Genomic DNA, 56,547 nt, shown 5'->3' with positions numbered 1-56,547 from the left:
TGAATCCAATTCAAAGTCTGGTTATGCCAAGACGCAATACAAAAAATAAAATCTGATTCCAAACTCTATGAATTCGCCGGGCTGTTGAGCAACAACAGTCCAGCACCAAGTTATGCCTGATGACCATAGCGAGTTGGTCCCACTCCTTCCCATCCCGAACAGGACAGTGAAACAACTCCGCGCCGATGATAGTGCGGGTTCCCGTGTGAAAGTAGGTCATCGTCAGGCTCTTACAGCCCTCAAAACCCCCTCCAGGAAACTGGCGGGGGTTTTGTCTTTGGGGCTCCAGAAAACGCTACTGCAGCTCCATGGCCAACGCTTGCAGTCCTGGGCATCGACGGCAAGCGCAATTTGGCCTCACATCATGCGGTGGTGCTTCACTGGGTGCTGGGGGCAAGTGTGCTCCTTAAGTAATTTGCAGGACAGGTAAGTTCCTGAAAGTAGCCATAATTGGCTCTATGAGCTTCCTTGCTATAGATGTCGGAAACACACGCCTCAAGTGGGCGCTGTATGAAGCCCCACACCGAGGGGCGACCGTGTTGGCGCAAGGCGCTGAGTTTCTGGAGAACGTTGACAAATTAGCCGACCATGCGTGGGCTTCTTTGACCCCACCCGACCGCATGCTGGGCTGCATTGTTGCGGGCGAGGCGGTCAAGCGGCGGGTCGAGGAGCAGATGGAGATCTGGGATGTGCCGCCAAAGTGGGTGGTCTCAACTCAGGGTGAAGCCGGGATGCACAATGGGTATGACCATCCAACCCGACTGGGTTCTGATCGCTGGGTCGCCATGATTGGCGCCCGACATCGCATGTTGAGTCGCGGAGAGTGCGCGCCGTTGATTGTGGTCATGGTCGGAACGGCCGTGACGGTGGAGGCAATTGATCCAGAAGGCGTGTTTTTGGGGGGGCTGATTCTTCCTGGTCACGGGATCATGCTCCGTGCCCTTGAATCAGGTACCGCAGGTCTTCATGTCCCGACGGGTGAGGTCAAGCTTTTTCCAACCAATACCAGTGATGCATTGACCAGCGGTGGAACTTATGCGATTGCCGGGGCTGTGGCACGCATGGTCGATCACCTGAGGGTGCACTGCGGGCAGGAGCCGCAATGTGTGATGACGGGCGGTGCTGGATGGAAGATGGCTCCGAGCATGTCGGTTGAGTGCGAACTGGTGGACAACCTCATCTTTGACGGCTTGTTGGAAATCGCGGCTCGCAGATTTTCCAGCGCTGACCAAGCTTGATTGGCATTGGGTCTATGGCTCAATGGGTTGCCAACTCGGTCCTGGCCAACTCGCAATAGAGCGCCTCCATGGCGTCGACAGGCACACAGCTGGCCGCACGTTCGTAGAGTTGGTTTGCTTGGTCATGACAGGCTTCGCCATTCAACATGACCAGTGCGTCGGCATACTCCACCAGACCCGCTGCCGAGTCCGGATTTTGTTGCAATGCCTCTGCCAAAAGTTGCAGCCCGACATCTTTGCGCGCGCCGTAGGTCATCCCACCTATCAGGGCCCCTACCTTGTCGATGACTTCGGCATGAAATGATCCCAGCGCTATGCGTGCTTCAACATGCTTGGGGCAGAGCTCCAGGGTTCGTTCAAGAGACTCTTTGACTTTGCTGCCCAAGCCTTGAGCCAAAGCTTTGGCGACACTGATGGCCTGGCTGTACCGCCCCAATGCGTAAGCCAGCAAAAACCACGCATTCTGATCCTGAGGAGCATGTACCGTTTGCACACCCGCACGCTGAGCGACATCCATGAACAAATCAAGGCGTGCGTGCTCACTTTTTTCGAGATAGCAGGCATAGATGCAGGTGGCTTTGTTGGCGACGGTCATTCCGCCTGTTTCGCCAGTGGCTGCCGCTTCCAGGCCCAGCGTTCTGGCTGCCGAAAAATCACCATTGTGGAAGTATGCCCAGGCTTGCAACAGCAAAGGGCTACGGGGCAGAGGTTCAGAATCGCCCGCATGCAGTACTGCCCAGGATCTTTTCACGGAATCCGCTGTGAAGCTGAACAGACCCGGATGTGGAAATGGGGACCAGGTTGCCATTGCTTGTCTCCTTAGGAAGTCGTGACGTCAAGCGTGTTGCCGCGCTCGCACATGAGAGGCTCTTGGAGGCGTTCTCGTTCGGCCGTTCCCAGCCAGGGGATCAGCAAACTCAGCGCTTGCAGGACGCCACGCGCAGTGCTGAGTTTTCCTTGCTCTGGGCTGGACGCAAGACGTGGAGACTGGACATATTCATAGCTGAGCCAATAATTGAGCACCACCATCAGGTTTGATGTAGTTACTTCCACTTGATCGGCATTCATTTGAAGGGTTCCGCCAGCCCTGAGACGCTGCAACAGCCCCATCAGTGCACTGGATGAATCGATCTGAATTTTCTGCAATTGGGTTTCCAAGTGGCGGTTCTTACTCAGCAAATCGTTGAGATCGCGAAACAGGAACCGATGAGACCAGTTCAATTCGAAAAGCAGATGAAGCGAGCGCTTGGTCCCCTCCAGGTCGTTGATGCTTGAGACATCCTGCAGCAACGGACGCAACTCGGCTTCGTAGCGGTCGGACAACGCATTGACCAGTTCGTCCTTTGCCGGAAAGTGGTAGTACAAATTTCCGGGGCTGATGCCCAGAGCACCAGCGATCAGCGTCGTCGAGACGTTGGGTTCACCAAACCGATTGAATAGATCGAGCGTGACTTCGAGGATTCGCTCGGCAGTTCTGCGAGGCGCCTTTTTCACCATGAAGTCGTCTCCCAGTATTTTTCGAAATCTGATTTCACTCTAGCCCAGCGAGGCGGGTACAGATACTAGGGATCTTGCTAGCCCCGGTCCGGCGTGAGCGCACCCAGTTGGCGGCATCGGGCCCGAAGCGGACGTCGGAGTCCGGACGTCAAATGAGATAATCCGGCACTTTGGCTCCGGCTGAGCCGACTCCATCCAGGGCAGACAGATGATTCTCGTAACCGGCGGCGCAGGCTTCATTGGCGCCAATTTCGTGCTCGATTGGCTGGCTCAGAGCGATGAGCCTGTGGTCAACCTCGACAAGCTGACCTACGCGGGCAACCGCGAGAACCTGGCCTCGCTCGAAGGCGATGGCCGCCACCACTTCGCGCACGGTGACATCGGCGACAGCGCCTTGGTCGACGAGCTGCTGCGGGTGCATCAGCCCCGGGCCGTGATCAACTTTGCGGCCGAATCGCACGTGGACCGCTCCATCCATGGCCCGGAAGACTTCATCCAGACCAACGTTGTTGGCACCTTGCGCCTGCTCGAATCGGTGCGCGGCTACTGGAATGGCCTGGCTGCAGAGCAAAAAGCCAGTTTTCGTTTTCTGCACGTCTCGACCGACGAGGTCTATGGGTCACTGTCGCCCACCGACCCCGCGTTCACTGAAGACAACCCCTTCGAGCCCAACAGCCCCTACTCGGCCAGCAAGGCTGCCAGTGACCACCTGGTGCGCGCCTGGCACCACACCTACGGGCTGCCGGTGCTCACCACCAACTGCTCCAACAACTACGGCCCCTACCATTTCCCGGAGAAGCTCATCCCGCTGATGATCGTCAACGCGCTGGCGGGCAAGCCCTTGCCCATCTATGGTGATGGCCAGCAGGTGCGCGACTGGCTGTATGTGAAAGACCACTGCAGCGCGATCCGGCGTGTGCTCGAGGGCGGGCGCGTGGGCGAGACCTACAACGTGGGCGGTTGGAACGAAAAGCCCAACCTCGACATCGTGCACACCGTGTGTGCGCTGCTTGATGAACTGCGCCCCCGTAGCGACGGCAAACCTTACCGCAAGCAGATCACCTACGTCAAAGACCGCCCCGGCCACGACCGCCGCTACGCCATCGACGCCCGCAAGCTTGAGCGTGAACTGGGCTGGAAGCCGGCAGAAACCTTTGAGTCCGGCATCCGCAAAACCGTGCAGTGGTACCTCAGCCATGAAGACTGGGTGAGCCATGTGCAAAGCGGCGCCTACCGCGACTGGGTGCAAAAACAATACGCCAGCGAAGGCGCCGTATGAGCCTGCACATCCTGCTGCTGGGCAAAAACGGACAACTGGGCTGGGAGCTGCAACGCAGCCTGGCCCCGCTGGGCCGGATCACGGCACTGGATCGCCACAGCACCGATCACTGCGGCGACCTCAGCCGGCTGGACGACCTGGCTGCCACCGTGCGTGCCTTGCATCCCGACGTCATCGTCAATGCCGCCGCCCACACCGCAGTCGATCGTGCTGAGAGCGAGCCCGAACTGGCGCGAACCCTCAACGCCCTGGCCCCCGGCGTGCTGGCCCGCGAGGCGGCCCAACTGGGCGCCACCCTGGTCCACTACAGCACCGACTATGTGTTTGACGGCAGCGGAGATGCGCCCTGGCACGAGGGCGATGCCACCGGCCCGCTCAGCGTCTATGGCCGCACCAAGCTCGAAGGCGAGCAACTGATCCAGCAAAGCGGTGCCCGCCATCTGATCTTTCGCACCAGTTGGGTGTACGCCGCACGCGGTGGCAACTTTGCCAAGACCATGCTGCGCCTGGCGGCCGAGCGCGAACGCCTGACCGTGATCGATGATCAGTTCGGCGCCCCCACCGGGGCCGACCTGCTGGCCGACCTCAGTGCCCACGCCATCCGTGCCGTGCAAGTACGCCCCGAACTCTCAGGCCTGTACCACGCCGTGGCCGCAGGCCAGACCAGCTGGCATGGGTATGCCCGCTTTGTGATCGAGCATGCACGCCGTGCTGGTGTGGCCCTCAAGACGCCAGAAGACGGTATCGCCCCTGTGCCCACCAGTGCCTTCCCCACGCCAGCACGGCGCCCGAACAACTCGCGCCTGAGCACGGCCAAACTGCAAAGCGCGTTTGACCTGGCCTTGCCCGACTGGCAGCAGGGCGTGGCCCGCATGCTCGACGAAATCCTGCCGGCCTCGCTGCCGACCCAGGCCTGAGCGAACCGGCAAGAACTTCAGGGAGAACCACACATCATGACCATGCAACGCAAAGGCATCATCCTCGCCGGGGGCTCCGGCACCCGACTGCACCCGGCCACGCTGGCCATCAGCAAGCAGCTGCTGCCGGTGTACGACAAGCCCATGGTGTACTACCCGCTCAGTACCCTGATGCTGGCGGGCATGCGCGACATCCTGCTCATCAGCACCCCGCAAGACACCCCCCGCTTCCAGCAACTGCTGGGCGACGGCAGCCAATGGGGCCTGAACCTGCAGTACGCCGTTCAACCCAGCCCCGACGGGTTGGCCCAGGCCTTCATCATCGGCGAGCAGTTTGTCGGCAACCACCCGAGTGCCCTGGTGCTGGGCGACAACATCTTCTATGGCCATGACTTTGGCCCCCTGTTGGCCAATGCCGATTCGCAGACGGCCGGTGCCACCGTGTTCGCCTACCACGTCACCGATCCTGAGCGTTACGGCGTGGTGGCTTTTGACAAGAGTGGCAAGGCCAGCAGCATCGAAGAAAAGCCCCCGGTCCCCAAGAGCAATTACGCGGTCACGGGCTTGTACTTCTATGACCAGCAGGTGGTGGACATTGCCAAGAGCATCCGCCCCAGCGCCCGCGGCGAGCTGGAGATCACCACCGTCAATGAAACCTACCTGCAGCGTGGCCAACTCAACGTGCAGATCATGAAGCGTGGCTACGCCTGGCTCGACACCGGCACCCACGACAGCCTGCTGGAGGCGGGCCAGTTCATCGCCACGTTGGAGCGCCGCCAAGGCCTGAAGGTGGCCTGCCCAGAAGAAATTGCCTGGCGCAACGGGTTCATCACCAGTGAACAGCTTGAGCGCCTGGCCCAACCCTTGGCCAAGAACGGCTACGGCCAATACCTGCTGCGCCTGCTCAAAGATTAAGCCCCATCATGAACGTCATCCCAACCGCCATTCCCGAAGTCCTGATCCTTGAGCCCAAAGTATTTGGCGATGCCCGGGGCTTCTTCTTCGAAAGCTTCAACCAGAAGGCCTTCAACGAGGCCACCGGCCTGCAAGTCGAATTTGTGCAGGACAACCACAGCCGATCGACCCAGGGCGTGTTGCGTGGGCTGCATTACCAGTTGCAGCAGGCCCAGGGCAAGCTGGTGCGCGTGGTGCGCGGCTCGGTGTTCGATGTGGCGGTGGACATCCGCAAAAGCTCGCCCACTTTCGGCCAATGGGTGGGCGTGGAGTTGAGTGAGGACAACCACCGCCAGCTGTGGGTGCCGGCCGGCTTTGCCCATGGCTTTGTGGTGACCAGTGAAAGCGCCGACTTTCTGTACAAGACCACCGACTACTATGCGCCGCAATACGAGCGCTGCATTGCCTGGAACGACCCCACCCTGGGGGTTCAGTGGCCCGATCTGGGGGAGCCCCCCCGTCTGTCGGCCAAGGATGCCCAGGGTGTGCCTTTGGCTCAGGCCGACGTCTTTGCCTGAAGCAGCTTGCCAAGACCTCAGTTGTTCAATACCGCGCTGAAGCGGTAAATCCCGTCCGCGCCCAGTTCCCGCCGCAGCAGGCCCTGAAACCACAGTGCGTGCAGGTGGGCCACGGCTTCGCCCATGGCAAAAGTGGTCTGGTGCAAATCAAGGGGTCGCTTGAACATCACCGGCAGGATGTCGGCACCACTGCAAGGGTGTTCCTGGCAGGCTTGCAGCACCTCGCTCAAGCGGTCGCGGTGATGATCATGAAGCTGCCGGATGCGCGCATGCAGGCCACGGAAGGGTTTGCCGTGGGATGGCAGCGTCAGGGTGTCCGCCGGCAGCGTGGCAAATCGATCCACTGAATCCAGAAACAGCTTCAAGGGGTTCGACTCGGGCTCGATGTCGAACACGCTCACATTGGTCGAGATGCGCGGCAGCATCATGTCCCCACCCAGCAGAACGCCCAGCGTAGGGCAGTGCAGGGCCATGTGCTCCGGGGCATGGCCATAGCCGCTGATGCATTGCCAGTCGTGGGCGCCAATGCGCACAGAGGCGCCGTCCATGAGCCGGTGAAAGCGGCTCGGCATGGCGGGCACCATGCTGGGGTAATAGCGGGTGCGCCCACGTATCTTGTCCACGGCCTCGGGGTCGCTCAGCCCATGGCTTGCAAAAAATCCCGCGGCATCAGGCCCGCCGAAGCCCGTGGTGCTCTGCGAACCCAGGCGGGCAGCGTAATAGTCGGTGGCGCTCATCCAAAGGGGTGCGTTCCAGCGTTCGCACAGCCAATGCGCCAGTCCGACATGATCCGGGTGCATGTGGGTCACCAGCACGCGCAGGATGGGGCGCCCTTGCAATTGCGTGGCAAAAATCTGTTCCCAGGTGGCCTTGGTGTCGTCGCTGGCAATGCAGCAGTCCACCACCGTCCAGCCTTTCACCCCATCCAACTCGTCAGCGAGCAGCCACAGGTTGATGTGATTCAGCGCAAAAGGCAGTGCCATGCGAATCCACCGCACCCCGGGCGCCACTTCCAGGGTGTGGCCGGATTCGGGCAGGGTCTCGCCGAGAGGGTAGTCCAGTTCCAGTTCGAGGGAGTTCATGGTGTGGGGCCTTCGCTTGGACTTGTGTCAGGGCTTTGACGCGGCGTTCGTCAGGATTGACGTTGACGTAAGCGTCAGATGTAATCGGCCCATTCTAGGCAGGCGTGCACAGGGCAGATGTCGCCGCCGTGCTACCGATTCGATCTGTTTTTTCCATGGCCACCACTTACACCATCAGCGACCTCGCCCACGAATTCGACCTCACCACCCGCGCCATGCGCTTTTATGAGGACATGGGGCTGTTGCAGCCCTTGCGCGAGGGACCTGGGGGGCGCACCCGCATCTACACCGCCCGCGACCGCACCCGCCTGAAGCTCACGTTGCGGGCCAAGCGCCTGGGCTTGTCCCTGTCGGAGGCGCGTGAAATCATCGACATGTATGACAGCCCGCGTGACACCGGACCGCAGTTGCGTAAATTTCTCGATGTGCTGGCCGGGCACCGCCGCCAACTCGAAGAGCAGATGGCCGATCTGCAGGCCAACCTTGAAGAGGTCAAGGTGCACGAGAAGGAGGCCCGGGCCCTGCTTGCCAAAGCCAGCAAAGGGCAGGGGGCTGAGGGGGACACGGGGCCGGCGGCGTCGCCTCAAGCCCCGGTCGGCGTGTCCTCCACTCGCAAGCGTCGCGCCGCCTGATCCGCCGAGACCTTTCGCAGTCTTTCACTGATTGACGTTTACGTAAACGTCAATTAAGCTGCCGGCCCATGAACCGATCCACTTCCGACGAGGCTGCAGTCCCCAACGCCCTGCATGCCCGCATCGAAGCCAGTCTGGCCCGTCAGGGGCTGATGCAGCACCTGGGGGCGCGCCTGCTGCGGGTCGAGCCCGGCTTGTGCGAGATCGCCTTGCCCTATTCCGATCGGGTCACCCAGCAGCAAGGGGGCTTCCATGGTGGGGCCATGGGCGCCCTGGCGGACATCGCCGGCGGCTACGCGGGCCTGTCGGTGCTTGATGAGGGGCTGGAGGTGGTCACGGTCGAGTACAAGATCAACTTTCTGGCCAGCTTCAACGGTGGCGAACTTCACGCGTTGGGCCGCGTGGTGCGTCCAGGCAAGCGGGTCATCGTGACCACGGCCGAACTCTTTCACGTGGCGCCCGATGGGCGCCGTCAATCCTGTGCGGTGATGCAGCAGACGCTGGCACCGGTCCCTCAAAAATACTGAATTCCAAGGAGACTTCCATGAACCTGCCCGGCCTCAACTTCCAACTTGGCGACGACATCGATGCCCTGCGCGACGCGGTGCGCGACTTTGCCCAGGCCGAGATCGCCCCGCGCGCGGCCGAAATCGACCGCAACGACCAGTTCCCCATGGACCTGTGGCGCAAGATGGGTGATCTGGGGGTCTTGGGCATCACCGTGCCTGAAAGCTATGGCGGTGCCAACATGGGCTACCTGGCTCACATGGTGGCCATGGAAGAGATCTCCCGTGCCAGCGCCTCGGTCGGCTTGTCGTATGGTGCGCACAGCAACCTCTGCGTGAATCAGATCAATCGCAATGGCACCGAAGCCCAGAAAGTCAAGTACCTGCCCAAGCTGATCTCCGGCGAGCACGTGGGCGCTCTGGCCATGAGCGAGCCCGGCGCTGGCTCCGACGTCATCAGCATGAAACTCAAGGCTGAAGACAAGGGCGGCTACTACCTGCTCAATGGCAACAAGATGTGGATCACCAACGGCCCCGACGCCGACACCCTGGTGGTCTACGCCAAGAGCGAACCCGAGCTGGGCGCCCGTGGCGTCACCGCGTTCCTGATCGAGAAGGGCATGAAGGGCTTCAGCATCGCGCAAAAGCTCGACAAGCTCGGCATGCGCGGCAGCCACACGGGCGAGCTGGTGTTCAACAACGTCGAAGTGCCGGCCGAGAACATCCTGGGCGGCCTCAACATGGGCGCCAAGGTGCTCATGAGCGGCCTTGACTACGAGCGTGCCGTGCTCACCGGTGGCCCGTTGGGCATCATGCAGTCGGTGATGGACAACGTCATCCCCTACATCCATGACCGCAAGCAGTTCGGCCAGAGCATTGGTGAGTTCCAGCTCATCCAGGGCAAGGTGGCCGACATGTACACCGTGCTGCAGGCCGGCCGTTCGTTTGCCTACACCGTGGCCAAGAACCTCGATCTGCTGGGCACCGAGCACGTTCGCCAGGTGCGCAAAGACTGCGCCAGCGTCATCCTGTGGTGCGCCGAAAAGGCCACCTGGATGGCGGGTGAGGGCGTGCAGATCTTCGGTGGCAACGGCTACATCAATGAATACCCTCTGGGCCGCCTGTGGCGCGACGCCAAACTCTACGAGATCGGCGCCGGCACCAGCGAGATCCGCCGCATGCTGATTGGCCGCGAGCTCTTTGCGGAGACTTGCTGAGCCTCAAGCACCTGACATGCACAGCCGCTAACATCGCCGCATGACTTCTTCCTCCAGCCTTCAGCATCTGATCGACAACAACCGCGTTTGGGCGGCCCGAATGGAGCAGGCCCGCCCTGGTTTTTTCAGCCAACTGGCCCAGCAGCAAAACCCCAAGTACCTGTGGATCGGCTGCTCCGACAGCCGAGTGCCTGCCAATGAGATCACTGGGCTGGATCCGGGCGAAGTGTTCGTGCATCGCAATGTGGCGAACGTGGTGGTGCATTCCGATCTGAACGCCTTGTCGGTGATTCAGTTCGCGGTCGATTACCTCAAGGTCGAGCACATCATGGTGGTCGGGCACTATGGCTGTGGTGGCGTGCTGGCTACCTTGCGCGGCATGCGTGTTGGTCTGGCGGACAACTGGCTGCGTCATGTGCATGACGTCAAGGTGCGTCATCGTCGCCGCCTGGATCACCTGAGCCTGGCCGAGCAAGAGGATGTCCTGTGCGAGATGAACGTCATCGAGCAGGTCGGCAACGTGGCCCTGACCAATGTCGTGCAAGACGCCTGGCACCGGGGCCAGAAGCTGGCCTTGCACGGCTGGTGCTATGGCCTCAAGGATGGCCTGGTCAATGACCTGCACGTCAGCATGCAAGGCCCCGACGATGTGATGCCCATGTTCCGCAACGGGCTCAAGCGCTATCCGCGCGGCGTCGGCGTCTGAGTTTCTGAGCGGCGGGGCGAGAGCCATGTTCCCATCCCGGCTTGACGCCCCCCAGGCCCATGGCATCGCAAAGGCCATGATGGACGGCTTCAACCGCCATTACCGCCTGTTCCGCACCGAATCGGCCCGCGCCAAGCACCGCTTCGAGACCTGCGACTGGCACGGGCAACAACGTGCCCAGCGCGAACGCATCGAGTTCTATGGCCTGCGCGTCAAGGAATGCGTGATGCGGCTTGAGAAAGAGTTCAAGGCCGGCGCGCAGCCCATGGATGTGTGGCAACAGGTCAAGCTGCATTACATCGGGCTGCTGGTGGACCACCACCAGCCTGAACTCGCCGAGACCTTCTTCAACTCGGTCACCACCAAGATCCTGCACCGCACCCATTTCCACAACGACTTCATCTTTGTGCGCCCCGCGGTCAGCACCGAGTACATCGAAAACGACGAACCCGGCGCCCAGCCCAGCTTTCGGGCCTACTACCCATCGCGCGCCACCCTGCCCGAGGTGCTGACCCAGCTCATCGAGCATTTCCGGCTGCAGCGCGAGTTCGAAGACCTGCCCCGCGATGTGGCCAGTGTGCTGCAGGCCCTGCACCTGCGCCTGGGCGAGGTCAAACTGCGCGCCAACTTCCAGATCCAGGTCCTGTCGAGTCTGTTTTTTCGCAACAAGGGCGCCTATGTCGTGGGCAAACTCATCAACGGATTCAATGAGCTGCCCTTCGCCCTGCCCATCCTGCACAACAGCCGCGGCCAGTTGCGCATCGATGCGGCCCTGTTCGGCGAGGACGACTTGCAGATGCTGTTCAGCTTTGCTCGTGCCTATTTCATGGTCGACATGGAGATCCCTTCGGCCTACGTGCAGTTTCTGCGCTCCCTGATGCCGCGCAAGCCCCGGGCCGAGATCTACAACGCGCTGGGGCTTGCCAAGCAGGGCAAGACGCTGTTCTACCGCGATTTCCTGGCCCATCTGCGTCATTCCACCGACCGCTTCCGCATCGCACCCGGCATCAAGGGCATGGTCATGCTGGTGTTCGATCTGCCCTCGTTTCCCTTCGTCTTCAAGCTCATCAAAGACTACTTCCCGCCCCCCAAAGACACCACCCGCGAGCAGATCAAGGGCAAGTACCTGCTGGTCAAGCAACACGACCGGGTGGGGCGCATGGCCGACACGCTGGAGTACAGCGAGGTAGCCTTTCCACGCGAGCGCTTCAGTGACGAGTTGATCGCCGAAATCCAGAAGTTCGCTCCCAGCCAGCTCGAAATCAGCGACCGCGACGGCGATGGTCGCACCGAGGTCATCATCAAGCACCTCTACATCGAGCGCCGCATGATTCCACTCAACCTGTACCTGCAAGAAGCCTTCGACCAGGGGCTGGAGCATCCGGCCGCGCGGGCCCAGATCGAGCGCAGCGTCATCGAATACGGCAAGGCCATCAAGGACCTGGTGGCGGCCAACATCTTCCCGGGCGACATGCTGTGGAAGAACTTCGGCATCACGCGCAACGGCAAGGTGGTCTTCTACGACTACGACGAAATTGAGTACATCACCGACTGCAACTTTCGCCGCGTGCCTGAGCCCCGCCATGAGGAAGACGAACTCTCGGGCGAGATCTGGTACAGCGTGGGCCCGCGCGACGTGTTTCCCGAGACCTTCGCCCCCTTTCTGCTGGGCCATCCCGCGGTGCGCGAAGTCTTCATGCAGCACCACGCCGACTTGCTTGACGTCAGCTTCTGGCAACAGCACAAAGAGCGCATCCAGGCCGGCCACGTGCACGACATCTTCCCCTACGAGCGCAGCAGGCGCTTTTCACCCTCGCAGGCCAGCCTGGCTTCATGAGGGCGTCTTTTCATCCGAGCAAGCCCATCCAACATCAGGAGATCAACATGTCCGAATCCATCGTCATCGTCGGCGCCGCCCGTACCCCCATGGGCAGCTTCCAGGGCGACTTCAGCAGCCTCGCGGCCCACGATCTGGGCGGCGTCGCCATCCGTGCGGCCATCGAGCGCGCGGGCGTCTCCCCCGATGCGGTGGGTGAGGTGCTGTTCGGCAACTGCCTGATGGCAGGCCAGGGCCAGGCCCCGGCCCGCCAGGCCGCGTTCAAGGGCGGTCTGCCCAAGGGGGCCGGGGCCGTCACCCTGTCCAAGATGTGCGGTTCGGGCATGAAGGCCGCCATGTTCGCGCATGACATGCTGCTGGCCGGCACCCATGACGTGATGGTGGCCGGCGGCATGGAAAGCATGACCAACGCCCCCTACCTGCTGCAAAAGGGCCGGGGCGGCTACCGCATGGGCCACGACCGTATCTTTGACCACATGATGCTCGACGGCCTGGAAGACGCCTACGAACCCGGCCGCTCCATGGGCACTTTCGGCGAAGACTGTGCCGCCAAATACAGCTTCACACGTGAACAGCAGGACCACTTCGCCGTCACCAGCGTGCAGCGCGCCAAGGCCGCCACCGAATCCGGCGCCTTTGCGGCCGAAATCGCCCCCGTCACGGTCAAGTCGCGGGCCGGCGAGACCGTGATCTCGGTGGATGAGGGCCCGGGCAAGGTCAAGCTCGACAAGATCCCCGGCCTGAAGCCCGCGTTCAAGAAGGACGGCACCATCACCGCCGCCTCCAGCTCGTCGATCAACGATGGTGCCGCCGCCCTGGTGATGATGCGCGCGTCCACCGCTCAGAAGCTGGGCTGCCAACCCCTGGCCCGCATCGTCAGCCATGCCACCCACGCCCAGGAGCCCGAATGGTTTGCCACCGCTCCGCTGGGAGCCACTCAAAAGGCCCTGGCCAAGGCCGGCTGGTCGGCCGACCAGGTGGACCTCTGGGAAATCAACGAGGCTTTTGCCGTGGTGCCCATGGCACTGATGACTGAGTTGAAACTGCCGCACGACATCGTCAACGTCCATGGTGGGGCCTGCGCCCTGGGCCACCCCATCGGGGCCAGCGGTGCCCGCATCATCGTCACGCTGCTGCATGCCTTGAAGGCCCGCGGCAAGAAGCGCGGCCTGGCCACCCTGTGCATCGGTGGTGGCGAGGCCACGGCCATGGCGGTCGAACTGCTCTGACCCGCGTCTGAGGCGTTCCATGATCCGTACCCTGGAGCAACTGCGTGCGCTGTACCCAGCGCCGGCCGAGCGCCCGCGCCTCAAGCAGATGGCGCAACTCGACCGGCACGCGCGGCGCTTCATCAGCCTGTCGCCTTTTTGCGTGCTGGCCTCCGCAGGCGCCCCGGGGCAGTGGATGGACGCCTCGCCGCGTGGCGGCGCCCCCGGCTTTGTGCACACGCTGGATGAGCACACCCTGCTGTTGCCGGATTCCTCAGGCAACAACCGCCTCGATACCTTGCAGAACCTGGTGCATGACCCACGCATCGGCCTGCTGTTCATGATCCCGGGGGTGGACGAAACCCTGCGCATCAATGGGCAGGCCCGCCTGCGCGACGAGGCCGAGTTCACCCAACGCTTTTCCGAAGGGCGTCAGCCGCCCAGGCTGGTCATCGAGGTGCAGGTGCAAGAGGCCTACCTTCATTGCGCCAAAGCGCTCATGCGTTCGCGCCTGTGGCGGCCCGAGGCGCAGCAGCCGCGCAGCGTGCTGCCCACCCTGGGCGAGATGCTGCATGACCAGATCGGTCTGGCCACCGCGCCCGAATCACAGGCCGAGATGGTGGCCCGCTACCAGGCCCAATTGCAACAGGAAGGCCTGGGTTGAAGCCCGAGGCCGTGTTTCACGGAGCATTCCCATGAGCACCACCTTGATCATCGGCGCTTCCCGCGGCCTGGGCCTGGAACTGGCCCGCCAGGCGCTGGCGGCCGGCGAGCGCGTCATTGCCACCGTGCGCAGCGAGGCCGCGCGCAGCCAACTGCAAACGCTGGGCGCCCAGGTGCTCAAGCTGGACGTGGCCGATCCGGCCAGCGTCAGTGGCCTGTCGTGGCAGCTGGATGGTGAAAAGATCGACCTGGCCCTGTATGTGGCCGGTGTCATGGATCGCGGCAATGCGCTCTCACCGCCCACGCGTGAGCACTTCGATGCCGTCATGCATCCCAACGTGCTGGGCGCCATGCAGGTGCTGCCCCAGGTCATGCCCATGGTCGAAGAGGCGGGCGGTGTGTTTGCCGCCATCTCCAGCGCCATGAGCCAGATCGGCAGCGTGCCCAACAGCAGTGCCTGGCTGTACCGCGTCAGCAAGGCCGCACTCAACATGGCGGTGGCCGCGGCCCAGCACGATTACCCGCGCGCCACCCTGGTCACCATCGACCCGGGCTGGGTGCGCACCGACATGGGCGGCGAGTCCGCTCCGCTGACGGTTGAGCAAAGCGTGCAGGGCCTGCGCCGCACCCTGGCCGGCCTCACCCAGGCCGACCGGGGGCGCCTGCTGCACCACGACGGCCGCCGCGCCAGCCATTGGTAAACCCTCCGCCAGCCGGAGCACCCCAGAACAACGATCCAGGAGACAAGAATGCTGTTGACCCAAGACCAGGAAATGATCCGCGACGCCGTGCGCGACTTCGCCCGCGAGCAACTCTGGCCCCATGCCGCCCGCTGGGACCGCGAGCACCACTTTCCCAAAGAGGCCCATCAGGGCCTGGCCGCGCTGGGGGCCTATGGCATCTGCGTGCCTGAGGCCTATGGCGGCGCCGAGCTCGACTATGTGAGCCTGGCCCTGGTGCTTGAAGAGGTGGCCGCGGGCGACGGCGGCACCAGCACCGCCATCAGCGTTACCAATTGCCCGGTCAACGCCATCCTGATGCGCTATGGCAACGAGGCCCAGAAGCAGCAGTGGCTGGTGCCCCTGGCCCAGGGGCACATGCTGGGCGCTTTCTGCCTGACCGAACCCCATGTGGGCAGCGATGCCTCGGCCCTGCGCACCACCGCGGTCAAGCAAGGCGACGACTACGTCATCCATGGCGTCAAGCAGTTCATCACCAGTGGTCAGAACGGCCATGTGGCCATCGTGATCGCGGTCACGGACAAAGGGGCCGGCAAGCGTGGCATGAGCGCTTTTCTGGTGCCCACCGACAACCCAGGCTACGTCGTGGCTCGGCTGGAGGACAAGCTGGGCCAGCACAGCAGCGACACGGCCCAGATCAATTTCGACCACTGCCGCATCCCGGCCGAGAACCTGATCGGGGCCGAAGGCGAGGGCTACAAGATCGCCCTGTCGGCCCTGGAAGGCGGGCGCATCGGCATTGCGGCGCAAAGCCTGGGCATGGCGCGAAGCGCCTTCGAAGTGGCGGTGGACTACGCCAAGCAGCGCGAGAGCTTTGGCACGGCCATCTTCAACCACCAGGCGGTGGGCTTTCGCCTGGCCGACTGCGCCACCCAACTGGAGGCGGCCCGGCAGCTGATTTGGCACGCCGCCGCCTTGCGCGACGCCGGCCGCCCCTGTCTCAAGGAGGCCGCCATGGCCAAGCTGTTTGCCAGCGAAATGGCGGAGAAGGTCTGCAGCGCGGCCATCCAGACCCTGGGGGGCTACGGCTACGTGAAAGACTTTCCACTGGAACGCATTTACCGCGACGTGCGCGTGTGCCAGATCTACGAAGGCACCAGCGACGTGCAGAAGATCATCATCCAGCGCGCCCTGGCCTGATACCCCTGGGGCGGCCGCCCCGGCCGCCGTCTCGTAGAATCCGGGCCTTTGCCCTGGCCGGCAACGGCCTGTCAATGTGATGGCCCCCTCTGATCCCTGCCCCTGCGGTCGCCTGGACCCTCGCAGCCGCCCTCTGGCCTGGGCGGATTGCTGTGGCCGCTATGTCGACCACTTTGATCACGCACCCGCGCCCGATGCCGAAAGCCTGATGCGCTCACGCTACAGCGCCTTTGTGCTGCAGCGGCGCGAGTACCTGCTGGCCACCTGGCACCCTGACACCCGGCCCACCGAGTTGGACTTCGAACCCGCGCCGCGCTGGCTGGGCCTGGCGCTGCGCGGCCATTGGCCCGATGGCGATCGGGCCCAGGTCGAGTTCGTGGCCCGCTACCGTGAGCAGGGCCGGGCGGTGCGCCTGCATGAACGCAGTCGCTTTGTGCGCGAAACCCGGCCTGTGGCCGATGGCCCGGGCTTGCCCCGCTGGTATTACGTGGATGGCGAGTTCCCAGCCGACCGCCCCTCTTGAAGCCAGTCTTGAATTTTGGAGTTCAACCATGATGCGATTTGATGCGGTGTTGTTCGACTGCGATGGTGTGCTGGTGGACAGCGAGCCCATCACCAATGGCCTGCTGCGCGACATGCTCGAAGAGTCGGGCTGGGTGATGAGTGCCGAAGAGTGCTTCCGTGTCTTTGTGGGCAAGGCCGTACGTGACGAGCGGGCCAACATCGAGGCCCGCACCGGAAAACCCCTGACCGACGCCTGGATGGCCGAGTTCTATGCCCGGCGCAATGCGGCCCTGAACGAGCGGCTCACCGCCGTCGAGCATGTGCATGGTGCGGTCGAGCGGGTGCATGCCCACCATCAGGGGCGCATCGCCTGCGCCTCGGGGGCAGACCGGTTCAAGGTCAATCTGCAACTCGACAAGGTGGGCCTGAGCCCTTATTTCGAGGGCCGCATTTTCAGCGGCCACGAAATGCCGCGCAGCAAGCCCGCCCCGGATGTCTACCTGGCCGCGGCTGACCATCTGCAGGCCGACCCGCGCCGTTGCGCCGTGGTTGAGGACACGGTCACCGGGGTCACGGCAGGCGTGGCCGCCGGGGCCACCGTGTTCGCCTACCTGCCCGCCCAGACCCTGCACGACAGCCGCGACGCCTTGTTGGCCGCGGGGGCGGTGCAGGTGTTCCGCAGCATGGCCGAGCTGCCAGCTTTGTTGGGCTGCTGAGCCGGCCTGGGGCCTGTTAACACTGATTTCGCCGGTGCGAAGCCTGCTGGCCAAGCGCCAATCAAGGCGCGTGTCGCCGCCCAGACCGGGCGTCTGGGCAAGACACGCAACGCCGAGTGGCGCTTGGCCAGCCGGCTTCCCTTCGGGTTGGAGCCCAAAAGGCCGATCGCGGCGTTGCCAATCCTCGCTGGGTCACCGACCCAGCGGCGGTTGGCGCCTGGCGCTAGGCCTTTTGGATCTCCAACGCATCCGGCGAAATCAGTGTTAACAGGCCCTAGCTTCAGACAGGTGGCCCCGTCTCAGGGGCCGGGGTGGTTGGCACGCCCTGATCCAGGGCGGCCTGGTGTTGCGCCGCCAGGGCGCGGACGAAGGCCGGCCGATCCTGCAGGCGCTGCCAGTAGGCCTGGATGGCCGGGCTCATGCGTTCCAACAGGCCCAGGTGGCTGGCCACCATCAAGGCGTAACCCACCGACACGTCGGCGGCCGTGAATCGGCCCCCACACAGCCAGGGGGCACCCGTGGCCAGCGCCGCGTCCACCGCCTTGAGCCGGGCCAGAAACCAGCGGCTGTAATCCTCCACGACCTGGGGCTGGCGCCGCTCGGGCGGCTCGAATCGGCCATAGCGCAGGACCAGGGTCTGCGGAAAGGTCAGGGTGGCCTCGCCTTGGTGCAACCAGTTCAGCCAAGGGGCGTAGTCAGGCTCGTCGGGCGTCACCGCCAGTGGGGTGCCCGGCACACGGCTGGTCAGGTACTGGCAGATGGCTGCCGACTCGGTCATGCGCACGGCGCCGTCCTCCAGCAAGGGCACGGTGCCCAGCGGGTTGTCCGCCAGGAACTCGCGCTGCCACACCCGGGGTGGAAAGGGCAGCATGCGCAAACGGTAGGGCAGGGCCAGTTCCTCCAGCATCCACAGGGGGCGGAATGAACGGGCACTGACGCAGTGATGCAGCGTGATCATGGGGGTGTGTCTCCTGGGGTGATGCGTTCGCTGCCCACAGCGTAGCGGCACCCGCCAGCCGTGGTGTGCCACGGCCGGTGCAAATCCGGCCACGGTGACGTTGGGACTTCAGCCGGCGCCGGCCTGGCGCCGGAACTCCGCCGGCGATTGCCCCGTCCAGTCGCGAAAGGCCCGCATGAAGCTTTTCTCGTTGCGAAAGCCCGCCGCCTCGGCCACTTGCTTGATGGGGCGGCTGGTGCGCAGCAGCAACTCGGTGGCGCGCTCGCGGCGCACCTCGTCTTTCAGGGCCTGCAAGGTGGCGCCTTCGTCCTTGAGCTGCCGGTGCAGGGTGCGCGGCGAGATGTGCAGCCAGTGCGCCAGCGCCTCGGCGCTTTGAGTGTCCTGCGGCTGGCGGGCCAGCAACTGGCGCACCCGCTGCACCAGCAGCCGGTCGCGCCGGTATTGCAGCACGGTCAAGGGCAGGGCGCGCTGCAGCATTTGTTTGAGCGCGGCTTCGTCGCGCCGCAGCGGCATCTCCAGGTAGCGGGCGTCGAAATGGATGCCGGCCTGGGCGGCACCAAAGGCCACCGGCCCCGGAAACAACAGGGGATAGACCTCGGCATGGGCTGGCGCGGCCAGGGGGAACGCCGCTTGCTGCAGCGGCAGACGCGAGTCGATCAGCCAGCAGGCCAGGCCGTGGACATTGCGCAGCACCGACACCAGACAGAATTCGCGCAGTTCGCCCAGGTCGCGGTGCTCGGTGATGGTGAGGCTGCTGTGCCGGCCTTGCACGCTCAGGTTCAGTGTGATGTCGTCGGCAATCAGGCCGTGGTGCCGGCACCAGCGCTTCAGTGCCACGCCCAGCGACGGCGCGCTGATCGAGGCCCGGGCCAGCATGCCGTAGCTGCCCCAAGGCAGGCGCCGTCCGAACCAGCCCAGGGCCTCATCGTCCAGCTCCTGCATGGCGGCACCCGACAACAGCTCGAACTGCAAGGCGGTGACCCTTTTTTGAGCATCCAGGGTCTCATCTGGCGTGATTTGTGCCGCCTTCAAGGCCCGATCGGGCGTCAGGCCGCGTCGTTCATAGGCTTGGAGAATGGCCTGCACAAAGGCCATGGGGGTGGCCGCCTGTTGTGGCGCAGGCAAGGGGGGGCGGCGGGGCTCGGGCGACATGCGGTAAGTGTGCCGGTCAGTGGCGTGATTTGCAACCTTCTTGGCCTCGGCATTTTCGAGTCGCCGACGTATCCTGCGGAGCGGCGTCCCCTGAGGGCGCCACCCCGTCAGAGGAGACAAACACATGGTCCCAGCCGATACCGCCGCACCGGTGGCCCTGAGCTACGCCCAGGGTCGCACCGACACCGCCCTCATCGAAGACACCCTGGGTGATTTCTTCGATGCCATGGTCGAGCGCCACCCCGATCGCGAAGCCCTGGTCAGCCTGCACCAGGGTCGCCGTTACACCTACCGCCAGTTGCAGGCTGAGGTGAACCAACTGGCCAGCGCCTTGCTGGGGCTGAACCTCACCGTCGGCGACCGCGTCGGTATCTGGTCGCACAACAACGCCGAATGGGTGTTGATGCAACTGGCCACGGCCAAAGTGGGCCTGGTGCTGGTCAACATCAACCCGGCCTACCGCACCTCCGAGGTCGAATACGCGCTCAACAAAGTGGGCTGCAAGGCCCTGGTCAGCATGGCCCGCTTCAAGACCAGCGACTACCTGGGCATGCTGCGTGAGCTGGCGCCCGAACTGGCCACCAGTGTCCCCGGCCAGCTGCAGGCCAAGCGCCTGCCTGAGTTGCGCAACGTCCTCTGGATCGATGTCGAAGGCGAGGGGGCTGACGAGCCCGGCATGCTGCGTTTCTCCAGCCTGCTGGCCCGCGGTGACCGGTTTGATCCGCGACTGCCCTCGTTTGCGGCCACGCTCAAGGCCACCCAGCCCATCAACATCCAGTTCACCAGCGGGACCACCGGATTTCCCAAGGGGGCCACGCTGACCCATCGCAACATCCTCAACAACGGCTTCTTCATCGGCGAGGCCATGAAGCTCACGCCCGACGACCGCCTGTGCATCCCCGTGCCGCTGTACCACTGCTTCGGCATGGTGCTGGGCAACCTGGCCTGCCTCACCCACGGCGCCACCATCGTCTACCCCAACGATGGTTTCGATCCCCTGACCGTGTTGCAGGCGGTGCAGGATGAGCGATGCACCGGCCTGCACGGCGTGCCCACCATGTTCATTGCCGAGCTGGACCACCCCCGCTTCAAAGAGTTCGATCTGCACACCCTGCGCACCGGCATCATGGCCGGCTCGCCTTGCCCGATCGAGGTGATGAAGCGCGTGGTGGCCGACATGCACCTGGGCCAGATCACCATCGCCTACGGCATGACCGAGACCAGTCCCGTCAGCTGCCAGAGCAGCACCGACACGCCGCTGGAAAAGCGCGTCAGCACCGTGGGCCTGGTGCAGCCGCACCTGGAGGTCAGAATCGTCAACCCCGAAACCGGTGCGACCCAGCCCCGCGGCAGCTCGGGCGAGCTCTGCACGCGTGGCTACTCGGTCATGCATGGCTACTGGGATGACGAGGAAAAGACCCGCGAGGCCATCGATGCCGACGGCTGGATGCACACCGGCGACCTCGCCACCATGGACGCCGAGGGCTACGTCAACATCGTTGGCCGCATCAAGGACATGGTGATCCGGGGCGGCGAGAACATCTACCCGCGCGAGATCGAAGAGTTTCTCTACCGCCACCCCAAGGTGCAGGATGTGCAGGTGGTGGGCGTGCCCGACCACCAATATGGCGAGCAACTGTGTGCCTGGGTGGTGGTCAAGCCCGGCCAGACTTTGTCCGAGGACGAACTGCGAGCCTTTTGCAAAGGCCAGATCGCCCACTACAAAGTGCCGCACTACATTCGATTTGTATCCGGCTTCCCCATGACCGTCACCGGCAAGATCCAGAAGTTCAAGATCCGCGACGAGATGAAGACCCAACTGGGTCTTGAAGAAACCAAGACCGCCTGAGGCCCCCATGATTCTTGAAAGCAAACTCAACCCCCGTTCGGCCGAGTTCCTGGCCAATGCCAGCGCCATGCGCACTGTGGTCGATGACCTGGCCGTGCAGGTCGCCAGGGCGGCGGCTGGTGGCGGCGAGGCCGCCCGCGCCAAGCACACGGCCCGCGGCAAGCTGCTGCCGCGCGAGCGGGTGCAGATGCTGCTGGACCCCGGCACGCCCTTTCTGGAGCTGAGCCCGCTGGCGGCCCACGCCATGTATGGCGATGCGGCACCCTGCGCCGGTGTCATCACCGGCATTGGCCGCGTCAATGGCGTGGACTGCCTGATCGTGTGCAACGATGCCACTGTCAAGGGCGGCACCTACTACCCCATGACGGTGAAAAAGCACCTGCGGGCCCAGGAGATCGCAGCGCAGAACCACCTCACCTGCATCTACCTGGTCGACTCGGGGGGCGCCAACCTGCCCAATCAGGACGAGGTGTTCCCCGACCGTGACCACTTTGGCCGCATCTTCTTCAACCAGGCCAACATGAGCGCCCAGGGCATCTCGCAGATCGCGGTGGTGATGGGCAGTTGCACGGCCGGCGGTGCCTATGTGCCCGCCATGAGCGACGAGACCATCATCGTCAAGAACCAGGGCACCATCTTTCTGGGCGGCCCGCCCCTGGTGAAGGCGGCGACCGGCGAAGTGGTCACGGCCGAAGACCTGGGCGGGGGCGATGTGCACACCCGCCTTTCGGGCGTGGCTGATCACCTGGCGCAGAACGACCTGCACGCCCTGGCGCTGGCCCGCCAGGCCGTCAAAAACCTGAACGCCCGCAAGGCCGACCCGCTGCCCACCGACGCGGCCAAGCCGCCACGCTTCGAGGCCAGCGAGCTGTATGGCGTGATCCCCACCGACACTCGCAAGCCCTTTGATGTGCGCGAAATCATCGCCCGCGTCGTGGACGACAGCGAGTTCGACGAGTTCAAGGCCCGCTTCGGCACCACCCTGGTCACCGGCTTTGCCCGCATCGAAGGCATGCCCGTGGGCATCATTGCCAACAACGGCATCCTGTTCTCCGAGTCGGCGCTCAAGGGCGCCCACTTCATCGAGCTGTGCTGTCAGCGCAAGATCCCGCTGGTGTTCCTGCAGAACATCACCGGTTTCATGGTGGGCCGCAAGTACGAGAACGAAGGCATCGCCCGCAACGGTGCCAAGATGGTCACGGCCGTGGCCACCGCCAGCGTACCCAAGTTCACCATCATCATTGGCGGCAGCTTTGGCGCCGGCAACTACGGCATGTGCGGCCGGGCCTACAGCCCGCGCTTTCTGTGGATGTGGCCCAACGCCCGCATCAGCGTCATGGGCGGCGAACAGGCGGCCAGCGTGCTGGCCACCGTCAAGCGCGATGGCATCGAGGCCAAGGGCGGCCAATGGAGCGCTGACGAAGAGGAAGCTTTCAAGGCCCCGATTCGCCAGCAGTACGAAGACCAGGGCCACCCCTACTACGCCACCGCCCGCCTGTGGGACGATGGCGTGATCGACCCCGCCGACACCCGCCGCGTGCTGGCCCTGGGCCTGTCGACCGCCCGCAATGCGCCGATCGAAGACACTCGATTTGGTGTCTTCCGCATGTGATGTGTATATTTTTCTGAATCCATACACATTCGAGGCCGCCTGTGCGAACCAACATCGACATCAACGACGAACTGCTGGCGCGGGCCATGGCGGCCGGGGCGTTCAAGACCAAAAAAGAGGCTGTGGAGGCCGGCTTGCGCCTGCTGGCGCGCAAAGAAATCTACGACGGCCTGCTGGCCCTGCAAGGTCAGTTGCACTGGGATGATTCCGATGAGGGCTGGGCTGAGGCATCAGCCCAGACGGCAAGCCAGCATGGCGCGGCCATGGCCGTCGCAGAAACGCCCGCTCCGGCCTACAAGACGACGCCTGCCGTGGCTCGTCCAGTCAAAAGGCGGCGCCCGTGATTCTGGTGGATTCCAGTGTCTGGATCGATTTCTTTGCAGGCCGCAGCAACCGGGCTGTCGAGGCCTTGAGGGCATTGCTGCAGGGCAATCGTGGTGACATTGCGGTGGCCGACTTGGTGATGTTCGAGGTGTTGCGCGGTTTTCGTTCGGGGCGCGCGCTGGAGTTGGCCGAGCACTACCTGGGCAGTCTGCCGCAGGTCCAGTTGGGCGGCTCGTCGGCCGCCCTGCTGGCGGCCCGCGAGTACCGCAAGTTGCGTGCACGAAGCATCACCATCCGCAGCCCCATCGACATTCTGCTGGCCAGCTTCTGCATCCACCATGGCCACCAACTACTGCACCGCGATGCAGATTTTGACGTGTTCGAAACTTTGAGAGGACTCCCCACATGGCCGCGCTGAGCACCATCACCGTCGACATCGGCCCCGTGGCCCGTGTCACCCTGAACCGCCCCGACGTACGCAACGCCTTCAACGAGACCGTGATCGCCGAGCTCACCCAGGCCTTCCGCGATCTGGGACTGCTCCCCGAGGTCCGGGCCATCGTGCTGGCCGGCCAGGGCCCGGCCTTCTGCGCCGGGGCCGACCTGAACTGGATGCGCAGCATGGCCGACTACAGCCGCGAGCAGAACCTGGCTGATGCTGGGCAACTGGCCGAGATGCTGCGCGTGATCTACGCCTGCCCCAAGCCCACCGTGGCCCGGGTGCAGGGCGATGTCTATGCCGGCGGCACCGGTCTGGTCGCGGCCTGTGATGTGGCCATCAGTGTCGACACGGCGCATTACTGCCTCAGCGAGGTCAAACTGGGCCTGATCCCCGCCACCATCAGCCCCTACGTGATCCGGGCCATGGGCGCCCGCGCGGCCCACCGCTACTTTCTGACGGCCGAGCGTTTCAGCGCTGCCGAAGCCCTGCGCATCGGCTTCATTCATGAGGTGGCGGCGGCGGATGCTCTGGACGCCCGGGTGGACGCCGTCACGGCGGCCCTGCTGGCGGCCGGCCCCGAGGCCGTGCGCCTGAGCAAGCGCCTGGTGCACGACGTGGCCGGGCACGACATCGACGCGACGCTGATCGCCGCCACCGTCGAGCGCATTGCCGATGTGCGCGTCAGCCCCGAAGGGCGCGAGGGCATCCAGTCCTTTCTGCAAAAGCGCAAGCCGAACTGGCTTCTGGGTTGAGCCATGGGGTGCCTGACGACACGTTTGCGTCTTCTGGGCCAAGCCGGCCTGTTGATGCTCGCCCTGGGCCCGTTGGGCCAGGCCAGGGCGCAGACCCCCGCCGCCGCAGCGCCGGCCGAGCCTGTACTCGCGGCCGATCTCCGTGAAGAGATACAGCACATTCCCGTCACGGTGAGTGACCTGTACGGTCGTCAGGAAACGCGTCAGATTCCCATCACGGTGTTCCGGCCCGTGGGCGCGGGCCCGCACCCACTGGTGATCCTCAACCACGGCCGGGCCACCCGCGACAAGCGCGCCCAGCAGGGGCGCCAGCGCTACGAGCACCTGGCGCGCTACCTGGTCACCAAAGGCTTTGCCGTGATGCTGCCCACCCGCCTGGGCTATTGGGAAACCTACGGCGACTTCGACCCCGAAGACAGCGGCAACTGCAATGGCATGCGCATCGAACCCATGGCCAAGGCCGCCTCGGATCAGGTGCTGGCGACCCTGGCCTATGCCCAGAGCCAACCCGACATCGACACCTCGCGCTGGCTGGTCATGGGCCAGTCTGTGGGGGGGCTGACCGCTGTGGCCACGGTGGCGCGCCACCCCGCCGGGTTGGTAGGCGGCATCAATTTTTCGGGGGGCACCGGTGGCGACCCCGAGCGCCGTCCCGGCAATCCCTGCGGCCCGGCGGTGGTTGCCAAGGCCTGGGAGGCCCAGGCCCGACAGGCCCAGGTGCCCATGCTGTGGCTTTATTGGGCCAATGACCTTTACTGGGGCGAGGACCATCCCCGCCGCTGGCAACAGGCCTGGACGGCCGGTGGCGGCCAGGTGGCGTTCCACACCCTGCCGGCATCGGGCAAGGACGGCCACAACGGCATGAATGCAGACATGGACCACTGGGTGCCCCTGGTGGAGGCCTACCTGGCCAAGCTGGGCTTCACCCGATCGGGGGTGCCCACGGTGCCTGTTGCACAGGGCCAACACCGCGTCGACGCTGTGAACGAGGTGCCCATCAGCGACAGCGCTCGCGAGGGCTTCTACCGCAAATTCCTCGCCGCCCCGGCGCCCCGCGCCTTCGCCATCGGCCCCACGGGCAACGTGGGGTGGGCCACGGGCGACTGGGCCGTGGGCCGCGCGCTGGGCTTTTGTCAGGCCCGCAAAGGCCAAACCTGCAAGTTGTACGCCGTGGACGATCAGGTCGTCTGGGCACCGTGATTTTGGAGACCACCGTATGTTCAAGAAAATTCTGATTGCAAACCGGGGGGAGATCGCGTGCCGCGTCGCCGCCACCGCCCGCCGCATGGGCATCAAGACCGTGGCGGTCTACTCTGACGCCGACGCCCAGGCCAAGCATGTGGCCGCCTGTGATGAGGCCGTGCATGTGGGCGGCAGCGCGCCCAAGGACAGTTACCTGCGCTGGGAGCGCATCCTGGAGGCCGCCAAGGCCACGGGCGCCGAGGCCATCCATCCAGGCTATGGCTTTCTCAGTGAGAACGAAGACTTTGCCCAGGCCTGCGCGGCCGCCGGTCTGGTCTTCATCGGCCCGCCGGCCTCGGCCATCAAGGCCATGGGCCTCAAGGCCGAGTCCAAGCAGCTGATGGAAAAGGCCGGCGTGCCCCTGGTGCCCGGCTACCATGGCGCCGACCAGAACCCCGAGTTGCTGCAGCGCGAGGCCGACCGCATCGGCTACCCGGTGCTGATCAAGGCCAGCGCTGGCGGTGGCGGCAAGGGCATGCGTGCCGTCGAACGGGCTGAAGACTTCGCCGCCGCGCTGGCCTCGTGCCAACGCGAGGCCATCAACAGCTTTGGTGACGACGCGGTGCTGATCGAGAAATACGTGCAGCGCCCGCGCCACATCGAGATCCAGGTGTTTGGCGACACCCATGGCCAGTGCGTGTACCTGTTCGAGCGTGATTGCTCGGTGCAGCGCCGCCATCAAAAGGTGCTCGAAGAGGCCCCGGCCCCCGGCATGAGCGAGATCATGCGCCAGCAAATGGGGGCGGCCGCCGTGGCGGCCGCCAAGGCGGTGCAGTACGTGGGCGCCGGCACGGTCGAGTTCATCGTTGAGCAGCGGCCTGACGGTCGCATGGACTTCTTCTTCATGGAGATGAACACCCGCCTGCAGGTGGAGCACCCGGTCACCGAGGCCATCACGGGCCTGGATCTGGTCGAGTGGCAGTTGCGCGTGGCCAGCGGCGAGCCGCTGCCTTTGCAGCAGTCCGAGCTGCGCATCCAGGGCCATGCGATCGAAGCCCGTATCTGTGCCGAGAACCCCGACAACCAGTTTCTGCCGGCCACCGGGCGCCTCGACATCTACCGCAAGCCAGCCAGCACCAGCTTTGAGCGCGGCACGGTGCGCATCGACGATGGCGTGCGCCAGGGCGACGCCATCAGCCCGTTCTACGACTCCATGGTGGCCAAGCTGATCGTGCACGGCGCCACCCGCGAAGAGGCGCTGGCGCGTCTTGACACCGCACTGGCCCAGACCCACATCGTCGGCCTGGCCACCAATGTCCAGTTCTTGCGCCATGTGGTGCGCAGCCCGTCGTTCGCGGGGGCCCAGCTCGACACGGCCCTGATCCAGCGTGAGCAGGCGGTCCTGTTCAAGCAGGAGCCTTTGGGGCTGACCCTGGTGGCCGCCGCCGTGGTGGCCCAGACCCTGGCTTCGGAGCAGGCCTTGGCGGGTGCCGATCCCTTCAGCCGTCGCGACGGCTGGCGCTCGCATGGCGAGACCGTGCGCCGCTTCGCGTTCGAGTTCCATGGTGAACCCTGTGAGGCCCGCCTCACCTACGGGCACGATGGCCAGCTGCAAGTGTCGATGGGCGACAGCACCACCCCGCTGAGCTGGCGCCACGCCGCCCCCGGTTTGCTGCTCGAGTTCGGTGGCCGGCGCACCGTGGTGCAAGTTGATGTCCAGGGTGAGGTGGCCCATGTCTTTGCGGCCGAGGGGGCCTCCCAGATCACTGTGATCGATCTGCTGGCCCATGCCGGCGACAGCCATGGCGAGGGCGGTCGACTGACGGCGCCCATGCCGGGCAAGGTGGTGTCCTTTGCCGTCAAGCCCGGCGATGTGGTCCGCAAGGGCCAGCCCCTGGCGGTGATGGAGGCCATGAAGATGGAGCACACCATCGCGGCGCCTTCCGATGGCACGGTGCAGGAGCTGCTCTATGCCCCAGGCGATCAGGTCAGCGATGGTGCCGAACTGCTGCGCCTGGAGGTGGCCACCGCAGTCAAGGTGGCCGCCTGACCGGCGTGTGACTGCGGGCCGACCTGTGGGATGGCAGACTGCTGCACCATGAACATCACCCTCTGCCTCACCGATACCAAGCCCGAGCCCTGGCAGGCCGGCTTGTCCGCCGCCTTTCCCGATGCCCGGGTCTCTGTCTGGCAAGCTGGCGCCGCGCCGGCCGACTACGCCGTGGTCTGGGCACCGCCCCAGGCCTTTCTGGATCAACAGCCCGGCCTGCGTGCCCTCTTCAACATCGGCGCGGGCGTCGATGCCTTGATGAAAAGCCGTCTACCCGCCGGGGTGCCGGTGGTGCGCCTGGATGATGCCGGCATGTCGGTGCAGATGGCTGAGTTTGTGGCCCACTCCGTGATCCGGCATTTTCGTGAACTCGATGGCTACGAGGCCGATGTGGCCCAGGGCAAGTGGTCGTACCGCAAGCCGCGACTGCGCACCGATTTCACCGTCGGCGTGATGGGCCTGGGTGTGCTGGGCCAGCGTGTGGCCCAGGCCTTGCGCCTGTTCGATTTCCCGGTGCGGGGCTACAGCCGCAGCGCCAAACAGGTCGACGGCATCGAATGCTTCTCGGGACCGGTGGGGGGCGAGGGCTTCCAGGCCTTCTTGCGTGGCACCCGGGTGCTGGTCTGTCTGCTCCCCCTCACCCCCGAGACCGAGAACATCATCGACCGCAACACGCTGGCGGCCCTGGCCCCGGCGGCCTATGTGATCAACGTGGCGCGTGGCGCGCACCTGGTCGAAGCCGATCTGCTGGAGGCCCTGGCCAGTGGCCACGTGGCCGGCGCCACCCTGGACGTGTTCCGCACCGAGCCGCTGCCCGCCGGTCACCCTTTCTGGCAGCACCCACAGATCACTGTGACACCCCACACCTCGGCCCGCACCCTGCGCGAGGAAAGCATTGCGCAGATCGCCGGCAAGATCCGGGCCTTGCAGGCCGGGGAACCGCTGAGTGCGATCGCGGGCGTGGTCAGCCCTGAGCGCGGCTACTGAGGCCGGCGCATTTTTTTTGGAGACACCCCATGACATTGCCCACCCGCGTCAAACTGGTCGAGGTCGGCCCCCGTGACGGCCTGCAGAATGAAAAACAGCCCGTGCCGGCCGAGATCAAGATCGGCCTGGTGCACCGCCTGCAGGAGGCCGGCCTCACCCACATCGAGGTCACCAGCTTCGTCAGCCCCAAGTGGGTGCCCCAGATGGGTGACAACGCCGAGGTGATGGCAGGGCTGCAGCGCCGTGCCGGGGTGCAGTACTCGGTGCTCACGCCCAACCTCAAGGGCTACGAGGCGGCGGTGCTCTCGCGGCCTGACGAGATCGTGGTGTTCGGCGCAGCCAGCGAGGCCTTCAGCCAGCGCAACATCAATTGCTCGATCGCCGAGAGCATCGAGCGCTTCGCTCCCGTGGTGGCCGCGGCGCTGGCCGCCGGCATCCGCGTGCGGGGGGCCATCTCCTGCACCGTGGGCTGCCCTTACGAAGGTGACATCGCCCCCGAGCGCGTGACCCAGGTGGCCCGGCTCATGAAAGACATCGGCGTGCAGCATGTGGGTGTGGCCGACACCATTGGCGTGGGCACGCCCCTCAAGGTGCAGCGCGCCATGGAGGCGGCCCTCAAGGTGTATGCGCTCGACGACGTGTCGGGCCACTTTCACGACACCTATGGCCAGGCCCTGGCCAACACCCTGGCCACCTTGCAGATGGGGGTCTGGCAGTACGACACCTCGGTGGCCGGCCTGGGCGGCTGCCCGTATGCCAAGGGTGCCACCGGCAACGTGGCCACCGAAGACGTGGTGTACATGCTGCATGGCATGGGCATCGCCACCGGCATCGACCTGGACGCCTTGATCGACGCCGGCGACTTCATCAGTCGCCACCTGGGCCGGCCCACCGGTTCGCGGGCTGGCAAGGCCATCCTCAACAAGCGTGTGGCCTGACCGGTTTTTCCTCCTGGACCACCCGGTCATCCCGACGGCGGCACAATGCTGGCCGTGATGAACCCTGAGGAAGCCAGAACCATGTGTGGTGCCGAACTGAAACCCCTGCCTGACGGCGTGCAGCGCGTGGCCGCTGCGCTGCAGGCCAAGGGCCATCCCCACGCCCCGCAGATGCTGGGTGAATCCTGCCGCACCGCCCAAGAGGCGGCCGACACCCTGGGTGTGGCGGTGGGCCAGATTGCCAAGAGCATCATCTTCAAGCGCAAGAGCGACAACCTCGCGGTGTTGGTGATTGCCTCGGGCGATCGCCGGGTGGATGAAAAGAAGGTCGATGCCCTGGTGGGCAAGACCGGCCGCGCTGACGCCGATTTCGTGCGGGCCAGCACGGGCTTTGCCATCGGTGGCGTCTCCCCTGTGGGCCACCTCAACCCGCCGGTGACGCTGATCGACCGCGAACTGTTTCGCTTCGAAGAAGTCTGGGCCGCGGCCGGGCACCCCAACGGCGTGTTCCGCCTGCGCCCGCAAGACCTGGAAGCCCTCACGGGAGGCGCCCCGGTGGCCGATGTGGTGCAGGCCCCGACGCCATGAGTCAGCCGCTTGAACTGCTGGCCGCCAAGGCCGAGGCCGCCTTGGCTGCCGAAGACAACGTGCCCTCGCCCTGTGTCTCGGTGTGTCGCATGACGGCCGACCGCAGCCTTTGTCAAGGCTGCTACCGCACGCTGGACGAACTGCGGGCCTGGAGCGGAGCCTCCGACGGCTACAAACGCAGCGTCTGGCGCCAGGTGATGCTGCGCAGCGGCCTGGTGCGCGAGCCCCAGGCCTGAACATGGCCCCGAACCCAGGCCCAGCGCCTCAGGCCCGCATGAAACACATCGATTTCTACTTCGACTTCGTGTCCCCCTATGCCTGGCTGGCGCTGGAGCAACTGCCCCAGGCCCTGCAGGGCCTGAGTTACCACGTGAGCTACAAGCCCGTGCTGCTGGGCGCGCTGGTCAAGCAGTACGGCCACGGCGGACCGGCGGCGATCGCCCCCAAACGTGACTGGACCTACCGCCACGTGGCCTGGTTGGGGCACAGCCTGGGCGTGGGACTGCAGATGCCGGCGCAGCACCCGTTCTCGCCCGTGCCTTTGCTGGGCCTGGCCCTGGCCACCAGCGTGGACGGCTGCATCAGCCGCCATGTGGCGCGCGAGGTGATGCGCCATGTCTGGCACGGCGGCCACGATGCGCTCGACCCGGAGCGCCTGCTGGCCTTGCAGCAGCGCCTCACGTTGCGCCACGAGCCGGGCGCCGATGCCGTACGGGCCCGGCTGCGCCAGAACACGCAAGAAGCGCTGACCGCCGGGGCCTTTGGTGTGCCGGCCTGGCGGGTCGAGGGTCGAGTGTTCTGGGGCCTGGACGCCTTGCCCCTCCTGCGGGCTTGCCTGGCGGGTGACCCTTGGCTGGAAACCCACTGGGACTCCGTGCCTCAGGTGATGAACGGTCTGGGGCAGGGGCGCGAAAGCTGAACCTGGGTCAAGTCCTGATGTGATCGCGCACGCGACAATCCTCTGACAACACCGCAGCCCGCCCCGGCGCAGCGGCCCCTGATCGGAGACAAGCGATGCCCAACGCCTTCAATTTCTCGGCTTCGCCATTCGACTGCCTGAAACCTGACGAGCAGCGTCTGGTGCGCAACAGCGTCGATGTGGCCTACTTTCGCGCCGGCACCCCCATCCTCGAAGTGGGTTCCGTGCCCACCCATCTGTTTATCATCATCAAGGGCTTTGTGACCCAGCTCGATGGCGAAGAGGTCATCGGCAGCTACGGCCCGGACGACTGCTTTGATGGCCGAGGCCTGGTGGCCGGGCGGGTCAGCCACCGATTTGTGGCGTCTGAAGAGGTGGTGGCCTACCAACTGGCGCACCAGGCGGTCAACGAACTGATCGCGTCCAACGCCACTTTTGGCGCCTTGCTGTTCTCCGACCTCAGCAACAAGCTCAGCACCCTGGCCCAGCGTCAGGGCAGCCACGAGCTTCACTCGCTCACCATGGCCCGGGTCGAGGAGGCCTTTGTCCGCCCGGCCCCCACGGTGGAGGCCGACACCGACATCGTCACCGTGGTGCGTCGCTTTCAGGCGGAGAAAACCTCCAATGTGCTGGTGCGTGATGGCCGCAGCGACCCGCCTCGGCTGGGCATCTTCACGGCCACCGCCTTGCAGCGTGCCGTGCTCGATGGCCGACCGCTCGACCAATTGGCCGTTGGCGAGCTGGCCAGCTACCAACTGGTCACCGTGCGCCCGGGCGATCTGCTGGGCGATGCCATGGCCCTGATGCTGCGCAGCCGCGTGCACCGGGTGGTGGTGGCCGAAGGCGGCGAGGTGCGCGGCATCCTTGAGGCCTTGGACCTGTTCAGCTTCCTGGGCAACCATTCGCACCTCATCACGGTGCAGATCGAGCAGGCCCGCGATCTGGCCGGCCTGGAGCAGGCGGCAGGCCAGATCAACCGCATGATCGGCCTGCTGTCGCGCGGCGGCACCCGGGTGGGGCTGATTGCGCGGCTGGTACAGCAACTCAATCTGCGCCTGTTCGAGCGCGCCTGGGATATGCTGGCACCGCCCGAGCTGGTCGCCAACAGCTGCCTGTTCGTGATGGGCAGCGAGGGCCGCGGCGAGCAGTTGCTCAAGACCGATCAGGACAACGCCCTGGTGCTGCGCGACGGCTACGTGCCGCCAGCCGATCTGCAGGCCCTGTGCGAACGCTTCTCAGCAGCCCTGAGCCGCTTTGGCTACCCCGAATGCCCGGGACACATCATGCTGAGCAACCCGGACTGGCGCGGCAGCGTCAGTGAGTTCAGCCAGCGCGCCCGCGATTGGTTGCTGGTGCCCGATGCCGACAAGCTCATGAAGCTGGCCATCTTCATGGACGCCCACGCGGTGTGCGGCGATGCCTTCTTGCTGACTCGGGTGCAGGAGCAGGTGCAGGCGCTGTCGCTGGACAACGAAGCCATGCTCAGCCGCTTTGCCTCGGCGCTCGATGCTTTTGGCGAATCCTCCAATGGCTGGCTGCACCGCCTGTTCTCGCTGGGCGAGGACGGGCGTCAGCTCAACCTCAAGAAAGAGGGCATTTTTCCGTTGGTGCATGGGGTGCGCAGCCTGGCGCTGGCCCACCGGATCACCGAGACCAGCACCAGCGGGCGCATTGCCGCCCTGGTGGCCGCCGGGGCCCTCAGTGCCGACACGGCCACCGAATTGACCGACAGCCTGCAGGTGTTCATGGGCCTCAAGCTCAAGGCCGGCCTGGCCGAGATCGACCTGAAGCGCCCGGTCACCGGCGCGGTCGACTTTGCCCAGCTCAGTGCGCTGGACCGCGACCTGCTCAAGGATTCGCTGAGCGTGGTCAAGCGCTTCAAGGTGCAGCTGCGCCACCGTTTTCGCCTGGACGCCCTGTCATGAGCACCGTGCCCTTGCCCTCGGTGGCCAACCGCTGGTTGCAGCGCCTGCGCCGTGACTGGGCCTTGCGCCGGCTGGCCGACCCGTCGTTTGCATTTCTGTTTGACGACCCTCCGCCCGATGAGTGGGTTTCGCTGGATTGCGAGACCACCGGCCTCAATGTGCGCAGCGACGAGATCGTGTCCATTGGCGCCGTGCGCATCGTGGGGGACCGCCTCATGACCAGCGAACGGCTGGAGCTGCTGGTGCGGCCTGAGCGCGGTGTCTCGGCCGAGAGCGTGCGCATCCACCGCCTGCGCGAGCGCGACGTGGCCGAAGGCCTGCCCGCCGACGAGGCGGTGCGCCGCCTGCTGCACTTCATCGGGCCACGCCCGCTGGTGGGTTATTTTTTGGAGTTCGATGTGGCCATGCTCAACCGCGTGGTGCGGCCCCTGCTGGGTCAGCCTTTGCCGCAGCCCAAGATCGAGGTGTCGGCCCTGTACTACGACCACAAGTTTCGTCAGCTGCCCCCCTACCAGCAGCACGACAACGCCGACATCGACCTGCGCTTTGCCACCCTGATGGCCGACTTGCAGCTGCCGCTGCGCGATGCCCACGACGCCATCAATGACGCGGTGATGGCCGGCCTGGCCTTCATCAAGCTGCGGGCGCTGAAGAGCGGCTAGCGCCCGCAGCGCAGAAAAAGAAAAACCGGGCCGAGGCCCGGTTTTTTCATGGGAGGGAGACGGGGCGCGTCAGGGCGACCCGTTTCCGCTTCAGTGACCCGAGGCGCCCGAGGCACCCAGGCCGGTTTCCGAGCGCACCTGCTGCGAAGCGAAGGCTTCGCGTTCCTTGGCGGCCTGGCCGCTGCGGTCCAGGACCGAGAACAGCCACACACCGAAGAAGCCGATGGCCATCGAGAACAGGGCTGGCGACGAGTACGGGAACCAGGCCGAGCCCTTGGGGTAGCCCAGCGTGGCTTCCCACACCGAGGGCGACACGATGGTCAGGCCCACCGAGGAGATCAGGCCCAGGAAGCCACCGATCACAGCGCCCTTGGTGGTGCAGTCTTTCCAGAGCACCGACAGGAACAGCACCGGGAAGTTGGCCGAGGCCGCAATCGCGAAGGCCAGCGACACCATGAAGGCGATGTTCTGCTTCTCGAAGGCGATGCCCAGCACCACGGCGACGATGCCCAGGGCCACAGTGGTCATGCGCGACACCTTCAGCTCGGAGGCGCTGTCGGCCTTGCCGCTCTTGAACACGGTGGCGTACAGGTCGTGCGACACGGCCGAGGCGCCCGACAGCGTCAGACCGGCCACCACAGCCAGGATGGTCGCGAAGGCCACGGCCGAGATGAAGCCGAAGAACACGTCGCCGCCGACCGACTTGGCCACCAGAACCGCTGCCATGTTGGCGGTACCGGCACCGCCCTTGATCACGCCCTTGGCCACGTCGGCCATTTCAGGGTTGGTCAGCACCAGGGTGATGGCGCCGAAGCCGATGATGAAGATCAGCACGTAGAAGTAGCCGATCCAGGTGGTGGCCCACAGCACCGACTTGCGGGCTTCCTTGGCATCGGGCACGGTGAAGAAGCGCATCAGGATGTGAGGCAGGCCAGCGGTACCGAACATCAGGGCCATGCCGAAAGAGATCGCCGAAATCGGGTCTTTGATGAAGCCGCCAGGGCCCATGACCGACAGGCCGATCTTGGCCGCCTCTTCGGGCGACTTGCCGGCGTTGGCGGCGATGGCCGCCTTCACCTTCACACCTTCGGCAAACAGGGCTTCAGGGCTGAAACCATACTTGGCCAGCACCATGAAGGCCATGAAGCTCACGCCCGCCAGCAGCATGCAGGCCTTGATGATCTGCACCCAGGTGGTGGCCGTCATGCCACCAAACAGCACGTAGACCATCATCAGCGCGCCCACGATCACCACCGCCAGCCAGTAGTCCAGGCCGAACAACAGCTTGATCAGCTGGCCGGCACCCACCATCTGGGCGATCAGGTAGAAGGCCACCACCACCAGGGTGCCCGAGGCCGCAAAGGCGCGGATCGGAGCCTGTTGGAAGCGGTACCCTGCCACGTCGGCAAAGGTGAACTTGCCCAGGTTGCGCAGGCGCTCGGCCATCAGGAAGGTGATGATGGGCCAGCCCACCAGGAAGCCGATGGAGTAGATGATGCCGTCATAGCCAACGCCCATCACCATGGCCGAAATGCCCAGGAACGAGGCCGCCGACATGTAGTCGCCGGCAATCGCCAGGCCGTTCTGGAAGCCGGTGATGCCACCACCTGCGGTGTAGAAGTCGGCGGCCGATTTGGTCTTGGCCGCAGCCCACTTGGTGATCCACAGCGTGCCTGCCACAAAGGCGGCGAACATGACGATGGCGGTCCAGTTGGTGGCTTGCTTGGCGGCTTCGCCCAGATCACCGCCCGCCGCGAGGGCCGAGCCGCTGGCGGCCAGGGCCAGCGCGCCCGCCAGTGCGAATTGGAGTTGCTTGTTCATTTTGTGGCGTCCTTCAGGATGTCCTTGGTCAACTGGTCGAATTCACCGTTGGCACGCTTCACGTAGATACCCGTGATGATGATGGTGAAAACGATCACGCCCATGCCGATCGGGACGCCCAGCGTGGTCACGCCGGCGCCGATGGGCTGAGCCAGAAAGGCCTTGTCGAAGGCGATCAGGCCGATGTAGCCGTAGTACACGACCAGCATCAGGATGGTCAGGAAAACGCCCAGGCCATTGCGTTTGCGGCGCAGCTCCAGGTACTTCGGGTGGGTTTTTATCTTGTCGACAACAGGGTCGCTCATGTCTCTCTCCAGTAGTTGGAATGGATGCAGGGCGTGGCCCGAAAGCCACCGGCCACGAAACAATTCTGGGCAGCGTCCCTGACCAACTGCTTACGTAAGCCAGCGATAAGCCAGGCCGGGTGTGCGAGCGTCGAAAATCAGCAAACCCAGTCCCCATGCGGGTTTCAGCGGTGTTGTGGCGCGCTGAACGGTATGTGGTTGACCGTTCAGCCGTCGACGGGCGGCAGCGGGATCGGGTAAACCCCTGACCCGTGTTTACCCTTGCATCAGGGCTTGTCCCAAGTCTGTTTGTCAGGGTTCGGTCAGAGTAGCTTCTGATAGTGGCTGCCACAGCCTGGGCCGGATCGCTGGCCCCCACCAACGGAGACACACCATGGCAGCCCCTGCACGACCCATGACACCGGAGGAGCGCCGTGTCATCGTCGCGTCCTCACTCGGAACCGTCTTCGAGTGGTACGACTTCTACCTGTATGGTTCGTTGGCCGGCATCATCGCGCAGCAGTTCTTCTCGGGGTTGGACCCGAGTTCAGCCTTCATTTTTGCGCTGCTGGCCTTTGCGGCCGGGTTCATCGTGCGGCCCTTCGGTGCGCTCGTGTTCGGTCGGTTGGGCGACATGATCGGGCGCAAGTACACCTTTCTGGTCACGATCCTGATCATGGGCATGTCCACCTTCATCGTGGGCATCCTGCCCTCGTATGCCACGGTGGGGCTGGCGGCGCCGGTGATCCTGGTGGCCCTGCGCATGTTGCAGGGCCTGGCCCTGGGCGGTGAATATGGCGGGGCCGCCACCTACGTGGCCGAGCATTCACCGCCCGGGCGCCGTGGTGCCTACACGGCCTGGATCCAGACCACGGCCACGCTCGGCCTGTTCCTGTCCCTGGTCGTCATCCTGGGCGTGCGCAATCTGGTGGGCGAGGCGGCTTTTGCCGATTGGGGCTGGCGCATTCCCTTTCTGATCTCCATCCTGTTGCTGGGGGTGTCTGTGTTCATCCGCCTGTCCATGAACGAATCGCCTGCCTTCAAGCAGATGAAGGCCGAGGGCAAGACCTCCAAGGCCCCGCTGACAGAATCTTTTGGTCAATGGAAGAACCTGCGGGTGGTGTTGCTGGCCTTGTTTGGCTTGGTGGCCGGGCAGGCGGTGGTCTGGTACACGGGGCAGTTCTATGCGCCCTTTTTCCTGACCAACGTGCTGCGGGTGGATGGCTCCACCGCCAACATCCTGACCGCCGTGGCCCTGCTGTTGGGCACGCCTTTTTTCATCGTGTTCGGCACGCTGTCCGACCGCATCGGGCGCAAACCCATCATCCTGGCCGGTCTGCTGCTGGCCACCGTGAGTTACTTCCCCCTGTTCAAGGCGCTGACCCAGGCGGCCAACCCCGACCTGGCGGCGGCCCAGGCGCGCAATCAGATCGTGGTGATCGCGGCCGCGGGAGATTGCTCGTTTCAGGGCAACCCGGTGGCCCGTGAGATCGACTTTTACCGCTCGTGTGACATCGCCAAGCGCTTCCTGGCCCAGAACGCGGTGAGTTACTCCAATCAGGTGTCGGCGGCTGGCGGCCCGGCGCGGGTGCGCATTGGCGAGCAAGACATCACGGCCCCGGTGGGGCGGGTGGTCAACCACAAGTTTGACGATGAGAGCTATCGCGCCATCAGTGCATTCAAGAAGCAGGTGGGCGAGGCCCTGAAGAGTGCGGGCTACCCGCCCCAGGCTGATCCGGCCAAGGTGGACCATGTGACCATCGTGCTCATCCTGACCCTGTTGGTGATCTATGTGACCATGGTCTACGCACCGATTGCGGCCATGCTGGTCGAGTTGTTCCCCACCCGCATCCGCTACACCTCGATGAGCCTGCCCTACCACGTGGGCAACGGCTGGTTTGGCGGCCTGTTGCCCACCATCAGCTTTGCCATGGTGGCGCAGAACGGCAACATGTTCCATGGCCTGTGGTATCCGGTGGTGATCGCGGCGGCCACCCTGGCCATCGGGTTGGTGTTTGTGCCAGAGACTCGGCAGGTCGATATCTACAGTGGTGATTGAGTAGCGCCCCCACGCTCCCTCACTTCGTGTGGTCGCTGCCCCCCAAGGGGGCCGCAGGCCGCCTTGGGGCGGCCCGGCGCCGGCCTGACCTCTTCGTTATGGGCCTGAGCCGATCAGCCAGGGGGCGTTGCCAGCTGATCCTGCACTTGAGGTCCCGAGTCACCACTGTGAGGGTGCCGGTGGCGGGTTTGAAGGGCTTTGGCCTGTGTCATGCCGGCATTGCGGTGGCCTGCCTAGAATGTTTGGCCTCCACAGGAACCAGCCGACCATGACCCAGGGAATCATCAAAATCCGCGGTGCCCGCCAGCACAACCTCAAGAACCTTGATCTGGACATCCGAACGGGTGAGCTGACCGTGGTCACGGGGCCCAGTGGTTCAGGCAAGTCGAGTCTGGTGTTTGACACCCTGTACGCCGAGGGGCAGCGGCGTTACGTCGAAACTTTCTCGGCCTATGCGCGCCAGTTTCTTGATCGCATGGACAAGCCCGCCGTGGATCGGGTGGAGGGCGTACCGCCGGCGATCGCCATCGATCAGACCAACCCGGTGCGCAGTTCGCGCTCGACCGTGGGCACGATGACCGAGTTGAACGATCACCTGAAGCTCTTGTTCGCTCGCGCTGGCGCCTTGTTCGACCGCCAGACCGTCCAGCCGGTGCGCCATGATTCGCCCGAGACCATCTACACCCAGTTGCTGGCGCGGGCCCAGGCGGCCAGCGTTGACGGGGTGGAGCCGCGCCTGATCCTGACCTTTCCGGTCGAACTGCCGGCCAGCGCCACGGCCGACGAGGTGAGCCAGTGGCTGGCGGCCAGCGGTTTCACCCGGGTGCAGGCCGAGCGCGAGGTGGCCACGCCCACTGGTCCGCGCAAAGTTCTGGATGTGGTGGCCGACCGCCTGCGTGCGGGCAACGCCGAGAAAGTGCGGGTGATCGAGGCCATCGAGACCGCGCTCAAGCGCGGCAGTGGTCGGCTGAACGTCTATGCCCTGTCGGGCGAAGATGCAGAACCCCAGCTGTGGCGCTTTTCCACCGGCTTGCACTGCCCCGACAGCGACCTGCGTTACAGCGAGCCGATCCCGTCGGCGTTCTCCTTCAACTCGGCCGTGGGCGCTTGCGAGGTGTGCCGTGGCTTCGGGCGCGTGATCGGGGTGGACTACGGCCTGGTGATCCCGAACGACAAGCTCACGCTGCGGGCCGGCGCCATCAAACCCATGCAGACCCCGGCCTGGGCCGAGTGCCAGGACGACCTGATGCGCCATGCCGAGGCCGCCGGCATCCCGCGGGACACGCCCTGGTACAAGCTCACCCCCGAGCAGCAGAAATGGGTGATTCAGGGCTCACCCAACTGGAACGGCAAATGGAACCAGCACTGGTACGGCGTCAAACGTTTCTTCGAGTACCTGGAGACCAAGAGCTACAAGATGCACATCCGGGTGCTGTTGTCCAAATACCGCAGCTACACGCCTTGCGAAACCTGTGCGGGCGCGCGCCTGAAGACCGAAAGCCTGCTGTGGCGCATCGGCAGCCGCGAGGCCGCCGATGCCGTGTTGGCGCCGGCCAAGCGTTTCATGCCGGCCGGGGTGGCCTGGTCGCGCGAACAGCTCGAGGCCTTGCCCGGCCTGTGCCTGCATGACCTGATGCTGTTGCCGCTCGATCGCCTGCGCCGTTTCTTCGACGCACTGCACCTGCCGGGCCACGGTTCGGACGGCGAGGCCCAGGCCCTCAAGCTGCTGTACGAGGAAATCACCACCCGCCTCAGGTACCTGTGCGATGTGGGCATTGGTTACCTCACGCTGGACCGGCAAAGCCGCACCCTGTCGGGTGGCGAGGTGCAGCGCATCAACCTGACCACCGCGCTGGGCACCTCCCTGGTCAACACGCTGTTCGTGCTGGACGAGCCCAGCATCGGCCTGCACCCGCGCGACATGAACCGCATCACCGAGGCCATGCACCGGCTGCGCGATGCCGGCAACACCCTGGTGGTGGTCGAGCACGACCCGGCCGTGATGCTGGCGGCCGACCGCATGATCGACATGGGCCCGGGCCCCGGCGAACGCGGCGGGCAGATCGTGTTTGACGGGTCCACCGACGACCTGCGCCGTGCCGATACCCTGACCGGCCAGTACCTGGGCGCGCGCAAGCAGGTGGGCATGGGCTTCAAGCGCCTGGTCAGCGACAACACACCGCGCCTCATCCTGGAGGGGGCGCGCGAGCACAACCTGCAAAACGTGTCGGTCGAGATCCCGTTGCAGCGCCTGGTGTGTGTGACCGGGGTGTCGGGGTCGGGCAAGTCCTCGCTGATCCAGGACGTGCTGGCGCCCGCGCTGCTGCGCCACTTCGGCAAGGCCACGGAGACCCCGGGCCTGCATGACCGCCTGCTGGGCGCCGATCACTTGGGCGATGTGGTGTTTGTCGACCAGTCGCCCATCGGCAAGACCGCGCGCTCCAACCCGGTCAGCTATGTGGGCGCCTGGGACACCCTGCGCGAGATTTTTGCCACCGCGCCGATGGCCCGCCAGCGCAGCTACACCGCCAGCAAGTTCAGCTTCAACAGCGGCGATGGCCGTTGCCCCACCTGCGGTGGTTCGGGCTTCGAGCACGTCGAAATGCAGTTTTTGTCCGACGTCTACCTGCGCTGCCAGGATTGCGATGGCCAGCGCTATCGGCCCGAGATCCTGGAGGTCAAGATCGAGCGCGGTGGCCGCCACCTGAGTGTGGCGGATGTGCTGGACCTCACAGTCAGCGAGGCGGCGAGCCTGTTCGCCGCCGACCGCGAGGTGCTGCGCGCCCTGCAACCCATTGTGGACGTGGGTCTGGAGTACGTGAAGCTGGGCCAGCCCGTGCCCACGCTGTCGGGCGGCGAGGCCCAGCGCCTGAAGCTGGCCGGTTTTCTGGCCGAGGCCGCCAAGGCCGGCAGCAGCAGCCGCCAGCCGGTGGCGCGCAAGGGCACGCTGTTCCTGTTCGACGAACCCACCACGGGCCTGCATTTCGACGACATCGCCAAGCTCATGCGTGCCCTGCGCAAGCTGCTGGAGGCCGGGCATTCGCTGTTGGTGATCGAGCACAACCTCGACGTGATCCGTGCCAGCGACTGGCTGATCGACCTGGGCCCGGAAGGGGGTGACGCCGGCGGTCTGGTGGTGGCCGTGGGCACGCCCGAAGAGGTGCGAGCCCATGCCAGCTCACACACCGGCCAGGCGCTGCGGGAGTACGACCGGGCCATGGGCCTGGGTGCCTATTCGGTCGAGGAGGGCACGCCGTTGCAGGCCCTGGTGCGCCCGCGCCGGCAGGCCCCGGCCCATGGGGCCGATGCGATCCAGATCGTGAACGCCCGCGAGCACAACCTGAAGGGCCTGTCGGTCGACATCCCCCGCGGCAAGTTCAGCGTGGTGACGGGGGTCAGCGGCTCGGGCAAATCCACCCTGGCCTTCGACATTCTGTTCAATGAGGGCCAGCGTCGCTACCTCGAAAGCCTCAATGCCTATGCCCGCAGCATCGTGCAGCCGGCCGGGCGGCCCGAGGTGGATGCGGTGTACGGCATCCCGCCCACGGTGGCGATCGAGCAGCGCCTGTCGCGCGGCGGGCGCAAGTCCACCGTGGGGACCACCACCGAGTTGTGGCACTTTCTGCGCCTGCTTTATGTGAAGCTGGGCGTGCAGCACTGCGTCCACGACGGCGCCCCTGTGCAGCCACAGACACCCGACAGCATTGCCTCTCAGTTGCTGCGCCAGTTCCGTGGCCAGCACATCGGCCTGCTGGCGCCGCTGGTGATCAACCGCAAGGGGGTCTACACCGAGCTGGCCGACTGGGCCCGCCCCCGCGGCTACACCCACCTGCGGGTGGATGGCCAGTTTCTGCCCACCACGGGCTTTCCGCGCATCGACCGCTTCAAGGAACACACCATCGAACTGCCGGTGTGGAGCCTGATGGTGCGGCCCGACAACGAGGCCGAATTGCGTCAGGCCCTGGCCACTGCGCTGGAGCACGGCAAGGGCGTGGTCCATGTGCTGAGCGATCTGACCGGCCTCAAGGAGGCCATGGCCGAGGGGCGCGACACCTCGGCCATCGGCCGCCTGACCCCCTACAGCACCAAACGGGCCTGCCCGGTGTGCAGCACCAGCTATGCCGAGCTGGACCCGCGCCTGTTCTCGTACAACAGCAAGCACGGCTGGTGCCCCGATTGCGTGGGCACCGGCGTGCGCCTGAGCAAGGAGCAGCGCAAGGCACTCGACGATTCGGTGCGCGACGACGACAACAAGGGGCGTGAGCAGACCTTTGCCGAACCCGAGGTGGAAGACCTCAGCGATGAGGCCTGCCCGAGCTGTGAGGGCACTCGGCTCAACAAGGTGGCGCGGGCAGTGCGCTTTGCGCAGGTGGGCATCACCGACATCGCCCGTCGCTCGGTGCTGCAGGTGCGCGACTGGGTGGCCTCGCTGGCCCTGCCCGACGAGATGAGTGCGCGTGAGCGCGACATCGCCCGCGATCTGATCCCCGAGATTGGCAGCCGTCTCGATTTTCTGGACGAGGTCGGCCTGGGCTACCTCACCCTGGACCGCGGTGCCCCCACCCTGAGCGGTGGCGAAGCCCAGCGCATCCGCCTCGCGGCCCAGTTGGGCAGCAATCTGCAGGGCGTGTGCTACGTGCTGGACGAGCCCACCATCGGCTTGCACCCGCGTGACAACCAGATCCTGCTGAAGGCGCTGCAGAACCTCAGCGACAAAGGCAATACCCTGGTGGTGGTCGAGCACGACGAGGACACCATCCGCCACGCCGACCACATCATCGACATTGGTCCCAGCGCGGGCAAACGCGGGGGCCGCCTGGTGGCCCAGGGCACGGCCGCCGAGATCGGGGCCTGCGCCGAGTCGGTCACCGGCCGCTACCTGCTGCATGCCATCCGGCACCCGCTGGCCCCGCGCCGTGAGGTGCTGAGTGCGCCCGAAGGCGGTCAGTGGCTGAGCGTCGACGGCGCGCGCCTGCACAACCTGGCCAACATCACCTTGCAGGTGCCGCTCAAGCGGCTGGTGGCGGTGACGGGTGTGTCTGGCTCGGGCAAGTCGACGCTGGCGCGCGATGTTCTGCTCACCAATGTGCAGGCCCTGGTGCAGCAGCGCAGCACCCAGGCCGGGCGACAGGCCCAGGCCGAAGGCCGCCGTGTGGGCCTGGTCGGTTGCGCCGATGTGCAGGGCTATGAAGTGATCGACCGGGTGCTGGAGGTCGATCAGACCCCCATCGGCAAAACGCCGCGCAGTTGCCCGGCCACCTACATCGGGTTCTGGGACACCATCCGCAAACTGTTTGCCGAAACCCTGGAAGCCAAGGCCCGGGGCTATGCGGCCGGGCGCTTCTCATTCAACACCGGCGAAGGGCGCTGCCCGGCCTGCGACGGCGCTGGTGTGCGCACCATTGAGATGAGCTTTCTGCCCGATGTGAAGGTGCCCTGCGAGACCTGCCACGGCGCGCGCTTCAACCCCGAGACCCTGGCCGTGACCTGGCGTGGCAAGAGCATCGGCGACGTGTTGCAGATGGAAGTGGACGAGGCGGTGGACTTCTTCGCCTCCATGCCCAACATCAGCCACCCGCTGCAGTTGCTCAAGGACGTGGGTCTGGGCTACCTCACCCTGGGCCAGCCCTCGCCCACGCTGTCGGGCGGCGAGGCGCAGCGCATCAAGCTGGTGACCGAGCTCAGCAAGGTGCGTGACGATGTGACCCGGCGCGGCAACAAGGCGCCGCACACCCTGTACGTGCTGGACGAACCCACCGTGGGTCTGCACATGGCGGACGTCGAGAAGTTGATCCATGTGCTGCACCGCCTGGTCAATGGCGGCCACAGCGTGGTGGTGATCGAACACGACCTAGACGTGATGGCCGAGGCTGACTGGATCATCGATCTGGGTCCCGAAGGCGGGCAGGGCGGAGGCCGCATCGTGGCCGCCACCACCCCCGAGGGCCTGGTGCAGCGTGCCACCCACACCGGGGTGGCGCTGGCGCCGGTGCTGGCGCGCGGGGGACAGGCGGTAGCGGTCTAATCGTTTACGGTCATGGGACAAGGCTGCGCAAAAGCGCCGCCTGAGATTCGGCGCTCAGCGCCATTTCACTGGAGACACCCCCATGCAAAGAAGATCCCTGCTGAAGCTGGCTGGCAGCACCCTGGCCCTGGGCCCGCTGGCCGCACGCGCCCAGGCATTTCCGTCCCGACCGGTCAAGCTGATCGTGGCCTTTCCGGCCGGTGGTCCCACCGACATCACGATGCGCCAGCTGGCCGACAACGCCAGCAAGATCCTGGGTCAGCCCGTCATCGTCGAGAACAAGCCCGGCGCTGGCGGCACCCTGCCCGCGCAGGCCTTGCAGAGCTCGGCGCCCGACGGCTACACCGTGGCGCAGATCCCCCTGGGCGTGTTCCGCATGCCCTACACCACCAAGATCAACTGGGACCCGGTGAAGGACATCAGCTACGTGATCAACGTCACTGGCTACGCCTTCGGCCTGGTGGTGCCCAGCAGCAGCGCGATCAAGACCTGGGCCGACTTTGTGGCCTATGCCAAGGCCAACCCGGGCAAGCTCACCTTCGGCTCGACCGGTACCCTGACCAGCCCGCACCTGACCATGGAGCAGGTGGCGCAGAAGCTGGGCCTGCAGCTCACCCATGTGCCCTACAAGGGCAGCGCCGACCTGATGCAGGCCGTGCTCGGTGGCCACGTGATGGCCGCGGCCGATTCGACCGGCTTTGCCCCCCAGGTTGAAAGCGGCAAGCTGCGCGTGCTCAACACCTGGGGCGAGCAGCGCCTGGCCAAGTTCCCTGATGCGCCCACGCTCAAGGAGCTGGGGCTGGATCTGGTGCAGAACTCACCCTTCGGCATCGGGGCGCCGCGCGGCACACCGCCCGAGGTCGTCAAACGCCTGCATGACGCGTTCAAAAAGGCCATGGAAGAACCCAGCTATGTGCAGGCCCTGGGCCGCTACGACATGCTGCCGAATTACATGGACAGCGCCCAATACCTGAAGTTTGCCCAGGACACCTTCAACCGCGAAAAAGCCTTGATCGAGAAGCTGGGCCTGAACAAGCCGGCCTGATCGCGTGAGCCCCGGGCTTGGGCTGGCATGATGGCGTGGCCCCTTGCCCATGTCCGAACACCGCGTCATCGAGATCCACCCTGAAGCCCCGTCCAAGCCGGTCTGGGGACAGCCCTGCAACGGCTGTGGCGTGTGCTGCCTGGCCGAGCCCTGTCCCCTGGGCGTGCTGGTGTCGCGCCGCCGCCGCGGCGCCTGCAAAGCCCTGCAGTGGGCGCCCGAGCTGTTGATTTACCGCTGTGGCATGGTCAGTGCCCCGGCCACCCACCTGCCCGCGCCCCTGCGTTGGGCTGCGCCGTGGCTGGCCCGGCTGGCGCGGCGCTGGATCGCTGCCGGCACGGGCTGCGATGCTGCCATCGAAGTTCCCGGTTCACATGGAGACAGCGCCTGAGCGTGCCCTCAGCAGGGTCTGCGCCAGTTCAGCAAACCCGGCGCCGCGTTCGCTGGGGGTGATGTAGCGGGGCAGGTGCTGCAACTGGGGGACGAAGCGGCGCACATTGGCCACCCCCACGCTGAGCGGAAAGTGCTGGAACATCAGCTGGTCATTGGTGGAGTCGCCGACGTACACCCAGCGAACCAGCTCCTCATCCAGTGGGCGATCCCACAACTCGCGCAAAATCCAGCGCGCACCTTCGAGCTTGTTGTGCGGGCCGTACCAGCCGTTGATGTGGATGCTGCTCACGGTGGCGTTCATGCCGGCGGCCCGCATCCGGGCCACCACCTGTTCGATGGCCTGGGGTGGCAATTCGGTGAATTCGCTGTGGTCGATCGCGATGTCGGTTTCGCGCCCGTCAGAATCGGTGGCCCGGCGGGCGCCGGGCACGTTGGCTTCGATGTCATGCAACACCGACTGCATGCGCTGGTACTGCTGCTCTCGCAGGGCCAAACTCTGCTGGTAGCACCGCCGCAAGCTGCCGTCGGCCTGGGGGATCAAGGCCACAGCGCCGTTCTCTGCCACGATGGCATCCAGCGGCCAGGTCCGCGCAAAGGGCTCGCTCCAGCCCACAGGCCGCCCCGTGATGGCCACCACCCGCAATCCCGCCGATTTCAGATCATGCAAGGCCTGCAAGGCTTCGGGCGTGATGGCACCGTCCGTCGTGAGGGTGTCGTCGATGTCGGTGAGAACACCTATGACGGGCCTTGCTTGAGTGGTGGGCAAGGTTGAAAACGGCTGCAGGAACAGCGTCGAATCGCTCATGGAGGCAGGATGTCGAAGGCCTCGGCACCCGGGGCTTTGTCAATGGATCGGAAATACTGGTCGAAGTCAGCGTCGTGCTGAAACAGGCCCAGTACGTCGTTGCGGATCAGCAGAGTGTCAAAGCCCTCGGCTCTGAGGCGCAGTGCCAGTCCTTTCGCTCCCAGCAACATTCGGTCGTGATTGCGCCAGGGGCCAAAAATTTCGCCCCAGATCGGGTTGGGGGCGTAGTAGGTCAGGTTTTCCAGGGCGAATTGATAGATGCGCCGTCCTGGTGGCTGGCGGAGTTTCAGCACCAGGGGATAGGCCGGCAGCGCTTGAGTCAGCATGACCTCACGTTGCTCTGAGGTGAATGCCACCGTGTTGAAAGCTTTTGCGCTGGTATTCCAACCGTAGAGGCCCAAGACCAGCACGGCAGCCAACGCCAGCAGCAACCCCAGTTGCTGGGCCACCCAGCGGGGTTCCAGAACCCAGTGCGGTCGCCAGCGCAAGATCCATTGGCTGCCGTCAAGCACGACCCGGGCACTGAGCAGGGCCAGCAGGGGAAACATCGGCAACAGGTAGCGATCGTAGTGGGAGGTGAGCAGCCAGACGATGCAAGCGTAGGCGGCCAACAGCATGGCGCTGCGCCAGGCGGGTGCGCGGTAGAAGCGAGGGAACAGCGGCGCCAACAGTGCGGGCCAAAGGCATTTCGGAGGCCAGTTGGCAACGCCCTTGAGGTCATTGAATTGGGCTGCCAGGTCCCACTCATTCCAATCGTGGTAACCAAACACGCGAGCACCCAGCGGATCGAATGGGTCGCCCGTTTGAATCGCGTTGCGCACATACCAGTAGGCGCAAGGCAGCAAAAAAGCCATCGCCACGGCGGCCCAGGCTTTGGGGCGGCGGTCAAATCGGAGCAGCACAGCGCCAAAAAACGGGAGGTAGATCAGCGCTTGGTACTTGCTGCCGGCCGCCAGACCCAGGGCGAACGCAGCGGCCACCAACCAGGCCAGTTGCGTCCGGTTCTGAAGCCAAAGCCACAAAGCGACTGCGCTGGTCATCAGAAACAGGGCAACTCCTAGGTCGATGTAGGCCGATGCGTAAAGCGGTCCCCCGAGTACCAGCCAGGCCGCCGTGGCGAGGCCGGCTGTGGCATGACCAGCGTGTCTCACGCCCACGCGGTAAGTGATCAAGGCCACCAGCCAGCCCGCCAGGGCATGAAGCAGGTGCGCCAGCACGTCGCCCTTGAGCAACAAGGCCGCGGCATAAAGCAGGTCGTAGTTGTAGGGGAACCAGGGAAACCGCAGCCACTCATTGACCGTCAAGGTGCCACTCGCGGCCCATTGACTGGCGTGGGGAAGGTGGTACATCAACTCGTCCCATTGCTGCGGGGGCGTCAATGGTGCGATGAGCGTGGGAGCAAGGGCCACGAGAACCACCCAAAGCCAGAACAACTCGTGGGCATGCCAAGTCAATGTGGCGGGCAGGCTGTCAGTGGCCAAACGATGGCGCCAGGCGCGCACGAATTGCCAGAGTGCCAGACTCCAACTCAATGTCAGAAGGACAAACAGTGCGTGCCGGGTCAGTTGACCGGCAACCGCCAAGCCCTGCAGGAACACAATGAACACGCCCATGCCCAAGGTGGTGGCCAGCGCACCCTGCAGCCAGCGATCGCTCTGTGGAGGGGCTCGGAGGTGGGTCAGGGCCGCCTGCCCCAAGCCCCAGAAGGCCAAAATCAACAGGGCCAGCGAACCGTAAAATTTTTGGAAGAAGGCGAATTCAGTCATGCCTCTGGCTCATGTTCGTGCACAGCGCTTGTGGTGTTTCAGTGGGGCAGGGGGCAGCTTGACGAGCATGAGATGACCTCGCTCGGTCAAAGCCCACTTCAGTGGTTAGCTGGGGCGGGAATGGCCAGATAGGCCAAATTTTTGGCTTCGCGTCGGCCGGTGGTCACCGTGTGCAGAATGGCTCCACACACCAGCGACAGCCCGGCGCACATCATGATGCCGGTGGCCAGCACGCCGGTCGGCAGGCGCGGAACCAGCCCGGTTTCGGCGTAGGTCAGCATCAGGGGGGCCGCCAATCCCAGGCCTAACAGGGACAGCAGCGATGCCAGCAGCCCGAAGAAGGCCAGTGGCCGCTCGCTGATGAACAGCTTGAGGATGGTGCCCAGGATGCGCCAGCCGTCGCGCAGGGTCGAGAGCTTGCTGGTTGAGCCCTCAGGGCGGGCGCGGTAGACGATGTCCGCTTCTGCGTAAGGCATGCGCAATTCAAGGGCATGCACGGTCAGTTCAGTCTCGGTCTCGAAGCCTTGAGACATGGCCGGGAAGGATTTCACGTACCGGCGCGAGAACACGCGGTAGCCCGACAGCATGTCGGTGAAGCTGCCCCCAAAGATCCAGGCGACCGATCCCGTCAGCATGAGGTTGCCCAGGCGATGGCCGGGCCGGTAGGTCTGCGGGTTGCTGCCATCGTCACGCCGGCAACCCACCAGCATGTCCAGGCGCTGCGTCAGCAATTGATCGATGTGCTGGCGGATGTCGCGCAGGTCATAGGTGGCATCGCCATCGACCATCACGTAGACATCAGCCTCGACGTCGGCAAACATGCGCCGCACCACGTTGCCTTTGCCGCGCAGCTTGACCGGGATCACCGTGGCGCCGGCCTGACGGGCAATGGCTGCGGTGTCATCGCTGGAGTTGTTGTCGAAGACGAACAACTCGGCTTCAGGCAGGAAGGTTTTGAACTCGTCGATCACCAATTGGATCGACAGGGCTTCGTTGTAGCAAGGGACGACGACGGCAATGCGTGGCTGGGTCATGACCATGGGAGCAAATGTGGCAGCACCCAGGTCAGGGCTTGGGCTTCCCTTTTCCTCCCTGGGTATCAAATTGTTAATTGGGCGTGTAATCTTGCCACAGCACCATTTGGTGCCAACCCGAGCAGCTCGTCCGAGATGCCCATCGGGAGTTTCCGGGTTACTGCCGTCCATGAAAATCAGGCAGGACGCTGAAAGCGTTTCATCTGGATCGGCGTCGCTCTGGCTTCAGGATTCCGGCGGCCTTGAGCGAGGTCGAAAAATGAGAAAACGAGCGCTGGTGAAGTTGAATCCGAGCCCGGCCAGACTTCCCACGGCAACCCCCCACATCGCAAAGCCACGAAGTTCGGGAAAGTGATGAACAAAGGCCACATAGGCGCTGTAGTTGATGACCCCGCCCACGCTCATGGTGCCCAGGTAGGCCACATATTCAGCCACCAGCGTCTTGCCCTGGCGGCCGGTCGGTGCGAAGGTCTGGCGGCGGTTGAAGGCCCAGGTGGTGGTGGCGGCACACAGGAAGGACAGCACCCGCCCACCATAAAGGCCCAGCCAGGGGGTGAGCAGCCACAGCACCGCCATGTCGACCAGCAGGCCCAGCACACCCGAGACCCCGAACCAGAACAGTTGACGGATCACGGCGCGTGCCGAGGCCCTTGATGGGCCGGTTTCGGCTTTCATGGCCTTCAACCCGCCGTCTGCAGGGCCAGGCCCGCGTGCTCGCGCAAGGGGTGGAAATGGATTTTCGGGAAGCGCTCCTGGGCCAGACGCACGTCATAGGGTGAGGTGCACAGGTAGGCCAGGGTGTTGGCAGCGTCGTGGGCCAGACGCAGTGGGTAGGCGTCGGTGAAGGCCTTGAGCTCGGCGGGGGTGTCGGCGGTGATCCACCTGGCCCCGGTGTATTGGCTGCTCTCCAGGCGCACGTCGGCGTCGTATTCGGTCTTGAGGCGGTGCTGCACCACCTCAAACTGCAGCTGACCCACCGCACCCAGCAACATGGCTCCCCCCATGTCGGGCTTGAAGACCTGGATGGCGCCTTCTTCGCCCAACTGGGCCAAGCCCTGTTGCAACTGTTTGGTGCGCAGCGGGTTTTTCAGGATCACGTTCATGAACAGCTCGGGCGCAAAGAAGGGCAGGCCGGTGAACTGCAGGCTGGCACCGTCGGTGATGGTGTCGCCCAGTTGCACGCCGCCGTGGGTGGTAAAGCCGATGATGTCGCCGGCATAGGCCTCGTCCACCGCTTCGCGACGCTGCGACAGAAAGGTCACCACGCTGGTGGGCCGCAGCTCCTTGGCCGTGCGTTGCACACGCAGCTTCATGCCGGGCGTGTATTTGCCCGAAGCCATGCGCACAAAGGCGATGCGGTCGCGGTGGTTGGCGTCCATGTTGGCCTGCACCTTGAACACCACGCCCGAAAACGCGTCATCCTCAGGCTGGATCACTTTTTCGACCGGCTGGCGGTTGACGACCACGGTGCTCGTGCGCGATTGCGGCGGAGGCGCCAGATCGACCAAGGCGTCAAGCACCTCCATCACCCCAAAATTATTCACCCCCGAGCCAAAGAACACCGGGGTCTGCTTGCCCGCCAGGAAGGCGTCATGGTCGTAGCTGGGCGAGGCGCCCGTGGCCAGCTCCATGGCCTCCACGGCCGCCTCAAATTCGCTGCCGAAGCGCTTGACCAGTGTGGCGCGCTCAGACAAGGGGATGGATTCAAAGTCGTGCGGCAGGCGTTCGCTGCCAGCCTCGAACACCGTCATGGCCTGGGTGCGCAGGTTGATGATGCCGGCAAAGCTCTTGCCCTGGCCCACGGGCCAGGTCATGGGCACGCAGGGCATGCCCAGCTCGCGCTCCACCTCGTCGAGAATGTCCAGTGGCTCGCGCACTTCGCGGTCCATCTTGTTGACGAAGGTGAGGATGGGGGTGTCGCGTTGACGGCAGACCTCGATCAGTCGGCGAGTCTGCGATTCCACACCGTTGGCGGCATCGATCACCATCAAGGCCGAATCGACGGCGGTCAGCACCCGGTAGGTGTCTTCCGAGAAGTCTTTGTGGCCCGGGGTGTCGAGCAGGTTGATCACATGGTCGCGGTACAGCATCTGCATCACCGACGAGGCCACCGAAATGCCGCGTTGCTTTTCGATTTCCATCCAGTCCGAGGTGGCGTGGCGACTGGCCTTGCGCGCCTTCACCGAGCCGGCGATCTGGATCGCGCCCGAGAACAGCAGCAGTTTTTCGGTCAGCGTGGTCTTGCCCGCGTCCGGGTGGGAAATGATCGCGAAAGTGCGACGGCGGCGGGTTTCTTCGAGAAAGCTCAAGGTCTTTGTCCGATTGGGGCAGAGGGTTGTCGTGGCCTGGCCGGCAAGCACTCAGGGCTGGCCGGCAGCCGCCAGGAGCGGCGGATCCATCGTTGGAGCCAAGGGCGGAGGCCTGAGCCTGGCCCGCGACCTGTGATTTTACCGGCTTGGCCCGCACAGTCCTCGGAAGGCGTGCACCTGTGACCAGGTGTTGCGAGTCACAAGTGTTTGAAAATCCCAAACGCGAAACAGTCGCCATCGCCAAGAATCTCGGTCCAGACCAGGATCGATGATGAACACTGCAGCTCCTCTTTCAGCCTCTTTTACCCAGGCCCCCTTGAACTTCGATACCAAGGGTTTGGGCGCGGCGCCCGCCGGGTGTACGCCGGCCCAGCTCAAGGACTTGCAATGGCGAATTCTTGATGATGAGGTCAGCCTGCCGGTGGCCGTGCTTCGCGAGAGCTGTATCGAGCACAACCTGCGCTGGATGCAGTCCTTCATGGCCCGCTATGGCGTGCAGTTGGCGCCCCATGGCAAGACCACCATGAGCCCGGCGCTGTTCCATCGACAGCTTGAGCATGGCGCCTGGGGCATCACGCTGGCGACGGCCTCGCAGGTCAACGCCGCCTACCGCCACGGTGTGCGCCGCATCCTGATGGCCAATCAACTGGTGGGGCGCGGCAACATGGCGCTGATTGCCCGCATCCAGGCCCAGGACCCTGATTTCAGTTTCTGCTGCATTGTCGATTCGGCGGCCAACATAGACGCGCTGGGGCATTTCTTCACCGAAGTGGGGCAGCGCCTGCGGGTGCTGATCGAGTACGGCGTGTCGGGGGGGCGCACCGGGGTGCGCGACGCGGCCCAGGAGGCCGAATGTCTGGCCGCCCTGGCGCGCTGGCCCCGCGCGCTGGCCCTGGTCGGGGTGGAGGTCTATGAGGGGGTGTTGCAGCAGTCTGACGCGATCCGGGGCTTTTTGCAGCACGTGCTGGAGCGGACCCGGGCGCTGGCGGCCGAGCAGCGGTTTGCCGAGGACACGGTGCTGCTTTCGGGGGCCGGTTCTGCCTGGTTTGACGTGGTGGCCGAGGTGTTTTCGCGCCAGGACCTGGGCTGTACGCTGGACGTGGTGCTGCGCCCGGGCTGTTACCTGACGCACGACGTCGGTATTTACCGCCAGGCCGAGCGGCGCATCCGGGCCGACAACCCGGTGGCCCGTGAGATGGGTCAAAGCCTGTTGCCAGCCTTGCAGTTGTGCGCCCACGTGCAGTCCCTGCCGGAGCCCGGGCGCGCCATCATCGCGCTGGGCAAGCGCGATGCGGCGTTTGATGCCGGCCTGCCCACCGTGAGCCTGCAGGCCCGCCCAGGCGGCTTTGCCGGGGTGCGGCCAGCCCCTGAGGATTGGGTGCTGACGGCGATGATGGATCAGCACGCCTTCATGAGCGTGCCGGAGGGGGCTGACCTGCGGGTGGGCGACATCCTGATCTTCGACATCTCCCACCCCTGTCTGACTTTCGACAAATGGCGTCAGCTGCTGCTGGTCGACGAGCACTACCAGGTGCTGAGCGCTGTCGAGACCCTGTTCTGACGCTGAGGCCCTGACCCGCCGACGGCCCGTCGGACCGCCCCGTGAGACCTGCGTGCCAGGCCGCTCTGGATCGGTGCGTCGGCGCCGTCCTGCGGATGGCACCCATTGAACCGTTTGCTACAAGAAACAACCAAGGAGACCCCGTGCCCGCTGTCGCTAACCCCTCTTTGCTGCTTTACGCGCTCATCGCCATCGTGGCGTTGGTGCTGCTGATTGCACGCTACCGCATCAACCCCTTCATCGTGCTGACCCTGGTGTCCCTGGGCCTGGCGCTGGTGGCTGGCATGCCGGCCAAGGACATCATGGGCGCCTACGAGACTGGCGTCGGCAAGACCCTTGGGCACATTGCCCTGGTGGTGGCTCTTGGCACCATGCTGGGCAAGATGATGGCCGAGTCCGGTGGTGCCGACCGCATTGCGCTGACCTTGATCGATCGCTTTGGCGAGCGCAACGCGCACTGGGCCATGGTCTGCATTGCGTTCGTCTGCGGTCTGCCCTTGTTCTTCGAGGTGGGCTTTGTGCTGCTGATCCCGATCGCCTTCACCGTGGCCCGGCGCACGGGGGTGTCGATGCTGATGGTGGGGCTGCCCATGGTGGCAGGCCTGTCGGTGGTGCACGGCCTGGTGCCACCGCACCCGGCCGCCATGATGGCGGTGGGCGCCTATGGCGCCGAGGTGGGCAAGACGGTGGCGTACGCGATCCTGGTCGGTGTGCCCACGGCCATCATTGCCGGCCCGCTGTTCGCCAAATTTGTGGCGCCACGCATCGTGCTGCCCGCCCACAATCCGATGGCCGACCAGTTCACGGACCGCGACACCGGCACCCGATCTCTGCCGGGCTTCGGTATCACCATGTTCACCGTGCTGTTGCCCGTGGCGCTGATGCTGCTGGGCGGTTGGGCCCCTGTGCTGGCGCCTGCTGGCAGTGCCTTGAACGGTTTTCTGCTGTTCGTCGGCAATTCGGTGATCGCGCTGTTGATCGCCACCGTGGTCAGTTTCTGGACACTGGGCCTGGCGCGTGGCTTTTCACGCGAAGACGTTCTCAAGTTCTCGCAGGAGTGCCTGGCACCCACCGCGGGCATCACCTTGCTGGTGGGCGCAGGGGGCGGCCTTAACCGCATTCTGGTGGATTCGGGTGTGACCACGCAGATCGTGGCGCTGTCGGCCGCCTTCCAGCTTTCGCCTCTGTTGCTGGGCTGGCTGCTGGCTGCGCTGATGCGGGTGGCGACTGGTTCGGCCACCGTGGCCATGACCACCTCGGCGGGCATCGTGGCGCCGATCGCCCTGGCCACGCAGTATCCCCACCCTGAATTGCTGGTGCTGGCCACCGGCGCAGGCTCGCTGATCCTGTCGCACGTCAATGACGGCGGCTTCTGGCTGATCAAAGAGTACTTCAACATGAGCGTGGTGCAGACGCTGAAAACCTGGACCGTGCTCGAGACCTTGATCTCGGTGGTGGCGTTTGGCCTGGTGTGGGCCCTGGCCGGGGTGCTGTGATGGACACGCTCGACACGCTGATTCGCCACGCCACGGTGTACGACGGTACTGGCCAGGCTGGCTGCCTGGCCGATGTGGGGGTGGACGCCGTCGGGCGGCTGCGCCTGTTTCAGGGTGACGCGCCCCGGCCGGCGGCCCGGGTCGAGGTCGATGCCCATGGATTGGCACTGGCGCCCGGCTTCATCGATGTGCACACGCATGACGACACCGTGGCGATCCGCCAGCCCGAGATGCTGCCCAAGATCAGCCAGGGCGTGACCACGGTGGTGGTGGGCAATTGCGGCATCAGCGCATCGCCAGTGCGCTTGCGCGGCGGCGCACCCGACCCCATGAACCTGCTGGGGCCGGATTCGGCGTTCAAGTACCCGCGTTTTGCCGATTACCGCCAGGCCATCGAGGCGGCGCAGCCGGCGGTCAACGTGGCCGCCTTGGTGGGGCACACGGCCTTGCGCAGCAACCACCTCGATGACCTGGACCGGGCCGCTCACCCGGCTGAAATCGAGGCCATGCGGCTGGAGCTGGCCGACAGCCTGGCGGCGGGTGCTCTGGGCTTGAGCACCGGTCTGGCCTATGCCTCGGCCTTTGCGGCCAGCACCGATGAGCTCAAACGCCTGGTGGCCGAGGTAGCGGCCCACGGGGCCCTCTACACCACCCATTTGCGCAGCGAGTTCGAGCCCATTCTGGAGGCCCTCGATGAGGCCTTTGACGTGGCCCGCCACGGGCCCAGCCCCCTGATCGTGTCGCACCTCAAGTGCGCGGGTGCTCGCAACTGGGGGCGCAGCACCGAAGTGCTGGCCGCCATGGAAGGTGCCGCCCGCATGCAGCCCGTGGGGTGCGACTGCTATCCCTACGCTGCCAGTTCCTCCACGCTTGACCTCAAACAGGTCACCGACGAATTCGACATCTTCATCACCTGGTCCACCCCCCACCCCGACATGGCCGGCCAGACCCTGGCGGCGATCGCGCGGAAATGGCAGACCAGCCTGCTGGAGGCGGCGCGCCTGCTGCAGCCTGCGGGCGCGGTCTACCACGGCATGAACGAGGGCGATGTGCGCCGCATCCTGTCCCATCCCATGTCCATGGTGGGCTCGGATGGCTTGCCTGAAGACCCCCATCCGCATCCGCGCTTGTGGGGCGCCTTTCCGCGGGTCCTGGGCCACTATGCCCGCGAGGAGGGCCTGTTTGCTCTGCCTGAAGCCCTTCGAAAAATGACCGGTCTGTCGGCGGCCCGCTATGGCCTGGAGCAGCGGGGCCGCCTGGTGGACGGGTACTGGGCGGATCTGGTGTTGTTCGACCCCCGCACGGTGCGTGACACCGCGACTTTTGACAACCCCCAGCAGCGTGCTGCGGGCATTGAGGCGGTGTGGGTCAACGGTGTGCTGTCGTACCGCCAGGGGCAGGCCACCGGGGCCCGTGCCGGGCGCTTCCTGCCTCGCGCGCCCGACCTGCCCGCCCGCTTTGCGGCCGCGCCGCAGCGACTTCAGGCGCAGGCCTGAGCCGCCGCTGGGCACCCCAGCAGCCCGCGCGTCACCGCGCGGCATTGAATTCAAGAAAGAAGGAGTTTTCTCATGTCCGATATCCAGCGTTATGGCGTGGCCGATGGCACAGGTGGCCAAAAGATGCCGTTTGCACGCGCGGCGCAGGCCGATGGTTGGCTGTTTGTTTCGGGGCAGACCCCGATGCGCGACGGCGAGGTGATCGACGGCGGCATCGTGGCCCAGTCGCACCAGGCCATCCGCAATGTGCTGGCCGTGCTGGCCGAGGCGGGCTACGGCCCTGAGCATGTGGTGCGCTGTGGCGTCTGGCTGGACGATCCGCGCGACTTCGCCTCGTTCAACCGGGTGTTCATGAGCTATTTCGGCGAGCATCCGCCGGCGCGGGCCTGCGTGGTGTCCCCCATGGTCATCGACTGCCGGGTGGAAGTGGACTGCGTGGCCTACCGGCGGCCCACGGCGGCCTGAGCAGGGGTCTGGCGCCATGAGTTCTCATTTTCCGGCGGCTGCGAGCGCCGGGCCCGTCCACATCGTGTCGCTGGGCGAATGCATGATCGAGATCGGAGGGCAGCCCCTGATGCGTCGCTACGGGGGAGACACCCTGAACACGGCGATCTACATGGCGCGGCTGTTGCAGGGCTGGCCTGCCGAGGTGCACTATGCCACCGCGCTGGGCGACGACCCGCTGAGTGACGGGCTGCTGAGCCAGTGGCAGGAAGAGGGCCTGTACACCGAGCGGGTGGCCCGCCTGCCCGGGCGCATGCC

50 protein-coding genes, 1 rRNA gene and 1 pseudogene (1 of these 52 only partly in view) are annotated in these 56,547 nt (G+C 65.1%); 40 read left to right on the top strand and 12 right to left on the bottom strand.

Annotated elements, in window-relative coordinates; genetic code table 11:
• Positions 1–115: 115 nt before the first annotated feature.
• Positions 116–228: ribosomal RNA gene (gene rrf / locus AC3WUT_RS12770) — 5S ribosomal RNA — on the top strand.
• A 230-nt stretch (positions 229–458) separates the two neighbouring features.
• On the top strand, positions 459–1,238 hold the full coding sequence (locus tag AC3WUT_RS12765) for a type III pantothenate kinase (RefSeq protein ID WP_492347437.1): 780 nt from the start codon (positions 459–461) through the stop codon (positions 1,236–1,238).
• A 19-nt stretch (positions 1,239–1,257) separates the two neighbouring features.
• Here AC3WUT_RS12765 and AC3WUT_RS12760 read toward each other — a convergent pair whose 3' ends face one another.
• Both AC3WUT_RS12760 and AC3WUT_RS12755 read right to left on the bottom strand, forming a co-directional pair.
• Complete coding sequence (locus AC3WUT_RS12760) at positions 1,258–2,046, bottom strand: tetratricopeptide repeat protein (RefSeq protein WP_492347436.1); 789 nt, start codon at positions 2,044–2,046, stop codon at positions 1,258–1,260.
• Positions 2,047–2,057: 11 nt separating this feature from the next.
• The gene (locus tag AC3WUT_RS12755; RefSeq protein ID WP_492347435.1) at positions 2,058–2,735 is read right to left on the bottom strand and encodes a TetR/AcrR family transcriptional regulator; all 678 of its coding nucleotides are present in this window, start codon (positions 2,733–2,735) and stop codon (positions 2,058–2,060) included.
• 208 nt (positions 2,736–2,943) lie between these two features.
• Here AC3WUT_RS12755 and rfbB point away from each other — a divergent pair, with 208 nt between their 5' ends.
• The 4 genes from rfbB to rfbC are packed head-to-tail and all read left to right on the top strand — an operon-like array spanning position 2,944 to position 6,403.
• On the top strand, positions 2,944–4,014 hold the full coding sequence (rfbB, locus tag AC3WUT_RS12750; protein ID WP_492347434.1) for a dTDP-glucose 4,6-dehydratase: 1,071 nt from the start codon (positions 2,944–2,946) through the stop codon (positions 4,012–4,014).
• A 2-nt stretch (positions 4,015–4,016) separates the two neighbouring features.
• The gene (rfbD, locus tag AC3WUT_RS12745) at positions 4,017–4,931 is read left to right on the top strand and encodes a dTDP-4-dehydrorhamnose reductase (RefSeq protein ID WP_492347450.1); all 915 of its coding nucleotides are present in this window, start codon (positions 4,017–4,019) and stop codon (positions 4,929–4,931) included.
• A gap of 36 nt (positions 4,932–4,967) precedes the next feature.
• Positions 4,968–5,846, top strand: a complete 879-nt coding sequence (gene rfbA, locus AC3WUT_RS12740; protein ID WP_492347433.1) for a glucose-1-phosphate thymidylyltransferase RfbA — start codon at positions 4,968–4,970, stop codon at positions 5,844–5,846.
• 8 nt (positions 5,847–5,854) lie between these two features.
• Positions 5,855–6,403 (top strand): dTDP-4-dehydrorhamnose 3,5-epimerase, encoded by a 549-nt coding sequence (gene rfbC, locus AC3WUT_RS12735; protein ID WP_492347432.1) that lies wholly within the window; start codon positions 5,855–5,857, stop codon positions 6,401–6,403.
• Positions 6,404–6,420: 17 nt separating this feature from the next.
• On the opposite strand, the gene AC3WUT_RS12730 is transcribed toward rfbC, so the two are convergent.
• Positions 6,421–7,485, bottom strand: a complete 1,065-nt coding sequence (locus tag AC3WUT_RS12730; RefSeq protein ID WP_492347431.1) for an MBL fold metallo-hydrolase — start codon at positions 7,483–7,485, stop codon at positions 6,421–6,423.
• A 155-nt stretch (positions 7,486–7,640) separates the two neighbouring features.
• On the opposite strand from AC3WUT_RS12730, the pseudogene AC3WUT_RS12725 reads away from it, so the two are divergent.
• The 11 genes and pseudogenes from AC3WUT_RS12725 to AC3WUT_RS12675 form a co-directional block, all read left to right on the top strand.
• Positions 7,641–8,036: pseudogene (locus AC3WUT_RS12725) on the top strand (MerR family transcriptional regulator); the annotation flags it as partial.
• A gap of 149 nt (positions 8,037–8,185) precedes the next feature.
• Entirely contained in the window at positions 8,186–8,644 is a 459-nt protein-coding gene (locus tag AC3WUT_RS12720) for a PaaI family thioesterase (protein ID WP_492347430.1), read from the top strand.
• A 17-nt stretch (positions 8,645–8,661) separates the two neighbouring features.
• Entirely contained in the window at positions 8,662–9,840 is a 1,179-nt protein-coding gene (locus tag AC3WUT_RS12715; RefSeq protein ID WP_492347429.1) for an isovaleryl-CoA dehydrogenase, read from the top strand.
• Positions 9,841–9,880: 40 nt separating this feature from the next.
• Positions 9,881–10,546 carry a carbonate dehydratase gene (gene can / locus AC3WUT_RS12710; RefSeq protein ID WP_492347428.1) on the top strand — a complete coding sequence of 222 codons (666 nt, stop codon included), beginning with the start codon at positions 9,881–9,883 and terminating at the stop codon, positions 10,544–10,546.
• A 25-nt stretch (positions 10,547–10,571) separates the two neighbouring features.
• Positions 10,572–12,383 carry a bifunctional isocitrate dehydrogenase kinase/phosphatase gene (gene aceK, locus AC3WUT_RS12705; protein ID WP_492347427.1) on the top strand — a complete coding sequence of 604 codons (1,812 nt, stop codon included), beginning with the start codon at positions 10,572–10,574 and terminating at the stop codon, positions 12,381–12,383.
• Between the two features lie 47 nt (positions 12,384–12,430).
• Positions 12,431–13,612, top strand: coding sequence for an acetyl-CoA C-acyltransferase (locus tag AC3WUT_RS12700; RefSeq protein WP_492347426.1), 1,182 nt, complete (start codon positions 12,431–12,433; stop codon positions 13,610–13,612).
• 19 nt (positions 13,613–13,631) lie between these two features.
• Positions 13,632–14,255, top strand: a complete 624-nt coding sequence (locus tag AC3WUT_RS12695; RefSeq protein WP_492347425.1) for a pyridoxamine 5'-phosphate oxidase family protein — start codon at positions 13,632–13,634, stop codon at positions 14,253–14,255.
• Between the two features lie 31 nt (positions 14,256–14,286).
• Positions 14,287–14,955 (top strand): SDR family oxidoreductase, encoded by a 669-nt coding sequence (locus AC3WUT_RS12690; protein ID WP_492347424.1) that lies wholly within the window; start codon positions 14,287–14,289, stop codon positions 14,953–14,955.
• Between the two features lie 48 nt (positions 14,956–15,003).
• On the top strand, positions 15,004–16,134 hold the full coding sequence (locus AC3WUT_RS12685) for an acyl-CoA dehydrogenase family protein (RefSeq protein ID WP_492347423.1): 1,131 nt from the start codon (positions 15,004–15,006) through the stop codon (positions 16,132–16,134).
• A gap of 79 nt (positions 16,135–16,213) precedes the next feature.
• A complete protein-coding gene (locus AC3WUT_RS12680; RefSeq protein WP_492347422.1) occupies positions 16,214–16,657 on the top strand; it encodes a YchJ family protein in 444 nt (147 codons plus the stop codon).
• A gap of 31 nt (positions 16,658–16,688) precedes the next feature.
• Complete coding sequence (locus AC3WUT_RS12675) at positions 16,689–17,354, top strand: HAD family hydrolase (protein WP_492347449.1); 666 nt, start codon at positions 16,689–16,691, stop codon at positions 17,352–17,354.
• A 280-nt stretch (positions 17,355–17,634) separates the two neighbouring features.
• On the opposite strand, the gene AC3WUT_RS12670 is transcribed toward AC3WUT_RS12675, so the two are convergent.
• Positions 17,635–18,312 (bottom strand): glutathione S-transferase family protein, encoded by a 678-nt coding sequence (locus tag AC3WUT_RS12670; RefSeq protein WP_492347421.1) that lies wholly within the window; start codon positions 18,310–18,312, stop codon positions 17,635–17,637.
• 108 nt (positions 18,313–18,420) lie between these two features.
• Positions 18,421–19,464: an AraC family transcriptional regulator gene (locus tag AC3WUT_RS12665; RefSeq protein WP_492347420.1), complete on the bottom strand. Its 1,044-nt coding sequence runs from the start codon at positions 19,462–19,464 to the stop codon at positions 18,421–18,423.
• A gap of 124 nt (positions 19,465–19,588) precedes the next feature.
• Here AC3WUT_RS12665 and AC3WUT_RS12660 point away from each other — a divergent pair, with 124 nt between their 5' ends.
• From AC3WUT_RS12660 to AC3WUT_RS12595, 14 genes are all read left to right on the top strand, one after another.
• Positions 19,589–21,313, top strand: coding sequence for an AMP-binding protein (locus tag AC3WUT_RS12660; protein WP_492347419.1), 1,725 nt, complete (start codon positions 19,589–19,591; stop codon positions 21,311–21,313).
• Positions 21,314–21,320: 7 nt separating this feature from the next.
• On the top strand, positions 21,321–22,925 hold the full coding sequence (locus tag AC3WUT_RS12655; protein WP_492347418.1) for a carboxyl transferase domain-containing protein: 1,605 nt from the start codon (positions 21,321–21,323) through the stop codon (positions 22,923–22,925).
• 41 nt (positions 22,926–22,966) lie between these two features.
• A complete protein-coding gene (locus tag AC3WUT_RS12650; RefSeq protein WP_492347417.1) occupies positions 22,967–23,269 on the top strand; it encodes a type II toxin-antitoxin system VapB family antitoxin in 303 nt (100 codons plus the stop codon).
• A complete protein-coding gene (vapC, locus tag AC3WUT_RS12645; RefSeq protein ID WP_492347416.1) occupies positions 23,266–23,667 on the top strand; it encodes a type II toxin-antitoxin system VapC family toxin in 402 nt (133 codons plus the stop codon). Before AC3WUT_RS12650 ends, vapC begins: the two co-directional genes overlap by 4 nt.
• Positions 23,655–24,443: an enoyl-CoA hydratase/isomerase family protein gene (locus AC3WUT_RS12640; RefSeq protein ID WP_492347415.1), complete on the top strand. Its 789-nt coding sequence runs from the start codon at positions 23,655–23,657 to the stop codon at positions 24,441–24,443. Before vapC ends, AC3WUT_RS12640 begins: the two co-directional genes overlap by 13 nt.
• A gap of 3 nt (positions 24,444–24,446) precedes the next feature.
• Positions 24,447–25,643, top strand: coding sequence for an alpha/beta hydrolase family protein (locus AC3WUT_RS12635; protein WP_492347414.1), 1,197 nt, complete (start codon positions 24,447–24,449; stop codon positions 25,641–25,643).
• 16 nt (positions 25,644–25,659) lie between these two features.
• The gene (locus AC3WUT_RS12630; RefSeq protein WP_492347413.1) at positions 25,660–27,675 is read left to right on the top strand and encodes an acetyl/propionyl/methylcrotonyl-CoA carboxylase subunit alpha; all 2,016 of its coding nucleotides are present in this window, start codon (positions 25,660–25,662) and stop codon (positions 27,673–27,675) included.
• Positions 27,676–27,723: 48 nt separating this feature from the next.
• The gene (locus tag AC3WUT_RS12625) at positions 27,724–28,662 is read left to right on the top strand and encodes a 2-hydroxyacid dehydrogenase (protein WP_492347412.1); all 939 of its coding nucleotides are present in this window, start codon (positions 27,724–27,726) and stop codon (positions 28,660–28,662) included.
• Between the two features lie 29 nt (positions 28,663–28,691).
• Positions 28,692–29,600, top strand: coding sequence for a hydroxymethylglutaryl-CoA lyase (locus tag AC3WUT_RS12620; protein ID WP_492347411.1), 909 nt, complete (start codon positions 28,692–28,694; stop codon positions 29,598–29,600).
• Positions 29,601–29,681: 81 nt separating this feature from the next.
• Positions 29,682–30,188, top strand: coding sequence for a YbaK/EbsC family protein (locus AC3WUT_RS12615; protein ID WP_492347448.1), 507 nt, complete (start codon positions 29,682–29,684; stop codon positions 30,186–30,188).
• Positions 30,185–30,424, top strand: a complete 240-nt coding sequence (locus AC3WUT_RS12610; protein ID WP_492347410.1) for a DUF1289 domain-containing protein — start codon at positions 30,185–30,187, stop codon at positions 30,422–30,424. Before AC3WUT_RS12615 ends, AC3WUT_RS12610 begins: the two co-directional genes overlap by 4 nt.
• Before the next feature lie 38 nt (positions 30,425–30,462).
• Positions 30,463–31,107, top strand: a complete 645-nt coding sequence (locus AC3WUT_RS12605) for a 2-hydroxychromene-2-carboxylate isomerase (protein ID WP_492347409.1) — start codon at positions 30,463–30,465, stop codon at positions 31,105–31,107.
• A gap of 95 nt (positions 31,108–31,202) precedes the next feature.
• Positions 31,203–33,032, top strand: coding sequence for a DUF294 nucleotidyltransferase-like domain-containing protein (locus tag AC3WUT_RS12600; protein ID WP_492347408.1), 1,830 nt, complete (start codon positions 31,203–31,205; stop codon positions 33,030–33,032).
• The gene (locus tag AC3WUT_RS12595) at positions 33,029–33,694 is read left to right on the top strand and encodes a 3'-5' exonuclease (RefSeq protein WP_492347407.1); all 666 of its coding nucleotides are present in this window, start codon (positions 33,029–33,031) and stop codon (positions 33,692–33,694) included. The genes AC3WUT_RS12600 and AC3WUT_RS12595 overlap by 4 nt, the downstream gene beginning before the upstream one ends.
• 90 nt (positions 33,695–33,784) lie before the next feature.
• Here the strand turns inward: AC3WUT_RS12595 and AC3WUT_RS12590 are convergent, their stop codons facing one another.
• Positions 33,785–35,515: a cation acetate symporter gene (locus tag AC3WUT_RS12590; RefSeq protein WP_492347406.1), complete on the bottom strand. Its 1,731-nt coding sequence runs from the start codon at positions 35,513–35,515 to the stop codon at positions 33,785–33,787.
• Positions 35,512–35,820: a DUF485 domain-containing protein gene (locus AC3WUT_RS12585; RefSeq protein WP_492347405.1), complete on the bottom strand. Its 309-nt coding sequence runs from the start codon at positions 35,818–35,820 to the stop codon at positions 35,512–35,514. Before AC3WUT_RS12585 ends, AC3WUT_RS12590 begins: the two co-directional genes overlap by 4 nt.
• A gap of 373 nt (positions 35,821–36,193) precedes the next feature.
• On the opposite strand from AC3WUT_RS12585, the gene AC3WUT_RS12580 reads away from it, so the two are divergent.
• From AC3WUT_RS12580 to AC3WUT_RS12565, 4 genes are all read left to right on the top strand, one after another.
• Positions 36,194–37,858, top strand: coding sequence for an MFS transporter (locus AC3WUT_RS12580; RefSeq protein ID WP_492347404.1), 1,665 nt, complete (start codon positions 36,194–36,196; stop codon positions 37,856–37,858).
• Positions 37,859–38,126: 268 nt separating this feature from the next.
• Positions 38,127–43,883: an excinuclease ABC subunit UvrA gene (gene uvrA, locus AC3WUT_RS12575; protein ID WP_492347403.1), complete on the top strand. Its 5,757-nt coding sequence runs from the start codon at positions 38,127–38,129 to the stop codon at positions 43,881–43,883.
• 82 nt (positions 43,884–43,965) lie between these two features.
• Positions 43,966–44,928 carry a Bug family tripartite tricarboxylate transporter substrate binding protein gene (locus AC3WUT_RS12570; protein ID WP_492347402.1) on the top strand — a complete coding sequence of 321 codons (963 nt, stop codon included), beginning with the start codon at positions 43,966–43,968 and terminating at the stop codon, positions 44,926–44,928.
• A 49-nt stretch (positions 44,929–44,977) separates the two neighbouring features.
• Positions 44,978–45,316, top strand: a complete 339-nt coding sequence (locus AC3WUT_RS12565) for a hypothetical protein (protein WP_492347401.1) — start codon at positions 44,978–44,980, stop codon at positions 45,314–45,316.
• Here AC3WUT_RS12565 and AC3WUT_RS12560 read toward each other — a convergent pair.
• From AC3WUT_RS12560 to AC3WUT_RS12540, 5 genes are all read right to left on the bottom strand, one after another.
• Positions 45,296–46,123, bottom strand: coding sequence for an HAD-IIB family hydrolase (locus AC3WUT_RS12560; protein ID WP_492347400.1), 828 nt, complete (start codon positions 46,121–46,123; stop codon positions 45,296–45,298). The genes AC3WUT_RS12565 and AC3WUT_RS12560 overlap by 21 nt on opposite strands.
• Entirely contained in the window at positions 46,120–47,889 is a 1,770-nt protein-coding gene (locus AC3WUT_RS12555; protein WP_492347399.1) for a glycosyltransferase family protein, read from the bottom strand. Before AC3WUT_RS12555 ends, AC3WUT_RS12560 begins: the two co-directional genes overlap by 4 nt.
• Positions 47,890–47,987: 98 nt before the next feature.
• On the bottom strand, positions 47,988–48,929 hold the full coding sequence (locus AC3WUT_RS12550) for a glycosyltransferase family 2 protein (protein ID WP_492347398.1): 942 nt from the start codon (positions 48,927–48,929) through the stop codon (positions 47,988–47,990).
• A 219-nt stretch (positions 48,930–49,148) separates the two neighbouring features.
• On the bottom strand, positions 49,149–49,598 hold the full coding sequence (locus AC3WUT_RS12545) for a GtrA family protein (RefSeq protein ID WP_492347397.1): 450 nt from the start codon (positions 49,596–49,598) through the stop codon (positions 49,149–49,151).
• A 5-nt stretch (positions 49,599–49,603) separates the two neighbouring features.
• Complete coding sequence (locus AC3WUT_RS12540) at positions 49,604–51,232, bottom strand: peptide chain release factor 3 (protein ID WP_492347396.1); 1,629 nt, start codon at positions 51,230–51,232, stop codon at positions 49,604–49,606.
• Between the two features lie 271 nt (positions 51,233–51,503).
• On the opposite strand from AC3WUT_RS12540, the gene AC3WUT_RS12535 reads away from it, so the two are divergent.
• The 5 genes from AC3WUT_RS12535 to AC3WUT_RS12515 form a co-directional block, all read left to right on the top strand.
• A complete protein-coding gene (locus AC3WUT_RS12535; protein WP_492347395.1) occupies positions 51,504–52,793 on the top strand; it encodes an amino acid deaminase in 1,290 nt (429 codons plus the stop codon).
• A gap of 143 nt (positions 52,794–52,936) precedes the next feature.
• Positions 52,937–54,289, top strand: a complete 1,353-nt coding sequence (locus tag AC3WUT_RS12530; protein WP_492347394.1) for a GntT/GntP/DsdX family permease — start codon at positions 52,937–52,939, stop codon at positions 54,287–54,289.
• Positions 54,289–55,785: an N-acyl-D-amino-acid deacylase family protein gene (locus AC3WUT_RS12525; RefSeq protein WP_492347393.1), complete on the top strand. Its 1,497-nt coding sequence runs from the start codon at positions 54,289–54,291 to the stop codon at positions 55,783–55,785. Before AC3WUT_RS12530 ends, AC3WUT_RS12525 begins: the two co-directional genes overlap by 1 nt.
• An 81-nt stretch (positions 55,786–55,866) precedes the next feature.
• Positions 55,867–56,250: a RidA family protein gene (locus AC3WUT_RS12520; RefSeq protein ID WP_492347447.1), complete on the top strand. Its 384-nt coding sequence runs from the start codon at positions 55,867–55,869 to the stop codon at positions 56,248–56,250.
• Positions 56,251–56,266: 16 nt separating this feature from the next.
• Positions 56,267–56,547, top strand: partial view of a sugar kinase gene (locus AC3WUT_RS12515; RefSeq protein ID WP_492347392.1) — the beginning only. It continues 667 nt past the right edge of the window; only the first 281 of its 948 coding nucleotides appear in the window; its start codon is at positions 56,267–56,269; its stop codon lies beyond the right edge, outside the window.

It is taken from the genome of Curvibacter sp. EU05-FHT14A10 (assembly GCF_058791075.1).
Note: the sequence above shows the minus strand (reverse complement) of the source record. Positions and strands in the feature narration are given on the sequence as shown.

Excerpts from the sequence above, each read along its gene's own strand:
- AC3WUT_RS12765 (WP_492347437.1), top strand. The coding sequence starts at position 459 with ATGAGCTTCCTTGCTATAGATGTCGGAAACACACGCCTCAAGTGGGCG.
- AC3WUT_RS12760 (WP_492347436.1), bottom strand. The coding sequence starts at position 2,046 with ATGGCAACCTGGTCCCCATTTCCACATCCGGGTCTGTTCAGCTTCACA.
- AC3WUT_RS12755 (WP_492347435.1), bottom strand. The coding sequence starts at position 2,735 with ATGGTGAAAAAGGCGCCTCGCAGAACTGCCGAGCGAATCCTCGAAGTC.
- rfbB (WP_492347434.1), top strand. The coding sequence starts at position 2,944 with ATGATTCTCGTAACCGGCGGCGCAGGCTTCATTGGCGCCAATTTCGTG.
- rfbA (WP_492347433.1), top strand. The coding sequence starts at position 4,968 with ATGACCATGCAACGCAAAGGCATCATCCTCGCCGGGGGCTCCGGCACC.
- rfbC (WP_492347432.1), top strand. The coding sequence starts at position 5,855 with ATGAACGTCATCCCAACCGCCATTCCCGAAGTCCTGATCCTTGAGCCC.
- AC3WUT_RS12730 (WP_492347431.1), bottom strand. The coding sequence starts at position 7,485 with ATGAACTCCCTCGAACTGGAACTGGACTACCCTCTCGGCGAGACCCTG.
- AC3WUT_RS12720 (WP_492347430.1), top strand. The coding sequence starts at position 8,186 with ATGAACCGATCCACTTCCGACGAGGCTGCAGTCCCCAACGCCCTGCAT.
- AC3WUT_RS12715 (WP_492347429.1), top strand. The coding sequence starts at position 8,662 with ATGAACCTGCCCGGCCTCAACTTCCAACTTGGCGACGACATCGATGCC.
- can (WP_492347428.1), top strand. The coding sequence starts at position 9,881 with ATGACTTCTTCCTCCAGCCTTCAGCATCTGATCGACAACAACCGCGTT.
- aceK (WP_492347427.1), top strand. The coding sequence starts at position 10,572 with ATGTTCCCATCCCGGCTTGACGCCCCCCAGGCCCATGGCATCGCAAAG.
- AC3WUT_RS12700 (WP_492347426.1), top strand. The coding sequence starts at position 12,431 with ATGTCCGAATCCATCGTCATCGTCGGCGCCGCCCGTACCCCCATGGGC.
- AC3WUT_RS12695 (WP_492347425.1), top strand. The coding sequence starts at position 13,632 with ATGATCCGTACCCTGGAGCAACTGCGTGCGCTGTACCCAGCGCCGGCC.
- AC3WUT_RS12690 (WP_492347424.1), top strand. The coding sequence starts at position 14,287 with ATGAGCACCACCTTGATCATCGGCGCTTCCCGCGGCCTGGGCCTGGAA.
- AC3WUT_RS12685 (WP_492347423.1), top strand. The coding sequence starts at position 15,004 with ATGCTGTTGACCCAAGACCAGGAAATGATCCGCGACGCCGTGCGCGAC.
- AC3WUT_RS12680 (WP_492347422.1), top strand. The coding sequence starts at position 16,214 with ATGGCCCCCTCTGATCCCTGCCCCTGCGGTCGCCTGGACCCTCGCAGC.
- AC3WUT_RS12675 (WP_492347449.1), top strand. The coding sequence starts at position 16,689 with ATGCGATTTGATGCGGTGTTGTTCGACTGCGATGGTGTGCTGGTGGAC.
- AC3WUT_RS12670 (WP_492347421.1), bottom strand. The coding sequence starts at position 18,312 with ATGATCACGCTGCATCACTGCGTCAGTGCCCGTTCATTCCGCCCCCTG.
- AC3WUT_RS12665 (WP_492347420.1), bottom strand. The coding sequence starts at position 19,464 with ATGTCGCCCGAGCCCCGCCGCCCCCCCTTGCCTGCGCCACAACAGGCG.
- AC3WUT_RS12660 (WP_492347419.1), top strand. The coding sequence starts at position 19,589 with ATGGTCCCAGCCGATACCGCCGCACCGGTGGCCCTGAGCTACGCCCAG.
- AC3WUT_RS12655 (WP_492347418.1), top strand. The coding sequence starts at position 21,321 with ATGATTCTTGAAAGCAAACTCAACCCCCGTTCGGCCGAGTTCCTGGCC.
- AC3WUT_RS12640 (WP_492347415.1), top strand. The coding sequence starts at position 23,655 with ATGGCCGCGCTGAGCACCATCACCGTCGACATCGGCCCCGTGGCCCGT.
- AC3WUT_RS12635 (WP_492347414.1), top strand. The coding sequence starts at position 24,447 with ATGGGGTGCCTGACGACACGTTTGCGTCTTCTGGGCCAAGCCGGCCTG.
- AC3WUT_RS12630 (WP_492347413.1), top strand. The coding sequence starts at position 25,660 with ATGTTCAAGAAAATTCTGATTGCAAACCGGGGGGAGATCGCGTGCCGC.
- AC3WUT_RS12625 (WP_492347412.1), top strand. The coding sequence starts at position 27,724 with ATGAACATCACCCTCTGCCTCACCGATACCAAGCCCGAGCCCTGGCAG.
- AC3WUT_RS12620 (WP_492347411.1), top strand. The coding sequence starts at position 28,692 with ATGACATTGCCCACCCGCGTCAAACTGGTCGAGGTCGGCCCCCGTGAC.
- AC3WUT_RS12615 (WP_492347448.1), top strand. The coding sequence starts at position 29,682 with ATGTGTGGTGCCGAACTGAAACCCCTGCCTGACGGCGTGCAGCGCGTG.
- AC3WUT_RS12610 (WP_492347410.1), top strand. The coding sequence starts at position 30,185 with ATGAGTCAGCCGCTTGAACTGCTGGCCGCCAAGGCCGAGGCCGCCTTG.
- AC3WUT_RS12605 (WP_492347409.1), top strand. The coding sequence starts at position 30,463 with ATGAAACACATCGATTTCTACTTCGACTTCGTGTCCCCCTATGCCTGG.
- AC3WUT_RS12600 (WP_492347408.1), top strand. The coding sequence starts at position 31,203 with ATGCCCAACGCCTTCAATTTCTCGGCTTCGCCATTCGACTGCCTGAAA.
- AC3WUT_RS12595 (WP_492347407.1), top strand. The coding sequence starts at position 33,029 with ATGAGCACCGTGCCCTTGCCCTCGGTGGCCAACCGCTGGTTGCAGCGC.
- AC3WUT_RS12590 (WP_492347406.1), bottom strand. The coding sequence starts at position 35,515 with ATGAACAAGCAACTCCAATTCGCACTGGCGGGCGCGCTGGCCCTGGCC.
- AC3WUT_RS12585 (WP_492347405.1), bottom strand. The coding sequence starts at position 35,820 with ATGAGCGACCCTGTTGTCGACAAGATAAAAACCCACCCGAAGTACCTG.
- AC3WUT_RS12580 (WP_492347404.1), top strand. The coding sequence starts at position 36,194 with ATGGCAGCCCCTGCACGACCCATGACACCGGAGGAGCGCCGTGTCATC.
- uvrA (WP_492347403.1), top strand. The coding sequence starts at position 38,127 with ATGACCCAGGGAATCATCAAAATCCGCGGTGCCCGCCAGCACAACCTC.
- AC3WUT_RS12570 (WP_492347402.1), top strand. The coding sequence starts at position 43,966 with ATGCAAAGAAGATCCCTGCTGAAGCTGGCTGGCAGCACCCTGGCCCTG.
- AC3WUT_RS12565 (WP_492347401.1), top strand. The coding sequence starts at position 44,978 with ATGTCCGAACACCGCGTCATCGAGATCCACCCTGAAGCCCCGTCCAAG.
- AC3WUT_RS12560 (WP_492347400.1), bottom strand. The coding sequence starts at position 46,123 with ATGAGCGATTCGACGCTGTTCCTGCAGCCGTTTTCAACCTTGCCCACC.
- AC3WUT_RS12555 (WP_492347399.1), bottom strand. The coding sequence starts at position 47,889 with ATGACTGAATTCGCCTTCTTCCAAAAATTTTACGGTTCGCTGGCCCTG.
- AC3WUT_RS12550 (WP_492347398.1), bottom strand. The coding sequence starts at position 48,929 with ATGGTCATGACCCAGCCACGCATTGCCGTCGTCGTCCCTTGCTACAAC.
- AC3WUT_RS12545 (WP_492347397.1), bottom strand. The coding sequence starts at position 49,598 with ATGAAAGCCGAAACCGGCCCATCAAGGGCCTCGGCACGCGCCGTGATC.
- AC3WUT_RS12535 (WP_492347395.1), top strand. The coding sequence starts at position 51,504 with ATGAACACTGCAGCTCCTCTTTCAGCCTCTTTTACCCAGGCCCCCTTG.
- AC3WUT_RS12525 (WP_492347393.1), top strand. The coding sequence starts at position 54,289 with ATGGACACGCTCGACACGCTGATTCGCCACGCCACGGTGTACGACGGT.